This window comes from Rubrivivax sp. JA1055 (assembly GCF_020966565.1).
GTDB lineage: Bacteria > Pseudomonadota > Gammaproteobacteria > Burkholderiales > Burkholderiaceae_C > Rubrivivax > Rubrivivax benzoatilyticus.
Map to the genome: position 1 here is coordinate 53,509 of NZ_JAJKFP010000003.1, position 57,671 is coordinate 111,179.

At 72.3% G+C, this 57,671-nt stretch carries 45 protein-coding genes and 1 pseudogene (2 of these 46 only partly in view); 27 read left to right on the forward strand and 19 right to left on the reverse strand.

Annotation, left to right across the window (positions count from 1 at the left end; all coding sequences use genetic code 11):
• The 13 genes from prsT (LOC65_RS05905) to LOC65_RS05965 all read right to left on the reverse strand — a co-directional run.
• On the reverse strand, positions 1 to 1,514 hold the 5' portion of the coding sequence (prsT, locus tag LOC65_RS05905; protein WP_230246906.1) for an XrtA/PEP-CTERM system TPR-repeat protein PrsT. It extends 1,252 nt beyond the left edge of the window; the window shows 1,514 of its 2,766 coding nt (coding positions 1-1,514); its start codon is at positions 1,512 to 1,514; its stop codon lies beyond the left edge, outside the window.
• A complete protein-coding gene (prsT, locus tag LOC65_RS05910) occupies positions 1,514 to 4,291 on the reverse strand; it encodes an XrtA/PEP-CTERM system TPR-repeat protein PrsT (protein WP_230246907.1) in 2,778 nt (925 codons plus the stop codon). Before prsT (LOC65_RS05910) ends, prsT (LOC65_RS05905) begins: the two co-directional genes overlap by 1 nt.
• Positions 4,292 to 4,317: 26 nt before the next feature.
• Entirely contained in the window at positions 4,318 to 5,691 is a 1,374-nt protein-coding gene (gene prsR / locus LOC65_RS05915) for a PEP-CTERM-box response regulator transcription factor (protein ID WP_230246908.1), read from the reverse strand.
• Complete coding sequence (prsK, locus tag LOC65_RS05920) at positions 5,688 to 7,790, reverse strand: XrtA/PEP-CTERM system histidine kinase PrsK (protein WP_230246909.1); 2,103 nt, start codon at positions 7,788 to 7,790, stop codon at positions 5,688 to 5,690. Before prsK ends, prsR begins: the two co-directional genes overlap by 4 nt.
• A 70-nt stretch (positions 7,791 to 7,860) precedes the next feature.
• On the reverse strand, positions 7,861 to 9,243 hold the full coding sequence (locus tag LOC65_RS05925) for a TIGR03013 family XrtA/PEP-CTERM system glycosyltransferase (protein WP_230246910.1): 1,383 nt from the start codon (positions 9,241 to 9,243) through the stop codon (positions 7,861 to 7,863).
• Between the two features lie 460 nt (positions 9,244 to 9,703).
• A complete protein-coding gene (locus LOC65_RS05930; protein ID WP_009857351.1) occupies positions 9,704 to 10,735 on the reverse strand; it encodes a PEP-CTERM sorting domain-containing protein in 1,032 nt (343 codons plus the stop codon).
• A gap of 189 nt (positions 10,736 to 10,924) precedes the next feature.
• A complete protein-coding gene (locus LOC65_RS05935; RefSeq protein ID WP_230246911.1) occupies positions 10,925 to 12,547 on the reverse strand; it encodes a GMC oxidoreductase in 1,623 nt (540 codons plus the stop codon).
• Positions 12,544 to 13,773, reverse strand: a complete 1,230-nt coding sequence (locus LOC65_RS05940) for a glycosyltransferase (protein WP_230246912.1) — start codon at positions 13,771 to 13,773, stop codon at positions 12,544 to 12,546. The genes LOC65_RS05935 and LOC65_RS05940 overlap by 4 nt, the downstream gene beginning before the upstream one ends.
• 20 nt (positions 13,774 to 13,793) lie before the next feature.
• Complete coding sequence (locus LOC65_RS05945; protein ID WP_230246913.1) at positions 13,794 to 15,071, reverse strand: hypothetical protein; 1,278 nt, start codon at positions 15,069 to 15,071, stop codon at positions 13,794 to 13,796.
• 2 nt (positions 15,072 to 15,073) lie between these two features.
• Positions 15,074 to 15,847: an outer membrane lipoprotein-sorting protein gene (locus LOC65_RS05950; protein ID WP_009856306.1), complete on the reverse strand. Its 774-nt coding sequence runs from the start codon at positions 15,845 to 15,847 to the stop codon at positions 15,074 to 15,076.
• Between the two features lie 16 nt (positions 15,848 to 15,863).
• The gene (locus tag LOC65_RS05955) at positions 15,864 to 17,264 is read right to left on the reverse strand and encodes an ABC transporter permease (protein WP_164962607.1); all 1,401 of its coding nucleotides are present in this window, start codon (positions 17,262 to 17,264) and stop codon (positions 15,864 to 15,866) included.
• A complete protein-coding gene (locus tag LOC65_RS05960; protein WP_009856304.1) occupies positions 17,261 to 18,043 on the reverse strand; it encodes an ABC transporter ATP-binding protein in 783 nt (260 codons plus the stop codon). Before LOC65_RS05960 ends, LOC65_RS05955 begins: the two co-directional genes overlap by 4 nt.
• On the reverse strand, positions 18,040 to 19,152 hold the full coding sequence (locus LOC65_RS05965) for a nitroreductase family protein (RefSeq protein ID WP_164962608.1): 1,113 nt from the start codon (positions 19,150 to 19,152) through the stop codon (positions 18,040 to 18,042). The genes LOC65_RS05960 and LOC65_RS05965 overlap by 4 nt, the downstream gene beginning before the upstream one ends.
• A gap of 127 nt (positions 19,153 to 19,279) precedes the next feature.
• Between LOC65_RS05965 and LOC65_RS05970 the strand changes: the two genes are divergently transcribed.
• The 27 genes and pseudogenes from LOC65_RS05970 (at position 19,280) to LOC65_RS06100 (ending at position 51,595) form a co-directional block, all read left to right on the forward strand.
• Positions 19,280 to 20,134 carry a ThiF family adenylyltransferase gene (locus LOC65_RS05970; protein ID WP_230246914.1) on the forward strand — a complete coding sequence of 285 codons (855 nt, stop codon included), beginning with the start codon at positions 19,280 to 19,282 and terminating at the stop codon, positions 20,132 to 20,134.
• A 171-nt stretch (positions 20,135 to 20,305) separates the two neighbouring features.
• On the forward strand, positions 20,306 to 20,929 hold the full coding sequence (locus LOC65_RS05975; protein WP_230246999.1) for an XrtA/PEP-CTERM system exopolysaccharide export protein: 624 nt from the start codon (positions 20,306 to 20,308) through the stop codon (positions 20,927 to 20,929).
• 38 nt (positions 20,930 to 20,967) lie between these two features.
• Positions 20,968 to 22,554, forward strand: a complete 1,587-nt coding sequence (locus LOC65_RS05980; protein WP_230246915.1) for an XrtA system polysaccharide chain length determinant — start codon at positions 20,968 to 20,970, stop codon at positions 22,552 to 22,554.
• Between the two features lie 7 nt (positions 22,555 to 22,561).
• Positions 22,562 to 23,515 (forward strand): XrtA-associated tyrosine autokinase, encoded by a 954-nt coding sequence (locus LOC65_RS05985; protein ID WP_009856299.1) that lies wholly within the window; start codon positions 22,562 to 22,564, stop codon positions 23,513 to 23,515.
• A gap of 4 nt (positions 23,516 to 23,519) precedes the next feature.
• Positions 23,520 to 25,034 carry a TIGR03016 family PEP-CTERM system-associated outer membrane protein gene (locus tag LOC65_RS05990; RefSeq protein ID WP_230246916.1) on the forward strand — a complete coding sequence of 505 codons (1,515 nt, stop codon included), beginning with the start codon at positions 23,520 to 23,522 and terminating at the stop codon, positions 25,032 to 25,034.
• 2 nt (positions 25,035 to 25,036) lie between these two features.
• Complete coding sequence (locus tag LOC65_RS05995) at positions 25,037 to 26,143, forward strand: XrtA/PEP-CTERM system-associated ATPase (RefSeq protein ID WP_009856297.1); 1,107 nt, start codon at positions 25,037 to 25,039, stop codon at positions 26,141 to 26,143.
• Entirely contained in the window at positions 26,140 to 27,261 is a 1,122-nt protein-coding gene (wecB, locus tag LOC65_RS06000; protein ID WP_230246917.1) for a non-hydrolyzing UDP-N-acetylglucosamine 2-epimerase, read from the forward strand. The genes LOC65_RS05995 and wecB overlap by 4 nt, the downstream gene beginning before the upstream one ends.
• Positions 27,262 to 27,274: 13 nt before the next feature.
• Positions 27,275 to 28,138 carry an XrtA system polysaccharide deacetylase gene (locus tag LOC65_RS06005; RefSeq protein ID WP_230246918.1) on the forward strand — a complete coding sequence of 288 codons (864 nt, stop codon included), beginning with the start codon at positions 27,275 to 27,277 and terminating at the stop codon, positions 28,136 to 28,138.
• A gap of 7 nt (positions 28,139 to 28,145) precedes the next feature.
• Entirely contained in the window at positions 28,146 to 29,183 is a 1,038-nt protein-coding gene (locus LOC65_RS06010; protein ID WP_230246919.1) for a FemAB family XrtA/PEP-CTERM system-associated protein, read from the forward strand.
• Between the two features lie 2 nt (positions 29,184 to 29,185).
• The gene (locus tag LOC65_RS06015; protein ID WP_230246920.1) at positions 29,186 to 30,397 is read left to right on the forward strand and encodes a TIGR03087 family PEP-CTERM/XrtA system glycosyltransferase; all 1,212 of its coding nucleotides are present in this window, start codon (positions 29,186 to 29,188) and stop codon (positions 30,395 to 30,397) included.
• Between the two features lie 11 nt (positions 30,398 to 30,408).
• Positions 30,409 to 31,968, forward strand: coding sequence for an exosortase A (gene xrtA / locus LOC65_RS06020; protein ID WP_230246921.1), 1,560 nt, complete (start codon positions 30,409 to 30,411; stop codon positions 31,966 to 31,968).
• Between the two features lie 36 nt (positions 31,969 to 32,004).
• Positions 32,005 to 33,285: a nucleotide sugar dehydrogenase gene (locus tag LOC65_RS06025; RefSeq protein ID WP_230246922.1), complete on the forward strand. Its 1,281-nt coding sequence runs from the start codon at positions 32,005 to 32,007 to the stop codon at positions 33,283 to 33,285.
• A 281-nt stretch (positions 33,286 to 33,566) separates the two neighbouring features.
• Positions 33,567 to 34,745 carry a hypothetical protein gene (locus LOC65_RS06030; protein WP_230246923.1) on the forward strand — a complete coding sequence of 393 codons (1,179 nt, stop codon included), beginning with the start codon at positions 33,567 to 33,569 and terminating at the stop codon, positions 34,743 to 34,745.
• 3 nt (positions 34,746 to 34,748) lie between these two features.
• Positions 34,749 to 35,144 carry a GtrA family protein gene (locus LOC65_RS06035; RefSeq protein WP_230246924.1) on the forward strand — a complete coding sequence of 132 codons (396 nt, stop codon included), beginning with the start codon at positions 34,749 to 34,751 and terminating at the stop codon, positions 35,142 to 35,144.
• A 9-nt stretch (positions 35,145 to 35,153) separates the two neighbouring features.
• Complete coding sequence (locus LOC65_RS06040) at positions 35,154 to 36,158, forward strand: glycosyltransferase family 2 protein (protein WP_230246925.1); 1,005 nt, start codon at positions 35,154 to 35,156, stop codon at positions 36,156 to 36,158.
• A complete protein-coding gene (locus LOC65_RS06045) occupies positions 36,155 to 37,351 on the forward strand; it encodes a TIGR03088 family PEP-CTERM/XrtA system glycosyltransferase (protein WP_230246926.1) in 1,197 nt (398 codons plus the stop codon). The genes LOC65_RS06040 and LOC65_RS06045 overlap by 4 nt, the downstream gene beginning before the upstream one ends.
• 368 nt (positions 37,352 to 37,719) lie before the next feature.
• Positions 37,720 to 39,663, forward strand: a complete 1,944-nt coding sequence (locus tag LOC65_RS06050) for an XrtA/PEP-CTERM system amidotransferase (protein WP_230246927.1) — start codon at positions 37,720 to 37,722, stop codon at positions 39,661 to 39,663.
• A 2-nt stretch (positions 39,664 to 39,665) separates the two neighbouring features.
• Positions 39,666 to 40,873: pseudogene (locus LOC65_RS06055) on the forward strand (TIGR04063 family PEP-CTERM/XrtA system glycosyltransferase).
• 65 nt (positions 40,874 to 40,938) lie between these two features.
• Positions 40,939 to 41,841, forward strand: a complete 903-nt coding sequence (locus LOC65_RS06060) for a methyltransferase domain-containing protein (protein ID WP_230246928.1) — start codon at positions 40,939 to 40,941, stop codon at positions 41,839 to 41,841.
• Between the two features lie 2 nt (positions 41,842 to 41,843).
• Complete coding sequence (locus tag LOC65_RS06065) at positions 41,844 to 43,076, forward strand: glycosyltransferase (RefSeq protein WP_230246929.1); 1,233 nt, start codon at positions 41,844 to 41,846, stop codon at positions 43,074 to 43,076.
• A gap of 5 nt (positions 43,077 to 43,081) precedes the next feature.
• Positions 43,082 to 44,467, forward strand: coding sequence for a phenylacetate--CoA ligase family protein (locus LOC65_RS06070; protein WP_230246930.1), 1,386 nt, complete (start codon positions 43,082 to 43,084; stop codon positions 44,465 to 44,467).
• A complete protein-coding gene (locus LOC65_RS06075; RefSeq protein WP_230246931.1) occupies positions 44,460 to 45,800 on the forward strand; it encodes a putative O-glycosylation ligase, exosortase A system-associated in 1,341 nt (446 codons plus the stop codon). Before LOC65_RS06070 ends, LOC65_RS06075 begins: the two co-directional genes overlap by 8 nt.
• Entirely contained in the window at positions 45,797 to 46,789 is a 993-nt protein-coding gene (locus LOC65_RS06080; protein ID WP_230246932.1) for a polysaccharide deacetylase family protein, read from the forward strand. Before LOC65_RS06075 ends, LOC65_RS06080 begins: the two co-directional genes overlap by 4 nt.
• A complete protein-coding gene (locus tag LOC65_RS06085) occupies positions 46,774 to 47,694 on the forward strand; it encodes an FkbM family methyltransferase (protein WP_230246933.1) in 921 nt (306 codons plus the stop codon). Before LOC65_RS06080 ends, LOC65_RS06085 begins: the two co-directional genes overlap by 16 nt.
• A 341-nt stretch (positions 47,695 to 48,035) precedes the next feature.
• Positions 48,036 to 48,989, forward strand: a complete 954-nt coding sequence (locus LOC65_RS06090; protein WP_230246934.1) for a polysaccharide pyruvyl transferase family protein — start codon at positions 48,036 to 48,038, stop codon at positions 48,987 to 48,989.
• A gap of 139 nt (positions 48,990 to 49,128) precedes the next feature.
• The gene (locus LOC65_RS06095) at positions 49,129 to 50,115 is read left to right on the forward strand and encodes a glycosyltransferase (protein WP_310736917.1); all 987 of its coding nucleotides are present in this window, start codon (positions 49,129 to 49,131) and stop codon (positions 50,113 to 50,115) included.
• The gene (locus LOC65_RS06100; RefSeq protein WP_230246936.1) at positions 50,102 to 51,595 is read left to right on the forward strand and encodes a lipopolysaccharide biosynthesis protein; all 1,494 of its coding nucleotides are present in this window, start codon (positions 50,102 to 50,104) and stop codon (positions 51,593 to 51,595) included. The genes LOC65_RS06095 and LOC65_RS06100 overlap by 14 nt, the downstream gene beginning before the upstream one ends.
• 13 nt (positions 51,596 to 51,608) lie before the next feature.
• Here the strand turns inward: LOC65_RS06100 and LOC65_RS06105 are convergent, their stop codons facing one another.
• The 6 genes in view from LOC65_RS06105 to LOC65_RS06130 are tightly spaced (at most 46 nt apart) and all read right to left on the reverse strand, a layout consistent with a single transcriptional unit that may run on beyond the window.
• Complete coding sequence (locus tag LOC65_RS06105) at positions 51,609 to 52,781, reverse strand: hypothetical protein (protein WP_230246937.1); 1,173 nt, start codon at positions 52,779 to 52,781, stop codon at positions 51,609 to 51,611.
• 46 nt (positions 52,782 to 52,827) lie between these two features.
• Entirely contained in the window at positions 52,828 to 54,114 is a 1,287-nt protein-coding gene (locus LOC65_RS06110; RefSeq protein ID WP_230246938.1) for a 3-deoxy-D-manno-octulosonic acid transferase, read from the reverse strand.
• Between the two features lie 4 nt (positions 54,115 to 54,118).
• Complete coding sequence (locus tag LOC65_RS06115) at positions 54,119 to 54,859, reverse strand: ABC transporter permease (RefSeq protein ID WP_230246939.1); 741 nt, start codon at positions 54,857 to 54,859, stop codon at positions 54,119 to 54,121.
• Positions 54,860 to 54,901: 42 nt separating this feature from the next.
• The gene (locus LOC65_RS06120) at positions 54,902 to 55,936 is read right to left on the reverse strand and encodes a GNAT family N-acetyltransferase (protein ID WP_230246940.1); all 1,035 of its coding nucleotides are present in this window, start codon (positions 55,934 to 55,936) and stop codon (positions 54,902 to 54,904) included.
• Between the two features lie 5 nt (positions 55,937 to 55,941).
• Positions 55,942 to 56,904, reverse strand: coding sequence for a hydrolase 1, exosortase A system-associated (locus LOC65_RS06125; protein ID WP_230246941.1), 963 nt, complete (start codon positions 56,902 to 56,904; stop codon positions 55,942 to 55,944).
• Positions 56,901 to 57,671, reverse strand: the 3' portion of a protein-coding gene (locus LOC65_RS06130) for a hydrolase 2, exosortase A system-associated (RefSeq protein ID WP_230246942.1). It continues 105 nt past the right edge of the window; the window shows 771 of its 876 coding nt (coding positions 106-876); its start codon lies off the right edge, out of view; it ends in the stop codon at positions 56,901 to 56,903. Before LOC65_RS06130 ends, LOC65_RS06125 begins: the two co-directional genes overlap by 4 nt.

The window sequence follows — 57,671 nt, forward strand, 5'->3', positions numbered from 1 at the left end:
GCGACGGCCGGGAAGTAGGAGGCGTCGCGTTCGAGCGCGCGCCCGAACGCGGCACGTGCGCCGGCGCGGTCGTTGCCGAGCAGCAGCACGCGGCCGCGCATCAGCTCGGGCGTCGGGTCCTGGGGCCGCTTGGCGTCCAGGCCGTCGATGGCCTTCAGCGCCTTGGCGCGGTCGCCCTGGCGCAGGTACGAGGCGATCAGCGCCATGTCGGCGCCGACCCCCGACTCGTGCGCCGCCAGCGTCTCCAGCTCACCCAGGCCGGCGCTGGTGTCGCCGCGCCCGATCTTGCCGAGCGCGACCGCGGTGCGCGCGCGCGGGTTCTGCGGCGCGACCTTGGCCGCCTGCGCGAACACCGCCTCGGCCTGGCGCGCCTCGCCGATCTGCAGGTACGCCTGGCCGGCCAGCAGCAGCGTCTCGGCGCGTGCCTTGCCGCTGTCGAGCTCGGGCTGCAACAGCGCCAGCGTCTTGTCGGCCTGGCCGGTGCGCAAATAGGTCTCGGCGAGCAGGCGGGTGGCCAGCGGCATGCCGGGCTGCAGCTTCACGGCCTGGGCCAGCAGGGTCTCGGCCTGGGGCAGGGCGCGCAGCTGGTATTCGGCGGCGCCGGCCAGTTGCAGCACGAGGGGGTTGTTCGGTGCGGCCTGCACCAGCGGCTGCGTCAGCCGCCGCACGCCTTCGAAGTCGCTGCGCAGGTAGGCGGTCTGGGCCTGCAGCAGGCGCGTGCCGGCCAGGTCGGGCAGGTTCTTGGCGAGCTGCTGGACATGGGCCTCGGCGCCGGCCACGTCGCCGGCGGCGACGAGCAGCGCGACGAGCGACTGGTGCGCCGTCATCTGCCGCGGGTCGGCCTCGACGGCCTTGCGGTAGGCCGCCAGCGCGGCGTCGCGGTCCTGGCGTCCGTACTGCTCGAGCTGGCCCTTCAGCAGCCAGGCCTCGGCGTTGCGGGCGTCGGCGCCGGTCAGCTCGTCGGTCAGGCGCAGGGCGCCGTCGAGGTCGGCCCGGGCGGCCAGTTGCCGCGCCTTCAGCAGCTTGGCCGGCGCGTAGCCCGGCTGGGCCTGCAGCGCGGCCTCGACCGCCTGTTCGGCCTTGGGCGTCTGGTCGAGCCGCAGATAGGCCATCGCCAGCGTCGTCGACAGGTCGGCGTCGGCCTCGGGCTGGCCCAGGCGCGTCGCGCCCCAGGTCTGCACGACGCGGCGCTCGTCGCCGGCGGCCAGCGTGGCGCGTGCCAGCGCCGGCACGACCCGCGCCTCGGGCAGCTTGAGCATCTCGGCCTTGCGCAGCTCGACGACGGCGCCGGCGGCGTCGCCCATGGCCAGCAGCGTCGTGCCCAGCAGCAGCCGGGCCTCGGCGAGGTCGGGGTTCTTCTGCAGTGCCGACTTCAGCGAGATGGTCGCCGACTTGCTGTCGTTCTGCGCCAGCGACTGCTTCGCGGTGGCGAGCAGCTCTTCTTCGGACGGGCCGCCGCAGGCGGCGAGCAGCGCCGCGACGGTGATCGCGACGGCGGTCAGGGAGTGTTTCATCACAGGGTCTTGAGGAGGCGGGTCACTTCGTCTTGGCCGCGGAAGGACGGGCCGAGCTTGGCGAGCGATTCGAGTTCGGCCCGGGCCGCCGCCTTGTCGCCGTTGGCCATCAGCAGGCGGGCCAGGCCGAGGCGGTAGTTCGGCACCTCGGGGGCCTTGGCGACGGCTTCACGCTGCGTCTGCACGGCGCGCGGCAGCTGCTTGTCGGCGGCCAGCGCGCCGGCCAGCGTGTCCAGCACCGAGGCGTTGCCCGGGGCCAGCTGCAGCGCCCGTTCGGCGACGGCCACCGCGCCGGGCTTGCCCTGGCGGACCATCAGCCAGGCGACGTTGTTGTGCGCCACGGCGTCGTTGGGCCGCAGCGTGATGACCTTGCGAAAGCGCGCCTCGGCCTGGGCGAACTGCCCCTGGTCGAGCGCCGCGCCGCCCAGGTGGTTCTGGAAGTCGGCGTCCTTCGGATGCTCGGTCTCCCAGGCGGCGGCAAAACGTTCGGCCTCGGCCTGGCGCCCGGCCAGGCTCAGCAGCGCGTGCTGCCGTACCGCCACCGCGGTGGCGGGCTGGCGCTGGAGCGCGACGCGCGTCGCCGCCAGCGCCGCCGGCCATTGCTTCTGCGCCGACAGCACCTCGGATTCGAGCAGCGGGCCGGCGGCCTCGCGCGGGCGCTGCCGGCCGACCTCGCGTGCGACCTGCAGCGCCTCGTCGTAGTGCTGGCTCGCCAGCGCGACCTGCACCAGGCGCTGCTGCGCCGGCAGGTGCTCGGGTGCGGCCTTCAGGGCCCGGCGCAGCGCCTGCATCGCGGCGTCCGGGTTCTTCATCGCCACGTAGGTGTCGGCCATGCGCATCTGCGGCCCCGGCAGCTCGGGCTGGGCTGCGGCGACCTTGCCGAAGGTGGCCAGGGCTTGTTGCGTGTCGCCCACCGCGAGCTGCGCCACGCCCAGCGCGTCGAGCAGGCGCACGTCGTCGGGCACCGCGGCGACGGCCTCGTTGGCAGCGGTCAGCGCCGCCTTGTGATCGCCCAGGCCGAGGAAGTGCTCGACCAGCACCAGCCGCGGCGCGGCCTCGCCGGGGTTGGCCTTGACGGCGGCGGCGAGCAGGCCGCCGACCTCGGCGGCACCGGCGCCGGTGCGCTGCTTCAGGTCGGCGATCGCCAGCAGTGCGCGGTAGTCGCGCGGGTCCTGCTCCCGCAGCGCCTCGAAGCGCTTGATCGCCTCCTGCGGCTTGTTCTCGGCGAAGTCGATGGCCGCCAGCCCGGCCACGGCCGGGAAGTAGGCCGGGTCCAGCTCGGCCGCCCGGGTGTAGGCCGCGCGGGCGCCGGGCGCGTCGCCGCGCTGGCCCAGGATGCGGCCGCGCAGCAGGTGCGGCAGCGGCTGGCCCTGCATCTTCTTCTCGAGCCGGCCGGTCGCCGCCAGCGCGGCGTCGACCTGGCCGACGCGCAGCCGGGCGCTGATCAGCGCCAGGTCGGCGTAGTTGCCGGGGTCCTGCGTGGCGATGTGCTCGAGCTGCGCGAAGCCGTCGTCGGTCTGGCCCTTGGCGATCTGCGTCAGCGCCAGCGCGGTCGAGACCTTCGGGTCGCGTGGGTCGATCGCCGCCGCGCGCTTGAAGTAGCGCTCCGCGGTCGCCATGTCGCCGCTCTGCAGGTAGGCCTCGGCCGCTGCCGCCAGCGACGGGGCGTCCGGCCGCGGCCCCTCCAGCACCGGCTTGATCGCCTGCAGCGCCTTGGCCGGCTGGCCGGCGCGCAGATGGGTCTGGGCCAGCAGCCGGCGCGCCGTGCCCAGCCGCGGCTCCTGCTGGATCGCGCGGTTGAGGAAGGACTCCGCGAGCAGCAGCCGGCCTTCGCGGAACTCGATCGCGCCGGCCAGCTGCAGCAGGCGCACGCTGGTCGGCGCCAGCTTCAGCAACTGCTGCACGCCGTCGCGCGCGCGCTTGACGTCGCCGTCGAGCAGCGCGACCTGGGCGTCGTAGTAGCGCGTGTCGGGATGCTGCGGCAGCACCTTCTTCATCGCCGCGACCATCGCGCGCAGGCCCTCGACGTCGCTGCGCTCCAGCAGCAGCGGCACCAGCGCGGCGTAGGCCGGCAGGTGGCGCGGCTCGGCCTCCAGCGCCGAGCGGAAGGCGGCCATCGCGCCGTCGTTGTCGCCGAGGCTCCAGCGCAGCACGTTGCCCTTGAGCAGCCAGGCGTTGGCGTTGCCCGGCGCGTCCGCCAGGATGCCGTCGACGCGCTCCAGCGTCTGCCGCGGCGACTCGGTGCGCGTCAGCAGGCGCGCCTCCTGCAGCCGGGCGGTGATGTTCTTCGGGTCCAGCCGGAGCGCCTGGTCGACGGCCGCCTGGCTGCGGTCGGAGTCGCCGAGCGCGGCGTGGGCCAGCGCCACCTGGGCCCGCAGTTCGGCGCCGGCGACACGGTCGCCGAGCTCGAAGCGGCCGTACAGGTCGGCGACCTGCTTGGCCTCGCCGCGTGCGACCATCGCCTTGGCCAGCAGCGGCAGCACCGCGTTGTCGTCCCAGCGCAGGTCGTGCGCCTTGCCGAGCTCGATCTGCGCGGCGGCCATGTCGCCGCTCTCGAACAGCGTGCGCCCGAGCAGGAAGCGGGCCTCGGCCGACTGCGGGTTGCCCTGCAGCGCGGACTTCAGCTCGATGATCGCCGCCGGGCGGTCGTTGTTCTGCAGGTGCCCCTTGGCCGACGCGATCAGCTCCGTGTCGGACTTGGCGCCGCAGCCGACGAGGCCGGCGAGGGCGACGGAGATCGCCGCGGCGATGCCCAGGCGCTGAAGTGTCGAACTCACGTGGTCTCCCTTCGTCGGCCGGGCGCTCATTTGATCGCCAGGCGGTGCATCAGGTCGTAGAGCGTCGGCCGGCTGATGCCCAGCAGCTCGGAGGCCTTGACGATGTTGTTGTTGGTGCGCGCCAGCGCGGCGATCACCGTCTGGCGCTCGGCAGCCTCGCGCGCGGCGCGCAGGTCGAACTCGGTGCCGGCCGCCGCGGCGCCCTCGCGCTCGGGGACCTTCAGGCCCATGTCCTGGGCGGTGACGCGCGTGCCGTCGGCCATGATCGAGGCCCGCTTGACGACGTTGATCAGCTCGCGCACGTTGCCCGGCCAGGCGTGGGCCTCGATGGCCTGCAGCGCGTCCTCGCTGAAGACCAGCGAGCCGCGACGCGGCTCCTGCGCGAAGCGGCGCAGGAAGGCGTGCGCCAGCAGCACCGCGTCGCCCTGGCGCGAGCGCAGCGGCGGGATCTTCACCTCGATCTCGGCGAGGCGGTAGTACAGGTCCTCGCGGAAGCGGCCTTCGGCGATCAGCGCCTGCAGGTCCTGGTGTGTCGCGCCGACGACGCGCACGTCGACCGGGATCTCCTGACGCGCACCCAGGCGCTCGATCTTGCGCTCCTGCAGGAAACGCAGCAGCTTGGCCTGCAGCGCCGCCGGCAGGTCGCCGATCTCGTCGAGCATCAGCGTGCCGCCGTTCGCCGTCTCGATCTTGCCCGGCGTCGTCTTCGCGGCGCCGGTGAACGCACCCTTCTCGTAGCCGAAGAGCTCGCTCTCGAGCAGGTTCTCGGGGATCGCCGCGCAGTTGATGGCGACGAAGCGCCCGCTGCGTCGCGAGGCCTGGTGCAGGCCCTGCGCGAGCACCTCCTTGCCGGTGCCGCTCTCGCCGAGCAGCAGCACCGTCGCGTCGCTGGAGGCCACACGCTCGACCATGCGCGAGATGCGCAGCATCTCCGGGTCGCGTGTCATCAGCCCGGACAGCGCGTCGGGCTGCTGCAGCGCCTGCAGCCGGCGGTTCTCGGCCTGCAGCTCGGCCAGGCGCATCGCGCGTTCGATCGTCAGCCCCAGCACCTCGGGGTCGAAGGGCTTGGCCAGGAAGTCGTAGGCGCCCAGGGCCACGGCGCGCAGCGCGTTGGCCTGGTCGTTCTGGCCGGTCAGCACGATGACCTTGACGTGCGGGTCCAGGTCCAGCAGCTGCTCGAGCAGCCTGAAGCCCTCGGAGACCGAGTCGGGGTCGGGCGGCAGGCCGAGGTCCATCGTGACGACGGTGGGCTGCACGCGGCGGTACTGCAGGATCGCGGCTTCGCGGTCGGCGGCGGTGGCGCAGTCGTAGCGGTCGAGCGACCACTTGATCTGCTTCTGCAGCGCGAGATCGTCCTCGACGATCAGCACGCGACCGGCGGTGTCGGGGTTCAGGCTCATGCGGACATCCGGAGGTCTGAGGAGGCGTGGGTCTCGAACAGCGGCATCAGCAGCGTGATCACGGTGCCTTCGCCGACGCGGCTGGCGACGTCGACGCTGCCGCCGAGCTCGCGCAGGTACTGGAAGCTCTCGTAGGAGCCGATGCCCATGCCGCTGGTCTTGGTGCTGCTGAACGGGCGGAAGAGCTTGTTGCGCACGAAGTCCTCGCTCATGCCGATGCCGGTGTCGCCGACCTCGACCTTGACCTGGCCGCCGTGGCGCGCGCAGCGCACCCAGACGCGGCCTTCGGGCGGCGTCGCGTCCAGCGCGTTCTGCACCAGGTGGCCGAGCACACGCTCGAGGCGGTCCTCGTGGCCGCGCGTGGCCAGGCCCGGCGTGCAGTCGGTCTCGACGCGGCGGCCGGCGCTGCGCGCGCCCGAGGCGATGCGCTCGACGACGGCCGCCAGCTCGACACCGCGCGCGCCGCCCGGCGGCGTCGCGCCTTCGCGCAGCTGCAGCATCAGGCGGCGCATCTTCTCGAGCGAGCTTTCCACCGTCATCAGCATGTCCTGCTGGAACTCCGGGTTGGCGTGCAGTCGCTGGGCATTCTTCATCATCAGCGACAGCTGGGTGACGATGTTCTTCAGGTCGTGCACGACGAAGGCCGACATGCGGTTGAAGGCCTCGAACTTGCGCGCCTCCAGCAGCGCCTCGGTGGCCTGCATCTGCGCCAGGATGCCGGCGGCCTGGCGCGCGGCGGTCTTCAGCAGGTCGCGCACCTCCCAGTTCAGCTCCAGCCGCGTGCGCGGCCGGCCCAGCGTGACGAAGCCCAGCAGCTCGCCGGCCACCGGCAGCGGCACCACCAGCCAGGTGTCGCCGCCGTCGCGCAGCCAGGCCGGCAGCGCCAGGCTGCCGTAGCGGCGTGGCGCGTCGCGGAACTCGTCGAGGTCGATCACCCAGCCGGGTTCGCCGAGAAAGGCGGCCAGCGGCGCGTCGGCGGCCTCGGCGGCGTCGACCTCGGCGGTGTTCCAGCGTGCCGCCTGGCGGTAGGCGCCGTCGGCGCCGCCGCGCAGCCACAGGCTGCCCGAGGGCGACTCGACCATGTTCGCCAGGCCGCGCACGACCAGGCCGCCGATCTCCTGCGGCGAGCCGCGCGACGACAGCATCGCGGTGAAGCGCAGCCACTCCTCGCGGTAGTCGTAGCGGTAGCTGAAGAAGTGCTTGCCGACGAAGACGCGAAGCCGCGCGCGGGCCGTGCCCGACAGCACCATCATCGCCAGCATCAGCACGCCGGCCGCGCCGAGCACGATCTGCAGCCCGCGGCCCCAGTCGCCGCCGAAGTCGCGCACCCAGTAGCCGACGCCGGCCATGACGAGCAGGTAGCCCCCCACCAGGATCAGCGTCGCCGAGTAGAAGGCCGCCGAACGCGAGACCTGCAGCCGGCGGATCCAGTCGCGGCGGCGGTGCGCGGCCACCAGCAGCCCGGGCATCGACAGCGCGACGACCAGCCCGCGCACGCCCAGCGCGTCGGCGTCCGGGCGGCCGAACAGCAGGCCCTCGGCGTAGACGTAGAGGTCGAAGGCGAACAGCAGCGCCAGCCCCAGGCACACCGGCTTGGCGTTCCAGCGCGAGTCGTCTGGCAGGTTGCGGAACAGCTGTTCCACCAGCACCAGGCCGACGACGGCGATCAGCAGCCAGCCGCCGAACATCAGCCGGGCGAGCGCGGCGGGCTCGCGCGCCAGGCCGACGCCGACCAGGCCGCACAGCGTCACCACCACCGCGACGGCGGCCGCCGTGCGCAGCGGGCGCAGCACGGGGTCGGCCTCGTCGCCGCGGCCGGGGGCCAGCAGCGCGAGCATGAAACGCAGCCACAGCCCCAGGCGCAGCAGGTCCAGCAGCGCGGCCGTGTAGGCCGCCGTCAGGCTGGCCGCGCCGGCCTGCCACAGCGAGGCCAGCGCCCAGGCGACGGTGGCGCCGAGCGCAGCCAGGAACAGCGTGGCGTTGGCGTCGCGGTCGCGGCGCCATTCGGGCGCACGCAGCAGCATCGCGACGAAGCCGGCATGCGCCAGCGCCGCGAGGGCGAAACCGAGCAGGGCGAGATCGGCCTCGGGGCGTTCCATGGTTCAGGCGTTGGCCGGCGCGTCCGCTCCGTGGAAGGGAGCGGAAGATTCTAGGTGGCCGGCCGGCGGCTCAGCGCGCCCCCTTGCCCGTCAGCACCACGCCGACCGTCTCGAACAGCACGACGAGGTCGAGGAACAGCGAGTGGTTCTTCACGTAGTAGAGGTCGTACTGCAGCTTCTGCTGCGAGTCCTCGACCGTGGAGCCGTACTGGTAGCGCACCTGGGCCCAGCCGGTGACCCCCGGCTTGACGCTGTGGCGCACCGCGAAGAACGGGATCTCGCGCGTCAGCTGCTCGACGAAGAACGGGCGTTCGGGGCGCGGGCCGACCAGGCTCATCTCGCCCTTGAGCACGTTGAACAGCTGCGGCAGCTCGTCGATGCGCAGCAGCCGGATGACGTGGCCGACACGCGTGACGCGGTCGTCCTGCGCCGTGGCCCAGCGCGGCTTGCCGTCCTTCTCGGCGTCGGTGCGCATGCTGCGGAACTTGGTCACCATGAAGCTCGCGCCGCCCAGGCCGACGCGCTCCTGGCTGTAGAACACCGGGCCGCGGCTGTCGATCTTGATCGCCAGCGCGGTGAGCAGCATCACCGGCGCCGACAGCACGATCAGCAGCGTGCTGAACAGGATGTCGAAGACACGCTTGATCGCGGTGCGCACGGCGCCCTGGTTGAAGCCCTCGCCGAAGATCAGCCAGCCGGCGTTGACGAAGTCGACGCGGATCTGGCCGAGCCGCTTCTCGAAGTGCGTGGACAGGTCGTAGACCTTGACGCCGATGAGCTTGCAGTCGAGCAGCTGGCGCAGCGGCATGCTGCCGGAGCGGCGCTCGGTCAGCGCGACGACGATCTCGTCGACGCCCAGCTGTTCGGCCAGCGCCGGCAGCGCGAGGTCCGAATGCGGGATCTGGCCCTCGGGCACCGCCGTCTCGCGCTCGTTCGGGCCGGGCAGGAAGCCGACGATCTCGACACACGGGTCCGAGGCGAGCAGCGTCTGGCCGACGATCTGCGCCGCCGGGCCGGCGCCGAAGACCATCACCCGCACCCGGTCGCGGTCGCGTGCGCCCCAGTGGGTCACGTAGACGCGCCGCGCGACGACGGCGGCCACGCCGGCCATCGCCGCGATCTGGACGACGTGGCGCTCCGGCGCGGCGGCCGGCAGCAGGCCGAAGCCGAGATAGGCCAGCGGCAGCACGATGACGAGCATCGCCACGGCGCGGGCGCAGCTCTGCACCGGCGTCAGGTTGGGGCCGCGCTGGTAGATGCCGGTGGCTGCGCTGATGACCACCATGCCGGCGGCCAGCGACAGCACGTGCGGGCCGGCGACCGTCAGCAGGTCGGGTGCGTGGCCGAAGGGCACGAAGAACACCGCGACGAGCATCAGCACCAGCAGGGCGCAGTCCGAGGAGATCTGCAGCAGCGTCTGGCGGTGCACGTAGTGGTTGAAGATGCGGATCATGGTCGCTACCGGGTGAGCTTCCGTGGCGATGGCCGCTGGGACCAGCAGGCGGTGGAGAGCCTGGAGGTGATCGTCCCCGGCCGTTTGATGCTTGTTGCAAGCAGGCGTGACCTGCTTTCAGGCACTGTAGGGAAGGCCCCCGGGCAGCGGCACCCCCGGCTCACGGGATCGGGGCGCTTAGCGCGCTGAAGCCGCAAAGAATGCGACTTGCGTCATGAAAACGCGAGGCTGTGGCACGTCGGCATGGCGCCAGTTGCCGCTTCAGTGGCTGGGGACGCCCGGCGCCGCGGCGCCGGGCGTCCGGTCTGGCTCGCCGGGCCCGGGCCCGTGGCCGCGGGTCCGGGGACGACGGCACCCCCACGATCGTGGTCGCCGTCACCTCGTGTATCCGGGCGTGTCGGTGCGACGCACCAAAAGAAACGGGGGGCCGAAGCCCCCCGATGCGTGCCGGCGGCAGGTCTCAGCCGCGGCGACGGCGCGAGGCCGCGAAGCCGGCGGTGCCGAGAGCCAGGCCGACCAGGGCCAGCGTGCCCGGTTCCGGAACGTCGCCGGTGACCGCCGAGTTGAAGTCGGTCTGGGCGATGAAGTCAGGGCCGAGCGGACGGCCGTTGTCGTCGTTGCCGCCGTTCACGGCGCCGACCACCGGGGTGTAACCGCCCGAGCCACCGTTGGCGGCGTAGGTGCCGTTCACGTGCACGTTGTCGCAGGTCGACACGTGACCGGTGCTTCCGACCGCCGCGCCGTTCTGCGTCGTGTTGAAGCAGTCCGACGGGTTGACCGAGGTGTACGGCAGGCCGATCGAGATGTTCGCGAAATTGATCGTGAACCCGGTCAGCGTCGTCAGGAAGAAGGTCGGGTCAAGCGTGATGCCGGTGGTGCCCGCGCGCAGCGCGCCCTGCGAACCCACGCCCGTCACCGTTTGCTGCGTCCCGTACTGGTTGCCGTCGAAGCCATCCAGCAGGGCAATGCCCGAAGTTGTGTCGATGGTGAATTGGCCGAGCGCGTTGACCGTCACGCCCGTCAGCTTGCCGATCAGGCGGCCGTCGTTGAAGCCGTTGCCGGTCAGGTCCGTGGCGTTGGTGCCGCTCGGCGCGCTGTAGTAGATCTCCAGCCAGCCTGCGCCGGTGGTGCGGAACGTCGCCGAATCAGTGCCAACGCCCGTGACCCGCTCGGTGTACCCGGCGACCAGCGTGATCTCGCCGAAGCCCGGGGGCAGCGTGCCCGAGCTGCCGCCGTTGGCCAGCGTGTAGCCGGTCAGCTTGGCGTGCGTGTAGACCTGGAACTCCGTCGACCCGCCGTTCTGGGTGGCGAAGTTGACGATGGCGTTGTTCGCGCCCTGGGCCAGGAAGCTGGTCTGCGACCAGTCCAGCGCCGTGACTTCGACCGGGGCCAGGCCACCGGCGCCGTCCAGGTCGAGAACGAGGCCGGCGTGGGCGGGGCCGGCGAGGGCGAAGGCACTACCGATCAGTGCACCCAGGATGCTCTTGCGCATTCGGACTCCTCTCAGGATTCGTTGCTGTACTGGGCACGTGCCCGCTGAGCCAACAAAGCAACGGCTGTGCCACTTTCTCCAAGTGGCTGTCATGAAAGGGAAAAGTGGCATTTCATGGCCTCTGTCCGGTGACCTGTGTAAGGCTTTCCGACAGGGCTGGAGGCGGCCTGCCGGGGTCGGAGGCCGGGCTCAGCCGCCCGTCGCCAGCAGCCGCCCGGCCACCCGCAGCGCGTTGGCCGCGATCGTCAGGCTCGGGTTGGTGCCGCCGCTGGACGGGAAGAAGGAACTGTCGACGACGTAGACGTTGTCGAGCTCGTGGACCCGGTTGTCGCGGTCGAGCACGCTGTGCCGCGGGTCGTCGCCGAAGCGGCAGGTGCCGCAGACGTGGGCGATGCGCTGGTTGTTCGCCACCTGGTCCAGGCGGCGCCAGCGCCGGCCCTGCAGCGTGCGTCGCAGGTGCGCGCGCAGCGTTCCCATGCGCTCGTGGGCCTCGGGGCGCAGCCGGTACTCCAGCAGCACGCGCTGCGGCCCGTCCGGGTGGCAGGCGACGCGGTTGTCGGCGTAGGGCAGGTCCTCGGCGATCGTCGCCAGCGTCATCCAGCCTTCGCTGAGGTCGCGCAGCAGCGGCAGCATCAGCGGCCGCGCCAGTTCCAGCAGCCCGGCGGCGGCGGCCCAGGGCGTGGCGCGCAGGTCCGAGGCCAGCGAGCCCAGCAGCATCGGCGCCGGGGGCAGGCGGCCGAAGGACTGCAGCGTGCCGAGCTTGGCGCCGCCGTCGACGTAGAAGTCGTTGCAGGCCAGCTCCTTGCGCCGGTTGTCGAAGGGCTCGTCCGCCGCCCGCGGGCGCACCAGGTAGACGTCGATCAGGTGGCGCATCAGGCAGCGCCCGAGCAGCCCCGACCCGTTGCCCAGCCCGGCGCCGCCGGCCGAGCGCAGCAGGATCAGCGGCGACTGCAGCGCCCCGGCGGCCAGGATCACGCGCCGGCCGCGCAGCGTCAGCGGGCGGCCGCGCCAGGTGCAGCGCAGGCCGCCGGCGCGGCGCCCGTCGGCCAGCAGCTCCAGCACCCGGCAGCCGGCGAGCAGCGTCGCGCCGTGATCGCGCACGGCCGGCACGAGGCAGGCGCTCTCGGCGTCACGCTTGCAGCCGTGGCGGCAGAGAAAGCTCTGGCAGGACCCGCAGCCCGGCCGGTACTCGCAGGCGCTGGGCAGGCGGTACGGATGCAGGCCGCGCGCGCGCAGGAAGTCGGCGAACTCGCTGCCGGCCGCCGACAGCGGCGGCGGCGCCGGCAGCCGCGGCGCGTGCGCGGCCAGCGGGTCGGCGTCGCCGCGCACCCCGTACAGCGTCTCGGCCTGCTCGTAGAACGGCAGCAGCTCGGCGTGCGACACCGGCCAGCGTTCGACGACCGCGGCGTCGACGGCGCCGGCGGCGAAGCGGCCGGGCTCGAAATCCTCCGGCGTGAAGCGCTCCATCGCCATGCCGTACAGCGCGCTCGAGCCGCCCGGCCCGTGGCCGATGAACGGCGTGAACTCGCGCTCGCGGCGGGCGCTGCGGTCGACGATGCGGTCGGCGCAGCGCCCGCCGCGTGCCGCCAGCGCGGCGTCGCCCGGCCCGAGCGCGCGGCCGTCGCGGCCGGCGGCGAGCTCCGGGTACTCGCCCAGCAGCGCGTTGTCGCCGCGGTCGCCGAGCTCGCAGAACAGCACCTGCTGGCCGGCGCGTGCCAGCGCGTGGCCGATCGTCGCGCCGCCGATGCCGGTGCCGACGACGATCGTGTCCCACAGCCGGTCCAGCCCCTCGGGCGCGGTGTCGGTCGTCATGGCCGGTCCTCGCGGGCAGCGCCCGTCACCTCGTCGACATAACGCACGAAGCGCTCGCGTGCCTCGCCGGCCCCCAGGCGCGCCAGCGCCTCGCGGCCCGGGCCGCCGGACAGCAGCGCGGCCGCGGCGCGCCGCACCGCGGCGGCCGACAGCCGGTCGGCGCGCAGCGCGATGCCGGCGCCGGCGGCCTCCAGGCCGCGCATGTTGAGCATCTGGTCCATGTTGCTGCAGATCCCGAGCACCGGCGTGCCGGCGGCCAGCGCCTGCTGCGAGGTCGGGCTGCCGCCGTTGCAGACCACGAGCGCGGCGCGTGCCGCGGCGGCCTCGCCCGGCAGGTAGTCGGCGACGCGCAGGCCGGCGCGCGGCCGCGGCGCCGGTGCGCCGGCGGTCGCCAGCATCGTGCGCGCGCCGAGTGCGTCGAGCGCGTCGAGCACGGTCTCGATCGCCGCGGCGTCGCCCGAGCTGCCCATCGTGACGTAGACCGGCGGGCCGTCGCCGGCGGGCTCGTCCCACCACGGCGGCGGCGGCACCGGCGGCGACCACAGGACCGGCCCGAGGTGGCGGTGGTTCGCCGGCGCGCCGTGCAGCGGGAACAGTGCCGGCGAGTCGGCGTAGAGCGTGTCGTCGGCGTCGGTGTAGACGCGGCGCAGGTCCGCCGGCAGCGGCGCCAGGCCGCGCGCGGCGCGCACCGCGTTCAGCGGCCGGCAATGCGGCGCCAGCAGCGGGCCCTGCAGCAGGTCGAAGCCCGCCTGGGCCAGCGCCAGCGGCGCCCGGCGTGTCCAGCCCAGCACCGGCAGCGGCAGCCGGCGGTCGGCCGCGTACGGGCTCCAGTAGGCGTTGCAGATCGCGGCGTAGCGCACGCCCGCCAGCCGGGCGCTGACCGACAGCGACAGCCGGAAGTCGCCGACGACGAGGTCGGGACGGCAGCGCTCGAACAGCGCCAGGTCGGCGTCGACGGCGGCCTCGAGCTCGGCCTGGCGCATCAGCGGCTCGCCGCGCCGCAGCCGGGCGGCGAACAGCGCCGGGTCGATGCCCGCCAGCGGCTCCCAGCGCCCGGCGTCGGCGCCCAGGAAGCGCCGCGCGTGTTCGGGGCAGGCGAGGCGGCCGTCCACGCGCTGCGGGTCCAGCGCCGCCATCAGCGCCGCCGGCCGCGCCAGGTGGGCCAGCGTCGCCGCCTCGGCGACGAAGAGCACGCGCGGGCGAGGGGCCGGGGCGGGCGTGCTCACGTCGTGGCCCGGCCGCGGGCTCAGAAGTAGACGGTGCCGATCAGCGACGCCGAGCGCTTGACGGTCGTGATGCCGAACTCGGTCCAGTCGTCGCCGTGGTTGTCCTGCAACTGCAGCGCCATATCCCAGCGCGGCATGCGGTAGCGCAGCTCGGCCCAGGCCATGCGGCTGCGGTCGCTGCGGTTGAGCTTGAGCAGCCCGGTCAGCTCGAGGTTCTTGATGAACAGGTCGCGCTGCACGGCGTAGACCAGCCAGGCCTGGCGCGCGGCGTTGTCCTGCAGCGCGGTGGCCGCGCCGTAGTAGGCGGCGGCCGCGGCCGGGCTGGCGGCCAGCGCCTTCCAGCCGTCGCGGTCGAGCGCGGCGCCGTTGTACTGGAACTCGCCGGTCAGCGAGAGCTTGCCGGCGGTGGTGTAGGTCAGGCCCAGCGCGGTGCGGTGGTGGCTGCGCCGCCCGCCGTCCAGCCCCAGCGCCTGGTCGAGCAGTTCGCGGTCGCGGCTCCACGACCACTCGGCGTGGCCGACGAGGGCCTGCGACAGCAGCGCGGTGGTGCTCGCACCCAGCCGCGTCGACTCGCCGTCGGCGCGGTGCACCAGCCAGCGTGCGTTCCAGCTCTCGCTGAAGCGCGTGCCGAGCACGATCTGGCCGCGGTCGCGGTGGTTGGTGGCGCCCCAGTCGGCGCTGAAGCGGTGGTCGCTGGCCTCGTCCTCCAGCTTCGGCGAGAAGGCGGCCTCGAGCGCGACGTCCTGCCACAGATGCTGGCCACGCAGCATCACGCTGCCCAGGCGGTTCTCGCGCAGCGTGAACGGGTTGACGGTGGTGATCGTGCGCAGCGCCTGGTCGCGGAAGAAGTCGCTCGGGTTGTAGCCGTAACCCGGGCCTTCGCGCAGGTTGATGCGGCCGAACTCCAGCGCGCTGCGGGCGCCGTCGGCCTGCCAGCCGACGTAGGCCTCGCGCAGGCTCAGCACCGGGTTGGACACGCGCTCGTCGGACGGGCGCGTGGCGTCCAGGCGCAGCGACAGCACCGACTGCAGCGCCGGGCTCCAGCGCCGGCCGTCGCGCCAGTCCAGCGTGGCGCGGCCGATCGAGCGCGAGCCCAGGCCGTAGCGCTGGTCGGCGCGGCCGGCGGCGGCCTCGACGAAGAGCTTGCTGGCGCTGCCGGCGTCGGCGGCGGCCGGGGCCTCGGGTTCGGCCTCGAGGGCCAGCGCGTCGAGGTCGTCGGCGAATGCCGGGCCGGCGAGACAGGCGCCGGCGGCGAGCGCCAGCGGGGCGAGCAGACGGGGCAGGGTGGCGGCGGACAAGATCACTCCGGTTGGAAGCGGGGCAGGAACTCGCGCTGGAACCAGCTCTCGGGCAGGTTCTTCTCGGTGTACTGGGTCAGCCGCATCAGTGTCACCGAGGCGGCGTTCAGCCCGTCGATGATGACCAGCTCGGTCGGGCGATCGACCCCCAGTTCGCGGGCATAGCGGCGGTAGTAGACGGTCTTCAGCAGCCGGCCGGAGTCGGCGAAGAAGCGGCCCTTGATCGGCTGGTCGTTGCCGGCGTCGACCCAGAACTCGATGCGCGCGTAGGTCGCGTCGGGCACCGCCGCGCTCAGCTCCAGCAGCCGGGCGCGGCGCGGCTTGCGGTCGCCGTCCTGCACGTCCTCCTCGGCTTTCAGCACGGCCTTGTAGTCGCGCGCCAGGTTGACGGTGACGACGTCGCCGTTGGACGCCTGGCCGAGCAGCCGCTGCTGCGGCGACAGGCGCACGCTGGCCTTGGTCGACGGGTCGTAGAACCAGAGGTCCTGGCCGTTCTTCAGCATCAGCTTGCCGGCGTCGCGCGCCGGCGCCGTGAAGCGCACCAGGCTCGCGAACTGCCCGTCCTGGGCCAGCGTGCGCGAGTAGGTGACCATCGTGCTCGAGTCCACGCGCTTGCCGTCCTGGAACTCGGTCAGCGCGACGTTGACGGCGAACGGCCGCCCGGGGTTGCGCACCGCGTCGCTGGCGGCCAGCAGGCGTTGGGCGTCGGGGGCCGCCTGCACGCCGCTGCAGGCGGCGAGGGCGGCGGCGGTGGCGAGCCAGGTTCTGCGGTTCATCGTTTGTCCTCGGGTGTCAGGCATGGCGCAGCGCGTCGACGATGACCAGCCGCGACGCGCGCCGCGCCGGCCACCAGGCCGACCCGGCGGCGATCAGGATCAGGCCGGCCGTCGTGCCGACGATGGTCGTGGTCTCGCCCCACACGCGCAGCAGCAGCGGCAGCGCCTCGCCGCTGCCCGGCGGCACCCAGGTCAGGCCGAGCTGGTTGATCAGCGCCGACGAGGCCAGCGCGAACGCCGCGCCCGCCAGCGTGCCGGCGACGCCGAGGATCATGCCCTCGAGCACGAACATGCGCTGCACGCCGCGCTGCTTGAGGCCCAGCGCGCGGATCGTGCCGATCTCCACCGTGCGCTCCATCACCGCGGTGCTCATCGTGTTGCCGACGGTGAACAGCACGATCGAGCCGATGAGCACGAAGATGAAGCCGAAGATCGTGTCGAACATCTGCACCGTCTGCACGAAGAACGGGTTGAGCTCGCGGAAGTCCAGCACCGCCAGCGGCTGCTTCGGCGCGGTCTCGGCCAGCAGCGCCTGCAGCCGCGTGCGCGCGGCCTCGATCTGCCCGCTGTGCTGCAACTGCACCGTGATCGCGGTCGCCTTCGGCGCCTCGCGGCCGTAGACCAGGCGCTGGGCCTGCGGCAGCTGCAGCAGCAGGTAGACCTCGTCGAGCTCCTTGAAGCCCTGCAGCTCGGCACGCACGACCTGCAGCGACACGACGTTGGGCGCGCCGCCGGGGCTGGTGGCCAGCACCTCGATGCGCGGCGCCCCGCCGGCGGTCTTCGCCGGCCCGGCCGCCGGCGCCTCGCCTGCGGCGAGCGCGGCGATGTCGTCGGGCAGCGCCTCCTGCTCGGCCTGCTCGGCGACCTCGGGCCGCGGGCAGTCGGCGACGGCCAGCGCCTCGCACAGCATCAGCACCCGCGCGACACCCTGGCCGACGAGCGCGCCGTCGGCCGGAGCGCCGGCCAGCGCGAACGGCGGCGCCTCCAGCCGCAGGTCGAACTCGTTCCAGTCGCGCATGCGCTTCTGGTCGGCGGCGATCACGCCGGTGCCGAGCACGGTGCGCGAGACGCCGGCCGAGAAGTTGCTGGCGATGCCGCCGAACTGCAGCGTCGGCGTGACGACGGTGACCATCGGGCCGAGCTCGGGGTCGGCGCGGATCGTGTCGACGATGCGCTGGTAGTCGGCGATCGAGTAGCGGGTCGGGTTGCCGCTGCCGTAGAGGAACAGGTCGCGGTGCTGGATCTGCAGATGGCCGCCACCGCGCACGTAGGCGGTGTGCATCGTGTACTCGATGTTCTTGCGGTAGCCGCCGAACAGCAGGATCGCCGCCGCGCCGATGGCCAGCGCGATGAAGGTCGCCAGCGAACGGCGCCGGTTGCGCAGCAGGTTGCGCACCGCCAGCAGCAGGTCGATCACCGTGCGTCCTCCCCGGGCTGGGCGCTGTCGGCGGCGCCGTCGAGGTCCGCGGCGGGCTCCTCGCCCGGCGGCGCGCTGCGCCGCCGGATGGCGCGGATCTCGCCGTCCTTCAGGTAGATCGTGTCGTCGGCGGCGCCGATCACCGCCCGGTCGTGCGACGAGAACAGGAACGAGATGCCGTAGCGGCGCTGCATGCTGCGCATCAGCTGCAGGATCTCGGCGCCGGTGCGGCTGTCCAGGTTGGCCGTCGGCTCGTCGGCGATGACCAGCCGCGGCTTGAGCGCCAGTGCGCGCGCGATCGCCACGCGCTGGCGCTGGCCGCCCGAGAGCTGGCCGGGGCGGTTGTTCGCCCGGTCGCTCAGCCCCACCGCCTTCAGCAGCCGGCGCACGCGCTCGGCGCGCCGGGCCGCCGGCAGCTGGGCCAGCAGCATCGGGTACTCGATGTTCTCCCAGGCGCTCAGCACCGGCAGCAGGTTGTAGTTCTGGAAGATGAAGCCGATGTGCCGGGAGCGGAATTCGGCCAGTTCGTCGTCGTTCATCGGCCCGACGTCCTGGCCGGCGACGACGACCTGGCCGCTGTCGGGCCGGTCGATGCAGCCGATCAGGTTCAGCAGCGTCGTCTTGCCGCTGCCCGACGGGCCCAGCACGACGGTGAACTGCGCCGGGCGCACCAGCAGGTCGACATTCTTCAGCACCGGCACGTCGACGTCGTCCAGGCGGTAGCCCTTGACGACGCCGCTGAGCACGGCCACGGGCTGGTCGGCGGGGGTGGGGCTCATCGTGCGGAGTCCGGTCGGTTGACGAACAGCTGCGCCAGGTCCCGCCGCAGCGAGCGCGACCGCGCCGGCACGCCCAGGCCGACCCGGCCGACGAAGACGCCGCGCGCCAGCGCGTCGGCGCCGGCGATGCGCTCGAAGCCGGCGGCGACCTCGGCCGCCGCCTCGGCGGCGCCCGGCGTCGCCGAGAACGGCCGGCCTTCGCGCGCATAGCGGGCGAAGATCAGCGGCGTCATCTCCGGCTGCAGCTGCAGCCCCAGCGCGGTGGCGGTGAGCCAGAAGCGCTGCATCGCGCGGCCGCCGGCGACGTTGGCCTGCACCGACAGCGGCGGCTCGGGCGCGAGGATCACGAAGTGCGCCGCGCAGCCCAGCGCCGGCAGCAGGTCCATCTCGATGCGCGGCATCCAGGTGCCGGCCAGGAAGCGGTTGGCGAACTGCACGCGCTTCCAGTCGGCGAGCGCGAAACGCATCGCCGGCAGCACCAGCGGGTTGGCGCCCAGCGCCTGGTCGGGCACGCGGTCGCGGCTGTAGCGCGCGCCCCACTCGATGATGTCGCGGTGCACGCGCCAGGCCTCGGGCGTCGTCAGCCGCAGCCGCGCCGAGCGGAACAGCAGCCCGGCCATCGCGCGGCGGGCGCCGCCCTCGATCCAGCGCACGGCGTGGCCGGCGCCGACGCTGGCCTCCAGCGCCTGGCGCTGCGCGGCGTCCAGCGGCGTACGCCGGAAGGGCTTGCGCTGCACGCTGCGCTGCTCGATGACGGCGGCCAGCGGGTCGGGCGCGACGCCGGCGTCGGCCACCAGCTGCAGCCGGTAGGTCGGGCGTTCGTCGGGCCCGGGCTGGCGGCTCGCGTCCAGGCGCCAGCCGTGCGCCGACGCGGCGATGGCCGCGGTCTCGATCAGCGCGCCGATGGCGACCTGGCTGGGCCGCCCGTCGAGGTCGTAGACGCAGTGCTCGCGGGTGTCGTGGCCGTGCAGCAGCGCCGCGTCGTCGCCCAGGCGCTCGAAGCGCCAGGGCTGGGTGTTGTCGCCGCTGGGGGCCCAGCGCGCGGCGTCGAGCACGAGCTCGATCGGGGCACGGTCGGCGGCGGTCGTCACGGCGGTGTCGTGGGGCATGTCGGGGCGCGCCTGCGGCGGGAATGCGGGTACATTCTGCGCGGACTCGGAAATTGCCGATGCTGCCAGTGCCTGCGGGCCGCGGCACAGCGATCAACACCGCGCGATGACCGCAATTCAGCCCCCCGTGTTCGACTACGACGCCGCGATCTCGCGCAACATCGGCTGGCTCACGCCGGCCGAGCAGCAGCGGCTGCGCGGTGCGCGCGTGGCCATCGCCGGGCTCGGCGGCGTCGGCGGCGCGCACCTGCTGACGCTGGCGCGGCTGGGGCTCGGGCGGTTTCGCATCGCCGACTTCGACTGCTTCGAGGTCCACAACTTCAACCGCCAGGCCGGCGCCTTCATGTCGACGGTCGGGCAGCCGAAGTGCGAGGTCATGGCGCGCATGGCGCGCGACATCAACCCCGAGGCCGAGGTCGTCGGCTTCGAGCGCGGCGTCGACGAGGACAACCTCGACGCCTTCCTCGACGGCGTCGACGTCTACGTCGACGCGATCGACTTCTTCGCCGTCGAGGCCCGGCGCATGCTGTTCGCGGCCTGCCATGCGCGCGGCATCCCGGCGGTGACCGCCGCGCCGCTGGGCATGGGCGTGTCGCTGCTGTACTTCTCGCCGCGCGGCATGAGCTTCGAGGACTACTTCCGGCTCGACGGCTGCGACCGCCAGGAGCAGTTCGCGCGTTTCATCGCCGGGCTGTCGCCGGCGATGCTGCAGCGCGGCTACCTGGTGCACCCGGAGGCGGTGAACTTCGCCGCCCAGCGCGGGCCGTCGACGATCATGGCCTGCGAGCTGTGCGCCGGCGTCACCGGCACCGCGGTGCTCAAGCTGCGGTGCGGCCGCGGCGAGCTGAAGCCCGCGCCCTGGGCGATGCAGTTCGACGCCTACCGCCAGAAGCTGTCCTTCACCTGGCGCCCGGGCGGCAACGCCAACCCGCTGCAGCGCCTGCTGCTGCGCTTCATCCGGCCGATGCTGCGCCTGGGCTGAGCCCGCCCGGAGGGCTCCGGCCGGCCTTCGTGGAACGTGGAATCTTCCCGCCCGGAACCTTGGTTCGGGGGGGCGGCGGCGGGATTTGGCGTCTGCCGCTTATGACATGATTCCCGGCGTGATCCGGCCTCTTGCCGCACGGAATTCCCCGGGAGATCTCGCGTGAAGCTCATGTCTGCAACGGCGGCCTCGGTCGGCCGCGTGTTCGGTGTCCTGGTCGCCGTGGCGAGCCTGGCGGCGTGCTCGTCGTTCAGGAGCCACCCGCCGGCGCCCGCCCAGGCGGCCGCCCAGGACTACACCTACATCATCGGCGCCGGCGACTCGGTGAACATCAGCGTCTGGCGCAATCCCGAGCTGTCGATGTCGGTGCCGGTGCGCCCGGACGGCAAGGTCTCGGCGCCGCTGGTCGACGAGGTCATGGCCCAGGGCAAGACCTCGGTGCAGCTGGCGCGCGAGCTCGAGCAGGTGCTGGGCAAGTACGTGCGTGACCCGATCGTGACGGTCATGGTCAACGGCTTCATCGGCCCCTACAGCGAGCAGATCCGCGTCGTCGGCGAAGCCGCCAAGCCGCAGTTCCTGCCGTTCAAGTCGAAGATGACGGTGCTCGACGTCATGATCGCCGCCGGCGGCCTGACCGACTTCGCGGCCGGCAACCGCGCGACGATCCTGCGCACCTCCGAGGGCAACAAGCAGTACTCGGTGCGCCTGGACGACCTGATCAAGGACGGCGACGTCTCGGCCAACGTCGAGATGCGTCCCGGCGACATCCTGATCATCCCGCAGAGCTTCTTCTGACGGCGGTCTCGCCGTCCGTCGTCCCGGCCGCCTCCCCCATGCAAGATCTCGTTCGTCAAGCGCTGGCCATCCTGCGCGGTATGTGGAACTACCGCTGGCAGGGGCTGATCACGGCGTGGGTCGTCGGCCTCGTCGCCGCGGTCGTCAGCTTCCGCGTGCCCGACCAGTACGAGGCCTCGGCGCGCATCTACGTCGACACCCAGTCGATCCTCAAGCCGCTGATGTCGGGCCTGACCGTGCAGCCCAACGTCGAGCAGCAGATCTCGATGCTGAGCCGGACGCTGATCAGCCGGCCCAACATCGAGAAGCTGATCCGCATGGCCGACCTCGACCTGTCCGAGGGCTCGGCCGTGGAGCAGGAGGAGCTGATCCAGCGCCTGACCAAGGACATCCAGATCCGCAACACCGGCCGCGACAACCTCTATTCGCTGGTCTACCGCGACCGCGAGAGCGAACGCGCGAAGAAGGTCATCCAGTCGCTGGTCTCGATCTTCGTCGAGTCCAGCCTGGGCGCCAGCCGCAAGGACACCGATTCGGCCAAGACCTTCCTCAACGAGCAGATCAAGCAGTACGAGCAGAAGCTCGAGGAGGCCGAGGCCCGGCTCAAGGAGTTCCGCCTGCGCAACATCGACCGCGCCTCGCCCGACGGCAAGGACGCGGCGTCCAACGTGGCGGCCATCGCCGCCCAGCTGCAGCAGGCCCAGCTCGAGCTGCGCGAGGCCGAGAGCGCGCGCGCCGCGGCCAAGGGCCAGCTCGACGCCGAACGCGGCCGCGGCGGCGACATCGCCACGCAGAGCCTGCTGCAGGAGTCGCGCCTGTCGGTGTCGACGCCGGAGATCGACGCGCGCCTGGACGCCCAGCGCCGCAACCTCGACGGCCTGCTGCAGCGCTACACCGAGCAGCACCCCGACGTCGTCACGACGCGCAAGCTGATCAAGGACCTCGAGGCGCAGAAGACCAAGGAAGTCGCCGAGCTGCGCAAGGCCCAGCTGGCGCTGCCGTCGGCCGCCGTCGGCCCCAACGCCAGCCTGGCGATGCAGGAGCTCGGGCGCGCGCTGGCCGCCGCCGAGGTCCAGGTGGCGGCGCTGCAGGCGCGCGTGTCGGAGTACTCCGCCCGCCTGGCCGCGGCGCGCGCGGCGCTGAAGACCGCGCCGCAGATCGAGGTCGAGGCCGCCCAGCTCAACCGCGACTACGACGTCTACAAGAAGAACTACCAGGATCTGGTCGCGCGCCGGCAGTCGGCCATCATGTCCGGCGAGCTCGAGGTCGCGTCCGGCGTCGCCGACTTCCGCCTCATCGACCCGCCGCGCGTCGCGCCCGGGCCGGTGGCGCCGAACCGCCTGCTGCTGCTGCTCGGCGCGCTCGGCGTCGCGCTGGCCTCGGGCCTGGGCATCGCCTTCGCCGGCAGCCAGCTGCGCCCGGTCTACAACGACGCCACCGAGCTGCGCAGCAAGACCGGCCTGCCGCTGCTGGGGGTCGTGTCGCTGGTGCTGAGCGACGAGCAGCGCCGCCGCGAGCGGGTGTCCACGCTGCGCTTCGTCGGCGCCTCCGGCGGCCTCGTCGGCCTGTACGTCATTGGCATCGTCGCCGTGACCCTGATGGCCCAGCGCGCCGCCGCCGTGTGAGATCCGTATGACCAGTCTGATCGAACAGGCCGCCCAGCGCCTCGAGCAGCTCCGCCAGGCCGGCGTGGCGGTGCCGGAAGTCGCGGCGCCGCCGGCCGCCCCTGGCGTGGCGCCGGCGCAGCCGCCGCGTGCCGAGCCCGCCGTGACCTCGCGCCGCGTCGAGCTCAAGCTCGAGGACCTCAACGCCGCCGGCATCGTCACGCCGAACGCGCCGCGCACGCCGGTGGCCGACCAGTTCCGCGTCATCAAGCGGCCGCTGATCGCCAACGCCGTCGGCAAGGGCGCCGCCACGCTGAAGCACGGCAACCTGATCATGGTCACCAGCGCGGTGGCCGGCGAGGGCAAGAGCTTCACCTCGGTGAACCTGGCGATGAGCATCGCTGCCGAGCTCGACCACACCGTCGTGCTCGTCGACGCCGACGTCGCCCGGCCGTCGCAGCTGCGCATGCTGGGCCTGCCGCCCAGCGAGGGCCTGCTCGACGTGCTCGAGGGCAAGGCCGAGCTGTCGGACGTGCTGCTGCGCACCAACGTCGACAAGCTCACCATCCTGCCCAGCGGCACGCCGCACGCCAAGGCCACCGAGCTGCTGGCCAGCGAGGGCATGGCGCGCCTGCTCGACGAGATGGCCACGCGCTATCCCGACCGCATCATCATCTTCGACTCGCCGCCGCTGCTGCTGACGACCGAGTCGCGCGTGCTCGCCTCGCACATGGGCCAGATCGTCGTCGTCGTCTCCGCCGGCCGCACCCAGCAGGCCGCGGTGCAGCAGGCGCTGGACACCATCGACTCCTGCCCGGTGCGGCTGCTGGTGCTCAACAAGGCGCGTTCCGACAGCGCCGCCTATGGCGGCTCGGGTTACGGCTACGGCTACGGTTACGGCTACGAACGCGAGACCGGCGGCCAGGCGGGCGGCTCCGAAGGCGAGGGCGACCGGCCGTCGAACCGTCCCGCCGGGGCCTGACGCCATGCCGGTCCAGCAGGCAACGTTCCCCCCGCACGCGCTGCGGCGTCCCGGGCTGATCGCCGCCGCGGCCGTCGCGGCGCTGGCCTGCCCGGCCTGGGCCCAGGAGGGGCCGCGCGGCTGGTCGGTGCAGCCCAGCGTGTCGCTGCAGCAGACGGTCACCAACAACGCCCGCCTCGAGCAGGACGGGCGTTCCGACGCCATCACCCAGGTCACGCCCGGCGTGCGCGTGTCCGGCCGCAGCGGCCGCGTGCAGGGCTCGCTCGACTACCAGCTGGACCTGATCCAGTACGCCCGCGAGTCCGATCGCAGCACCACGCACAACCGGCTGTCGGCCGACGCCGGCGCCGAGCTCGTCGACCAGCACCTGTTCCTGGACGCCAGCGCCAGCATCTCGCAGCAGACGATCTCGGCCTTCGGTCGCCAGAACGCCGGCACCGGGCTGGTCGACTCCAACTCCACCGAGGTCGCCACGGCGACCGTCTCGCCGACCTTCAAGGCCCGGCTCGCCGGCCTCGTCGACGTCGGCGCCCGGGCCACCTGGACGACCTCGCGGGCCGAGGACAGCACCGCCGGCGACTACACCGACTGGGACGCCTCGGTCGATCTCGGCGCGCGCCACGGCCTGTTCGGCTGGGGCCTGGCCGGCTCGCGCTCGAGCAGCCGCTTCCAGGACGGCGGGCGCTACATCACCGACATCGGCGTGGCGACGCTGTCGGTGTTCCCGACCTCGCGCTTCAGCCTGTTCGTGCGCGGCGGCCGCGAGCGCACCGACGCGCTGGGCACCGGCACGCGCTACAGCAGCAGCTCCGGCGGCGGCCTGACCTGGCTGCCGACGCCGCGCACGCGCCTGACGCTCGAGACCGACGAGCGCTACTTCGGCCGCTCGCACAGCGTCAGCGTGAGCCACCGCTTCCGCCGCGTCGCGCTGACCTACTCCGACACCCGCGGCGTGACCGGCGACAACGCCGACGCGCTGGGCCCGCTGCGAGCGCTGTACGGCCAGATCTACGCCGCCTGCATGCAGCAGTTCGGCAATGCCGCGCTGTGCACCCAGGTCAGCCGCCTCGCGCTGGGGCTCGACCCGACCGTGCCGCTGACCTTCCTGAACTCGGCGCCGTCGCTGCAGCGCGCCCAGGCGCTGTCGCTGGGCTTCTCGGGGGTGCGCAACAGCGCCTCGCTGGTCGTCACCAGCACCGAGAACCGCCGTCTCGGCGAGCAGCAGTACATCGGCGGCGACCTGGCGCTGGTGCCGAGCGTGCGCCAGCTCGCGCTGACCCTCGGCGGCGTGCACCAGATGACGCGCCAGACCTCGCTGGGCCTGAGCGCCAGCCTCCTGAAGACCCTGGACGAGGAGTCCCAGCCCGGCACCGAGCAGCGCCGGCTGGAGCTGTCGATGACCAGCACCCTGGGCCCGCGCACGCAGGGCACGCTGGCCGTGCGCCGCGTGTGGTTCGACAGCGAGACCAGCCCGTACCAGGAATCCGCGATCGTCGGGACGCTCAACTACCGGTTCTGATCATGTACGAAGCGTTCTACGGGTTGAGCAGCAAGCCGTTCCAGCTCAATCCCGATCCGAGCTTCTTCTTCGGCAGCAAGCAGCACCGTCGCGCCAAGGCCTACCTCGAGTACGGCGTCTCGCGCAACGAGGGCTTCATCGTCATCACCGGCGAGATCGGCGCCGGCAAGACGACCGTGCTGCGCTCGCTGATCGACGGCCTGCACGGCAGCAACGTCATCGCCGGCCACCTGGTGACGACCCAGCTCGGCGCCGAGGACACGCTGCGCATGGTCGGCGCGGCCTTCGGCTTCCGCGTCAAGGACGTGCCCAAGAGCGAGCTGCTGATCACGCTGGAAGCCTTCCTGATCAGCCAGACCAGCAAGGGCAAGCGCTGCCTGCTGATCGTCGACGAGGCGCAGAACCTGACGCCGCGCGCCGTCGAGGAGCTGCGCATGCTGTCGAACTTCCAGTTCGGCAACCAGGCGCTGCTGCAGAGCTTCCTCGTCGGCCAGCCCGAGTTCCGCGAGATCCTGCAGCGCCCGGAGATGGAGCAGTTCCGCCAGCGTGTCGCGGCCACCTGCCACATCGGCCCGCTCGACGCCGAGGAGACGCAGCGCTACATCGAGCACCGCCTGAAGTGCGCCGGCTCGACCGGCAAGCCGAGCTTCGACGCGGCCGCCTTCGACGGCATCTACCAGGCCACCGGCGGCATCCCGCGGCGTGTCAACACCGTCTGCGACCGCCTGCTGCTGGCCGGCTTCCTGTCGGGCAAGACGCACCTGACGGCCGAGGACGTGGCCGAGGTCGTGCAGGAGTTCCGCCAGGAGTCCGAGGTCCCGGCCAAGCCGGCCCCGGCGGCCGACGCCGCCGGCGGCGCCGAGGCGCTGGCCGCCGTCGCCGCGGCGGTCACCGCCTCGCTGGACGTCGACCTGTCCGGCCTGCAACTGCCGGCCGAGGACGCCGAGGCCATGACCCGCCAGATCCAGTCGCTGGCCGCCGACCAGCGCGGCGACCAGCTGCAGCGGCTGGAGAAGAGCCTGCTGCGCCTGGAGCGCATCAACCTGCAGACGCTGGCGATGCTGACCCGGCTCGTCGAGGCCGCCGCCAAGCCTCCGGAGAAGAAGTGAACGGACCCGTCCTCTGCGTCGTCGGCGCGCGCCCGAACTTCATGAAGATCGCGCCGATCCTGCGCGCCTTCGCCGCGCACCAGCCGCCGATCCCCGCGCTGCTGGTGCACACCGGCCAGCACTACGACCAGGACATGAACGACAAGCTGTTCGTGGACCTGCAGCTGCCGCGGCCCGACCTCAACCTCGAGGTCGGCTCGGGCAGCCACGCGGTGCAGACGGCCGAGGTCATGCGCCGCTTCGAGCCGGCGATCGACGCCCACCGGCCGAGCTGCGTGCTGGTCGTCGGCGACGTCAACTCGACGCTGGCCTGCGCGCTCGTCGCCGCCAAGAAGGGCGTGCCGGTGGTCCACGTCGAGGCCGGCCTGCGCAGCTTCGACCGGCGCATGCCCGAAGAGATCAACCGCGTGCTGACCGACCAGCTCGCCGACCGGCTCTACACCACCGAGCGCGGCGCGCTGGCGCATCTGCAGCGCGAGGGCGTGGCCGCCGAGCGCGTGTGTTTCGTCGGCAACGTGATGATCGACACGCTGCTCGCCTGCCGCGAGCGCGCGCGCAGCGCCGCGGCCACGCTGCAGGCCCACGGCCACGACACGGCGCGCCTGGCTGGCCCGGCCGGCTACGGCGTCGTCACGCTGCACCGGCCGTCCAACGTCGACGACGCCGAGACGCTGCACGAGCTGCTGCAGACGCTGGCGCGGGTCGCCGAGCGGCTGCCGCTGGTCTTCGCGCTGCACCCGCGCACGCGCGCCAACGTCGAGCGTTTCGGCCTCGGCCACCTGCTCGACCCGGCGCGCGTGACGCTGCTGCCGCCGCAGGGCTACCTGGAGATGATCGGCCTGATGGCCGGCGCCACCGTCGTGCTCACCGACTCCGGCGGCCTGCAGGAGGAGACCACCGCGCTCGGCGTGCCGTGTCTCACGATGCGCGAGAACACCGAGCGCCCGATCACCGTCGACGAAGGCACGAACACGATGGTCGGCCGCGACCGCGCCGCGATCCTCGCCGGCGTCGACGAGATCCTCGCCGGCCGCGGCAAGCGTGGCCGCGTGCCCGAGCTCTGGGACGGCCGGGCCGCCGAGCGCATCGCCGCCGACCTGGCGCACTGGCTGTCGTGAGGCCCGGCTGCCGATGCTCGCCCCCGCGATCACGAACGCGCTGACCATCGACGTCGAGGACTACTTCCAGGTCTCGGCGTTCGCGCCGTACATCCGCCGCAGCGACTGGGACGCGCGCGAGTGCCGCGTCGAGCGCAACGTCGAGCGCATCCTGGCGATGCTCGACGCGCGCGGCGTGCAGGCCACCTTCTTCACGCTGGGCTGGGTCGCCGAGCGCTACCCGCAGCTGGTTCGGCGCATCGTCGAAGGCGGCCACGAGCTGGCCAGCCACGGCTACGGCCACCAACGCGCCAGCGACCTGACCCCGGCCGCGTTCCGCGACGACGTCGCGCGTGCCAAGGCCATCCTCGAGGACCTCGGCGGCGTCGCCGTGCGCGGCTACCGCGCGCCCAGCTTCTCGATCGGCGAGAAGAACCTCTGGGCCTTCGACACGCTGGCCGAGACCGGCCACGCCTACAGCAGCAGCCTCTACCCGATCCGCCACGACCACTACGGCATGCCCGACGCGCCGCGTTTCGCCCACCGCGTCGCCGGCGGCCTGCTCGAGGTGCCGGTGACCACCGTGCGCCTGGGCGGGCGCAACCTGCCGTCCAGCGGCGGCGGCTACTTCCGGCTGCTGCCGTACGCCGCGTCGCGCTGGCTGATCGGCCGCGTCAACCGCGACGACCGCCAGGCCGCGGTCTTCTACTTCCACCCCTGGGAGATCGACGCCGGCCAGCCGCGTGTGCCCGGCATCGACGCCAAGACGCGCTTTCGCCACTACGTGAACATCGCGCGCATGGAGCGCAAGCTCGCCAGCCTGCTCGACGACTTCCGCTGGGGCCGGATGGACCACATCTTCCTGGCCCGCGACGCTGCCGCGGCGCGCCCGGCCTGAGCCCGCCGTGACCACCGTCCGGCGTCTGGCCCCCGACGACGGCCGCCTCGCCGCGGCCTGGGACGAGTACGTGCTCGCCTGCCCGCAGGCGACCTTCTTCCACCGCGCCGGCTGGCAGCGTGTGCTGCGCGAGGTGTTCCGCCACGACACGCACTTCCTCTGCGCCGAGCGCGGCGGGCGCATCGTCGGCGTGCTGCCGCTGGCGCGCGTGAAGAGCCTGCTGTTCGGCCACTCGCTGGCCAGCCTGCCGTTCGCGGTCTACGGCGGCGTGGCCGCCGACGACGAGGACGCCGCGCTGCTGCTGGAGGCCGCCGCCGAGCGCCTGGGCCGCGGGATGGGCGTCGAGCACCTGGAGCTGCGCCAGCTGGCGCGCCGCCACGAGGGCTGGCCGCGCCAGGAGCTCTACGTCACCTTCCGCAAGGAGATCCTGCCCGACGAGGAGGCCAACCTGCTGGCCATCCCGCGCAAGCAGCGCGCGATGGTGCGCAAGGGCATCAAGAATGGCCTCACCGCCGCCTTCGACGACGGCGTCGAGCGTTTCTTCGCGCTCTACGCCGACAACGTGCACCGCCACGGCACGCCGGCGATGCCAAGACGCTGGTTCCAGGCGCTGCGCCGCGAGTTCGGCCGCGACTGCAGCGTGCTCACCGTCAGCGCGCCCGACGGCCGGCCGCTGTCCTCGGTGCTGAGCTTCTACTTCCGCGACGAGATCCTGCCGTACTACGCCGGCGACGACGAGGCCGCGCGCGACCTCGCCGCCAACGACTTCAAGTACTGGGAGCTGATGCGCCACGCCTGCGCGCGCGGCCTGAAGACCTTCGACTACGGCCGCAGCAAGCAGGGCACCGGGCCCTACGCCTTCAAGAAGAACTGGGGCTTCGAGCCGACGCCGCTGACCTACGAGTACCGGCTGTTCAGCCGCGAGGCGGTGCCGCAGCACAACCCGAGCAACGCCAAGTACCAGCTGCTGATCCGCGCCTGGCGCCGGATGCCGCTGGCGATGGCCAACACGATCGGCCCGCACATCGTGCGCAGCCTGGGCTGACCATGGCGCGGCTGCTGTTCCTCGCCCACCGCCTGCCGTACCCGCCCAACAAGGGCGACAAGGTGCGCTCGTACCACCTGCTGCGCCACCTGGCCGCGCGCCACGAGGTCCATGTCGGCACCTTCGTCGACGACCCCGAGGACGAGGTCCACGTGCCGACGCTGGCGCGCGACTGCGCCAGCCTGTTCGCGCCGCGCCTGCATCCGCTGCGCGCACGCGCCGCCAGCCTCGCGGCGCTGCTCGACGGCCGCGCGCTGACGCTGCGCTACTACCAGCACGCGGCGATGGCGCGCTGGGTGCGCCGCACCGTCGCCGAGCGGCGCATCGAGGCGGTCGTCGTCTTCTGCTCGTCGATGGCCCAGTACGCCGAGGGCCTGGGGCTGCCGACGCTGGTCGACTTCGTCGACGTCGACTCGGCCAAGTGGGCGCAGTTCGCCACCGACCGCGGCGGCCCGCTGGCCTGGCTCTACCGCCGCGAGGGCCGGCGGCTGCTGGACTACGAGCGCCGCGTCGCCGCCGCCGCGCGCCGCTCGTACTTCGTCACCGAACGCGAGACCGAGCTGTTCCGCTCGCTCGCTCCCGAGTGCGCCGGCGCCGTCGACGCGATGTCCAACGGCGTCGACGCCGAGTTCTTCGCGCCCGAGCCCGCGCGCGCGTCGCCGTACCCGGCCGGCGCGCCGGCCATCGCCTTCACCGGCGCGATGGACTACTGGCCCAACGTCGACGCCGTCGTCTGGTTCGCGCAGGAGGCGCTGCCGGCGCTGCGCGCCGCGCACCCGGGGCTGCGCCTGCACGTCGTCGGCCGCAGCCCGGCGCCGGCGGTGCGGGCGCTGGCCGGCGACGCGGTCAACGTCACCGGCACCGTGCCCGACGTGCGGCCGTACCTGCAGCACGCCGACGTCGTCGTCGCGCCGCTGCGGCTGGCGCGCGGCATCCAGAACAAGGTGCTCGAGGCGATGGCGATGGCGCGCCCGGTGGTCGCCGCCACCGGCTGCGGCTCGACGATCGGCGCCGCCGACGGCCGCGAGATCGTGCTCGCCGCCGACGCGCCGGCCTTCGTGCACGAGGTCGGCGCGCTGCTCGCCGACCCGGCGCGCGCCTCGGCGCTGGGCGCCGCCGGCCGCCAGCGCGTGCTCGCCGACTACGCCTGGAGCGCCAACCTGGCGCGCATCGACGACCACCTCGCCGCGGCACTCGCCGGGCGCGCCGCCTGAAGAGCCCGACGATGAGCGCCGTCCCCGCCCCGCTGCCCCGTGCCACGCCCTGGCCGCCGGCGCTCGCCGCCTTCGGCCTGCTGCTGGCCGCCGTCGGCTGGTTCTACCGCGACACCGCGCTGGCGATGGCCGAGGTCTGGTGGCGCTCGGACACCTTCGCGCACTGCATGCTGGTGCCGCCGATCGTGCTCTGGCTGGTGTGGCGCAAGCGTGCCGAACTCGCGGCGCTGGCGCCGCGCCCGCAGCCCTGGCTGCTGCTGCCAATGCTCGCGCTGGCCGCGCTGTGGCTGCTGGCCGAGCTGGTGGCCGTCAACGCCGCCGAGCAGTTCGCCTTCGTCGCCACGCTGGTGCTGGCGGTGCCGGCGGTGCTGGGGCTGGCCGTCGCGCGCCGCATCCTGTTCCCGCTGCTGTTCCTGTTCCTGGCGGTGCCCTTCGGCGAGTTCGCGCTGCCGATGATGATGGAGTGGACGGCCGACTTCGTCGTCGGCGCGCTGCAGCTCACCGGGGTGCCGGTCTACCGCGAGGGCCAGAGCTTCGTCATCCCCAGCGGCAGCTGGTCGGTCATCGACGAATGCAGCGGCATCCGCTACCTGATGGCCTCGTTCATGGTGGGCTCGCTGTTCGCCTACCTGAGCTACCGCTCCTGGCGGCGGCGCGCGGTGTTCATGGCGCTGTCGATCGCCGTGCCCATCGTCGCCAACTGGCTGCGCGCCTACCTGATCGTCATGCTGGCGCACCTCTCGGGCAACAAGATCGCCGTCGGTGTCGACCACCTGCTCTACGGCTGGGTGTTCTTCGGCGTGATCATCCTGGTGATGTTCTTCGTCGGCGCGCGCTGGTCCGAGCCCGAGGCCGCGCCGGCGCCCGGCCCCCGGGGCGCCGCGCCGGTCGCCGGCGCCTGGCGGCCCGTCGCCGCGACGGCCGCCGCCGTCGCGCTGGTGGCGCTGCTGCCGCACGGCCTGCTGGCGCTGCTGCAGCGCGCCGAGGGCGCCGCCGCCCCGGCGCAGCTGGTGCTGCCGCAGGCGCTGGGCGACTGGACGCAGGCCACGCCGCCGGCCGCCGACTGGACGCCCGCGTTCGACGACGGCGCGCTGCGCGTGCGCGCCGGCTACGCCGGGCCGGCCGGCCTCGTCGGCGTGCACGTCGACTACTACCGCGGCCAGAGCGACACGCGCAAGATCGTCAGCAGCCAGCACCTGCTGGTCGGCATGCAGGACACGCAGTGGGCCATCCCCGCCCACGGTGCGCGCCGCATCGAGCTCGACGGCCGGCCGCTGGTGCTGCGGCGCTCCGAGATCCTGTCGCGCGTGTCGCTGTCCGGCGCCGACCAGCGCCGCATCGTCGTCTGGCGGCTGTACTGGGTCGACGGCCGCTTCCTGGGCGGCGACGTCGAGACCAAGCTCGCCGGCGCGCTGGCGCGCCTGGCCGGCCGCGGCGACGAGGGCGCCGCGCTGCTGCTCTACGCCGATGCCGGCGACCCCGCCGCGTCCGACGCCGCGATCGAGGCCTTCCTGCGTGCCCAGCTCACCCCGCTGGGCACGCTGCTGCAGCGCGTGCACGACACGCGCTGACCCCACCCCGTTTCATTGCAGAAAGCGAGAATCACCGTGAACACCGTCGCCGTCATCGGTCTGGGCTACGTCGGCCTGCCGCTCGTCGTCGAGTTCGGCAAGCAGATGCGCACCATCGGCTTCGACATCGCGCAGCACAAGGTCGACGCCTGCCAGGCCGGCCGCGACCCCTCGCGCGAGCTGCCCGACAGCGAGCTCGCCGCCGCCACGCACGCCGTCTACACCAGCGACCCGGCGCTGCTGGCCGAGGCCGACATCATCATCGTCGCCGTGCCGACGCCGGTCGACGAGGCGCACATCCCCGACTTCACGCCGCTCATCGGCTCGTCGACCAGCGTCGGCCGGCACATGAAGAAGGGCGCGATCGTCGTCTACGAGAGCACCGTCTACCCCGGCGCCACCGAGGAGGTCTGCATCCCGGTGCTGGAGCGCGAGTCGGGCCTGAAGTGGAAGCGCGACTTCTTCGTCGGCTACAGCCCCGAGCGCATCAACCCGGGCGACCGCGAGCACACGCTGACCAAGATCCTGAAGATCGTCAGCGGCGACACGCCCGAGACGCTGGAGAAGGTGGCGCAGCTGTACGAGCGCATCATCGTGCCGGGCGTGCACCGCGCCAGCAGCATCAAGACCGCCGAAGCCGCCAAGGTCATCGAGAACACCCAGCGCGACCTGAACATCGCGCTGATGAACGAGCTGGCGATCATCTTCAACAAGCTCGGGCTGGACACCAGCGAGGTGCTGGAGGCCGCCGGCACCAAGTGGAACTTCCTGAAGTTCAAGCCGGGGCTGGTGGGCGGCCACTGCATCGGCGTCGACCCGTACTACCTGACGCACAAGGCCGACATGCTGGGTTACCACCCGCAGGTCATCCTGGCGGGGCGGCGCATCAACGACGGCATGGGCAAGTTCATCGCCGAGCAGACGATCAAGCAGATGATCGCCTCGGGCAGCTACGTCAAGGGCGCGCGTGTCAACGTGCTGGGCCTGACCTTCAAGGAGAACTGCGGCGACCTGCGCAACAGCAAGGTCATCGACATCATCCACGAGCTGGAGAGCTACGGCGTCGACGTCTTCGTCACCGACGCCCAGGCCGAGGCCGACGAGGCGATGCACGAGTACGGCGTGCGCCTGGTGCCGTTCGAGGACCTGCCGCGCGCCGACGCCATCGTCGCCGCCGTCGCGCACCGCGAGTACGCCGAGCTGAGCACCGACGACCTGTGCCGCAAGCTGGTCAAGGGCGGGGCCTTCATCGACGTCAAGGCTGCCTTCGACGCGCGGGCGCTGGAGGCGGCGGGGTTGAGGGTGTGGAGGCTGTGAGGCCCCCCTCCGGCGCCGCAGTGTCCGGGCCTCGGGGCCTGGAGACGCGCGGCGCCATGGGGCCGGCGCTCGTCGTGGGCGTCTTTGGCGCACTCGTGTTCGCCGGATTCCCGGCTTCTCTCGCATTCCAGTCGGCCAGTCCGTCGGCGCCGTTGTCGTGGGCCTGGGTCGCAGGATGCTCCTCCGCCGGCGTCGTGGCGGCACTGCTTGCCGTGTGGGCGGGAGCCCCCGTCTTGGCCCTCTGGCGGGCTGTGCTCGGCGTTCTGCGGGGACGGTTGTGGATGGCCCTTGTCGCGGGGCTGGTGCTGCGGCTCGTTTGGGTCGTGACGGTCCAGCCGGCGCCGGCGTCGGATGGCGCCGCCTATCTCTCGCTGGCCCAGGGGCTGCTGACCCACGGCGAGTTCCGCGCCGGTCCCACCCGGGCCTACTGGCCGCCGGGCATGGCCTTCGCATTGCTGCCCTTCCTCGCCGCGCTGCCGTCGGCGGCGCTGGCAGTGGCCGCGTTCGGGTTCGTCTTCTTCGTCGTCGGCGCGCTGGGCACCTACAGCCTGGCACGGAGGCTTGGCCTGGACGATGGCGCGGCGGTGGCCGCGGTCTGGCTGGCGGCGCTGTGGCCCGCACACGTGATGCTCGCCGGCCTGCCCGAAAAGGAGCTGATCGTCATCGCCCTGATGCCCTGGGCCTTGCGCTGGAGCTGCGATGCGCTGCAGCGCTGGCCGGCCGCCGCCGCCGCCGGTCTCCTGGTCGGCGCCATGATGCTGGTGCAGCCGTCGCTGCAGCTGCTGCCGGTCTTGGCGGCGGCCGTGGCGCTTCTGCTGCGCCAGCCATTCGTCGCGGTGCTCAGGGCCGCTGTGCTGGCGGTGCTGGCGATGCTGCTGGTTGTCACGCCGTGGTCGATGCGCAACCTCCGCGTGCTCGGCCACCCGGTGCTGGTGTCGACGAACGGCGGCAGCAACCTCTATCGGGCCAACAACGAGCTGGCGACCGGAGCCTTCGTGGCCACCGGCAAGGTCGACGTCGAGTCCCTTCCCGAACTGGAGGGCGACCGTGTCGGCAAGCGCCTCGCGGTGGAGTGGGTTCGATCCCGGCCGTTGGACTTCCTGCGCTTGTGCGCGACGCGGGTGCTGCTGTTTCCCGGCGACCAGTCGTACCCGGCCTATGCCGCCTTTCGCGCCGACCCCGACCGCCTGCCCTGGCTCGCCTATCTGGGACTCAAGGCGACGGCGGCGTTGCCCTGGCTGCTGCTGTGGGTGGCGGCCGTCCACGGGGTGGGGCGTGTGCTGCGCCGTGCCGCCGCGGCGCCTCCGTTGCCGTGGCTGCTCCTGCTGCCAACCGCCTACCTGACAGCGATCCATGCCGTCTTCGAGAGCGGGACGAAGTACCACCTGCCGACGCTGCTGCCGGTCCTCGTCCTCCTGGTGCTGCTGTGCCTCGGCCGTGGTGCAGCGCGGAAGGCCTGAGCCATGCTGTTCCAGGTGCTGCGCTTCCTGATCGTCGGCGTGCTCAACACGGCAGTGGGCCTGGGGACCATCTACCTGTTGAAGTGGGCCGGCGGCTTCGGCGACGTTGCGGCCAATGCCTGCGGTTATGCCGTGGGTCTGTGTGTCAGCTTCGTGCTCAACCGGCGCTGGACCTTTGCCGACCGCGGCCGCCGCGCGCCGGCCGTCATGCGCTTCCTGCTGGTCTTCGCCATCGCCTACGGCTTCAACCTGCTGACGCTGCTGCATCTGCGCGACGCCTGGCACATCGACGCCTACCTGGCCCACGCGCTGGCCACCGTGCCCTACACCGTCACGTTCTTTCTCGGCAGCAAGTTCTTTGTGTTCCGGTCGGTCGCCCCCGCGATCCCACGTGCCTGAGCCGTCACCATGAAACCTCCCGTGCTAGCGGTCGTCGCGCCCTGTTACAACGAGCAGGAGGTCTTGCCCGAGACCGTGCGGCGCCTGCGCCAGCTGCTCGAGCGGCTGGTCGGCGAAGGGCGAATCGACGCTGCGAGCCGGATCTGGCTCGTCGACGACGGCAGCCGTGACGCGACCTGGTCGCTGATCCGCGACGCCGGCACCGAACCAGGCATCGGGGTCTGCGGGATCAAGCTGTCGCGCAACCGCGGGCACCAGATCGCCCTGCTCGCGGGCCTGTTGAGTGCCACTGGCGACGTGATCGTCAGCGTCGATGCCGACCTGCAGGACGATCTGGAAGCCATTCCGCGGATGCTGGACGCCCACGCCGCAGGCCATGACATCGTCTACGGCGTCCGCAGTTCGCGCGCGACGGACACTGCGTTCAAGCGCTTCACCGCCGAGGGCTACTACCGGCTGCTGGACCGACTGGGTGTCGAGGTGATCTTCAACCATGCCGACTACAGGTTGATGAGCCGTCGTGCGATCGAGGCGCTTCGGGCCTACCCGGAAACCAACGTCTTCCTGCGCGGGCTGATCCCGCAGCTCGGCTTCCCGTCGACGACGGTGGAATACGCGCGTGCCGAACGCTTCGCGGGTGAGTCCAAGTACCCGCTGCGCAAGATGCTGCAGCTCGCCTGGCAGGGCGTGACCTCGTTCTCCGCAGCGCCGCTGCGTGCCATCACGACCATCGGGCTGCTGGTCTCGGTGCTGAGCCTGGGGCTGGGCTTCTGGGCCCTGTTCGTCCGCCTGTTCACCGACGAGGCGGTACCCGGCTGGGCCTCGATCGTCATCCCGCTTTTCCTGATCTCAGGGGTCCAGTTGCTGTCGCTGGGTGTCATCGGCGAGTACCTGGCCAAGGTCTTCGTCGAGACCAAGCGGCGGCCGCTGTACTTCGTCGACCAGATGATCGTCGCGCCAATCCCGGGCCGGGATGCTGCGGCGCCGGATCCTCGCCCCTCCATCCTGTCGTGATCGTTCCGATACCCGCCTCGCGCGCCAGCCGCCCCCTCGTCCTCCACCTCGTCTACCGCTTCGACACCGGCGGCCTCGAGAACGGCGTCGTCAACCTGATCAACCACATGCCGGCCGACGCCTATCGGCATGCGGTGGTCGCGCTGACCGAGGTCGTGCCCGGTTTTGCCTCGCGCATCCAGCGTGACGACGTCGAGTTCGTCTCGCTGCACAAGCCGCCAGGCCACGGCGTGAAGCTCTATCCGAGGCTCGCGCAGGTGTTCCGCCAGCTGAAGCCGGCCGTCGTGCACACGCGCAACCTCGCGGCGCTGGAGTTCCAGGTGCCGGCGGCCTGGTGCGGCGTGCCGGCGCGTGTGCACGGCGAACACGGCCGCGACGTCGACGACCCCGACGGCACGGTGCGCCGCTACCAGTGGATGCGGCGCGCCTATCGCCCGTTCGTGCACCGCTACGTGGCGCTGTCGCAGGACCTCGCCGGCTACCTGGAGCAGCGCGTGGGCGTGCCGCCGCGGCGCATCGTGCGCATCTGCAACGGCGTCGACACCCGGCGCTTCTGTCCTGCCACGGACGGGCGCGAGGCGCTGGCCGGCTCGCCGTTCGCCGACCCGGCGCTGTTCGTCGCCGGCACCGTCGGCCGGATGCAGACGGTGAAGGCGCAGCCGCTGCTGGCGCGCGCCTTCGTGCGCGCGCTGGAGCTCGCGCCGCGGCTGCGTCCGGTGCTGCGCCTGGTGATGGTCGGCGACGGCCCGCTGCGTGCCGAGGCGCAGGCGGTGCTGGCGCAGGGCGGTGCGGCCGATCTGGCCTGGCTGCCCGGCGAGCGCCGCGACGTGCCCGAGCTGATGCGCTCGCTCGACGCCTTCGTGCTGCCGTCGCTGGCCGAGGGCATCTCCAACACCATCCTGGAGGCCATGGCCAGCGGCCTGCCGGTGCTGGCCACCCGCGTCGGCGGCAACGCCGAGCTGGTCGACGACGGCACGACCGGCGCGCTGGTGCCGGCCGGTGACGTCGACGCGCTGGCCGCCGGCCTCGTGGCGCTGGCCTCGGACCCGGCCGGCGCCGCCGTGCAGGGCGCCGCCGGCCGCCGCCGCGTCGTCGACGGCTTCAGCCTCGACGCGATGGTCGGCCGCTATCGCGCGCTGTACGACGAGTTGCTGGGGATCGGGGACAGTGGGGATCGGGGTCAGGTCTCGTAAGACCTGACCCCAGGCCGTCCGCGCTGTACGACGAGCTGCTGGGGATCGGGGTCAGGGATCGGGGTCAGGTCTCACAAGACCTGACCCCAGGCTGCCCAGGCTGCTGGTTGGAAAGGCGCCTCAGCGGGGGATCGGGGTCAGGTCTCGTAAGACCTGACCCCAAGCCGTCCCAAGCCGTCCTGAACCCCGCCGCGGCCCCCGTCTTCGAGGGGGCGAGGCGTGCACAAGTCACCTGCCCGGCGCCGAACGCCGAGTCGCGGCGTCGCCTGCACTTACCATGGCGGCGGGCGCGTCGGCCCATGGCAAGGGGCGAGGTCTGCCCGTCGCCCCGGCGCCCCGGCAAGGCAGTCCAGGCGGAGCAACAACCCATGTGCGGCATCACCGGCCTCTTCGACACCCGCGGCACCCGTCCGGTGGACCCGGCCGTGCTCGCGCGCATGAACGACGCCCAGTGGCACCGCGGCCCCGACGAAGGCAGCGTGCACGTCGAGCCCGGCGTCGGCTTCGGCCACCGGCGGCTGTCGATCATCGACATCGCCACCGGCCAGCAGCCACTGTGCAACGAGGACGGCTCGGTCGTCGTCGTCTTCAACGGCGAGATCTACAACTACCAGGAGCTGATCCCCGAGCTCCAGGCGGCCGGCCACGTCTTCCACACCAAGAGCGACACCGAGTGCATCGTGCACGGCTGGGAGCAGTGGGGCGAACGCTGCGTCGAGCGCTTCCGCGGCATGTTCGCCTTCGTGCTCTGGGACCGCAACCGCCAGACGCTGTTCCTGGCGCGCGACCGCCTGGGCGTCAAGCCGCTGCACTACGCGCTGCTCGACGACGGCACGCTGCTCTTCGGCTCCGAGCTGAAGTCGCTGCTCGCCCACGGCGGCCTGAAGCGTGACCTCGACCCGCTGGCCGTCGAGGAGTACTTCGCGCTGGGCTACGTCGCCGAGCCGCGCACGATCTTCAGCCAGGCGCGCAAGCTGCCGCCCGCGCACACCCTGTGCATCCGCCGAGGGGAGCCGCTGCCCCAGCCGCGCGAGTACTGGGACGTGCACTTCACGCTCGGCAACCCGACCTCGGTGGAGGACGCCTGCGAGGAGCTGCAGCACCGCCTGCGCGAGTCGGTGCGGCTGCTCATGATCGCCGAGGTGCCGCTGGGCGCCTTCCTGTCCGGCGGCGTCGATTCCAGCGCCGTCGTCGCGACGATGGCCGGCCTGTCCGACGGCCCGGTCAACACCTGCAGCATCGCCTTCGACGACCCCAAGTTCAACGAGAGCGCGTTCGCGCAGCTCGTCGCCGACCGCTACCGCACCGACCACCGCGTCGAGACCGTCAAGTCCGACGACTTCGACCTCATCGACACGCTGGCGCGGCTGTACGACGAACCCTACGCCGACAGCTCGGCGATCCCCACCTACCGCGTCTGCCAGCTCGCGCGCAAGCACGTCACGGTGGCGCTGTCGGGCGACGCCGGCGACGAGAACTTCGGCGGCTACCGCCGCTACCGCCTGCACCTGATGGAGGAGCGCATGCGCTCGGCGCTGCCGGCGGCGGTGCGCCAGCCGGTGTTCGGCATGCTCGGCCGGCTCTACCCCAAGGCCGACTGGGCGCCGCGCGTGCTGCGCGCCAAGACCACCTTCGAGGGCATGGCGCGCAGCTCGGTCGAGGCCTACTTCCACTCGGTCTCGATCCTGCGCGGCGACATGCGCCGCCAGCTGTTCAGCCCGGCGCTGAAGCGCCTGCTCGCCGGCTACGACGCGCAGCAGGTCTTCGAGCACCATGCCGCACGCGCCGGCACCGACGACCCGCTGGCGCTGATCCAGTACCTGGACCTGAAGACCTACCTCGTCGGCGACATCAACACCAAGGTCGACCGCGCCAGCATGGCCCACAGCCTGGAGGTGCGCGAGCCGCTGATGGACCACAAGCTCGTCGAGTGGCTGGCCACGCTGCCGTCGTCGCTGAAGGTCCGCGGCCAGGAGGGCAAGTTCCTGCTGAAGAAGGCGATGGAGCCCATGCTGCCCGACGAGGTGCTGTATCGGCCGAAAATGGGGTTCTCGGTGCCGCTCGCGCGCTGGTTCCGCGGCCCGCTGAAGGACCGCGTGCGCGACGCCGTGCTCGGCGAGCGCCTGTCGGCGACGGGCTGGTTCGAGCGTTCCTATCTGCAGCACCTGGTGGATGCCCACCAGGCCGGCACCCGCGACTACAGCGCACCGCTGTGGACGCTGCTGATGTTTGAAGCTTTCCTGCGCAACGTCGTCGATGCCGGCGCCGTCGGCGCGCAGGGTATTTCGCGAGAGGCCGAAGCGCTGGCATGACATTGCGCGTCCTGCACGTCCTGGATCACTCCATCCCCCTGCACAGCGGCTACACCTTCCGCACGCTGTCGCTGCTGACCGAGCAGCGCCGCATGGGCTGGGAGACCTTCCATGTGACGAGTCCCAAACACGCCACCACCGTCCCCGAGGAGACGGTCGAAGGCTGGCATTTCTATCGCACCGTGGTGCCGGCCAGTGCCGGCGGCGTTCCCGGCCTCAACGAGATGGCGCTGATGCGCCGGCTGGAAAAGCGCATCAACGAGCTGACGCTCAAGCTGCGCCCGAACGTCATCCACGCCCATTCGCCGGTGCTCAACGCGCTGCCCGCGCTGCGCGTGGCCAAGCGCCAGCGCATCCCGGCGGTCTACGAGGTGCGCGCCTTCTGGGAGGACGCTGCCGTCGACCACGGCACGACCACCGAAGGCAGCCTGCGCTACCGCCTGACGCGGCGCATGGAGACCGCGGCGCTGAAGGAGGCGGCCACGTCTTCACGATCTGCGAGGGCCTGCGCGGCGACATCGTCGGCCGCGGCGTGGCCGGCGAGAAGATCACCGTCATTCCCAACGCGGTCGACGTCGACACCTTCGAGCCCGGCGGCCAGCCCGACGCGGCGCTGAAGGCCCGGCTGGGGCTGGACGGCGCCACCGTCGTCGGCTTCATCGGCAGCTTCTACGCCTACGAGGGCCTGGACCTGCTGCTCGACGCGATGCCGCGCCTGCTCAAGCGCCGGCCCGAGATGCGCGCGCTGCTCGTCGGCGGCGGCCCGCAGGAGCAACTGCTCAAGGAGCGTGCGCAGTCGCTGGGCATCGCCGACAAGGTGGTCTTCACCGGCCGTGTGCCGCACCAGGAGGTGCAGCGCTACTACGACCTCGTCGACGTGCTCGCCTACCCGCGCCACAGCATGCGGCTGACCGAGCTGGTCACGCCGCTGAAGCCGCTGGAGGCGATGGCCCAGGGCCGGCTGTTCGTCGCCAGCGACGTCGGCGGCCACAAGGAGCTGATCCGCAACCGCGAGACCGGCTGGCTGTTCCAGGCCGGCAGCGCCGAGGCCCTGGCCAACGCCGTCGACGACCTGCTGGCGCGCCGCGACCAGTGGCCGTCGCTGCGCGCCGCGGGCCGCGAGTTCGTCGAGCGCGAACGCACCTGGGCCAACTCGGCCGGGCTGTACCGCCCGGTCTACGAGCGCCTGATCGCCGCCGGGGGGCGCTGACGGTGGCCGACGGGACGCTGCGTGGACCCGGTGCCGGCGGCTCGCCGGCGGATACCCTGCGTCGCGTGCTGCGTGCCGTCGCCACCAACCAACTGGCGCGTTTTGCGCCTGCGCTCTACGTACGTCTCACCGGGCAGACCGGCCGCGGCGCCGCGGCCGAGGAAGCGGCTGCCGACGTGGCCGGCTACTTCCGCCTCTGCGTCGACGAGTATTTCGCCCGCCTCGGCATGGCGCCCCGGGACGCCGCCGCGTTCCTGGCCGGCAAGCAGCTGATGGAGTACGGCCCCGGCGACCTCCCGGGCGTCGCCGCGCTGATGGTGGCCCAGGGCGCCGAGCGGGTCTGCTGCGTCGACCGTTTCCCGCTCGTCAGCCTGTCCGACAAGAACGCCCGCGTCGTGTCCGATCTCGTCGCGGGCTGCGCCGATCCCGCGCAGCGCCCGCGGCTGCTGTCCTGCCTGCGCGATGCCGCTGACCCGCGTGCCGGCTTCGATCCCCGCCGCATCGAGTACCTCGTGCGTCCGAGCGGCCTGTCGGGGCTCGTGGACAGCGTCGACTTCGTCTTCTCGCGCGCGGTGCTGGAACACGTCGACGACCTCGAGGCCACCTTCGCCGACATGGTGCGCGCGATGAAACCCGGCGCCCTCGCGATCCACCTCGTCGACCTGCGCAGCCACGGGCTGCACCGCGAGAACCCGCTGGACTTCCTGGCCTGGTCGGAGGCGTCCTGGCGCTGGATGTACTCGGCCAAGGGCGTGCCCAACCGCTGGCGCATCGACCGCTACCGCCGCATCGTCGAGAGCCTGCCGGTCGAGGTCGTCGACTTCGAGCCGACGCATCGTGCCGCGGCGGCCGATGTGGCCGCCGTCCGTCCTTTCCTGGCCGAACCGTTCCGCGGCGTGTCCGACGAGGACCTGGCCGTGCTCGGCTTCTGGCTGGTGTTCCGAAAGCCCGGTGGGCCAGCGCCGTGACCGTGTCGGACACGCCCCGCATCGTCGTCCTCAGCAGCCTGTTCCCGAGCGCCGTGCAGCCCGGTGCCGGCCTCTTCGTGCGCGAGCGCATGTTCCGCGTCGGCCGCGAGCTGCCGCTGGCCGTGGTGGCGCCGACGCCGTGGTTCCCGCTGCAGTCGCTGCTGCGGCGCTTCAAGCCCGGCTTCCGGCCCGGGGCGCCGCGGCACGAGACGCAGCAGGGCCACGAGGTCTGGTTCCCGCGGTTTGTCAGCGTGCCCGGCGCGCTGAAAGGCTGGGACGGACTGGCGATGGCGCTGGCCGCCTGGCCGCGGCTGGCGCGCCTGAAGCGCGAAGGCCGGCTCGACCTGATCGACGCCCACTTCGCCTGTCCCGACGGTTATGCCGCGACGCTGCTCGGCCGCTGGCTGGGCGTGCCGGTGACGATCACGCTGCGCGGCACCGAGCAGCGCCAGGCGCACGACCCGGCGCTGGCGCCCAAGCTGCGCGCCGCGCTGCAGCGCGCGACGCAGGTCTTCGCGGTGTCGGAGTCGCTGCGCCAGGTGGCGCTGGGGCTGGGCATCGCGGCCGACAAGGTGCAGGTCGTCGGCAACGGCGTCGACCTGGCGCGCTTCAACCCGCTGCCGCGGGCCGAGGCGCGTGCCGCGCTGGGCCTGGCGGCCGACGCGCCGGTGCTGGTCAGCGTCGGCGGGCTGTGCGAACGCAAGGGCTTCCACCGCGTCATCGAGCGCCTGCCGGCGCTGCGCGAACGGTTTCCCGGCCTGGTCTACCTCGTCGTCGGCGGCCCCAGCCCCGAAGGTGACCTCGGCCCGCAGCTGCGCGCCCAGGTGGCTGCCGCCGGGCTGGGCGACGCGGTGCGTTTCCTCGGCCCGCTGCCGCCCGACGCGCTGCGCGGGCCGCTGTCGGCGGCCGACGTCTTCGTGCTCGCCACGCGCAACGAAGGCTGGGCCAACGTGTTCCTCGAAGCGATGGCCTGCGGTCTGCCGGTCGTGACCACCGCCGTCGGCGGCAACGCCGAAGTCGTCTGCCGCGCTGAACTGGGCAGCGTCGTGCCCTTCGGCGACGGCCCGGCGCTGGAAGCGGCCGTCGCCGACGCGCTGGCGCGCGACTGGGATGCCGACACGATCCGCCGCTACGCTGCGGCCAACACCTGGGACCGGCGTGTCGCCGAGCTCGTCGCCGTGTTCCGCACGCTGCACCGCGGCGCCGGCGAACGGGCGGCCGCCGCGGCCCCCTGAACACCATGAGCGGGCTCTACACGCGTTTCACCTCCGGCGTCCTGTTTCCGCTGCACGAGCGCCTGAAGCGCCACGACAGCGTCGCGGTGCGCCGCGGCCTGGAGGCCAGCCAGTGGTGGCCGCCCGAGCGCCTGGAGGCGCTGCGTGTCGAACGCCTGCGCACGCTGCTGACGCAGGCCGGCCAGCACGTGCCGTACTACCGCGAGCTGTTCGCTGAACACCGTTTCGACCCGGCGGCCGTCACCTCGGTGGCCGACCTGCAGCGCCTGCCCTTCCTGAGCAAGGCCGTCGTGCGCGCCCAGGGCGAGCGCCTGCGCCACGAGCAGGCCGAAGGCCTGGCGCGTTTCAACACCGGCGGCAGCTCCGGCGAGCCGCTGATCTTCTTCATCGGCCGCGAGCGTGTCAGCCACGACGTCGCCGCCAAGTGGCGCGCCACACGCTGGTGGGACGTGGACATCGGCGACCCCGAGATCGTCGTCTGGGGCAGCCCGATCGAACTCGGCGCCCAGGATCGCGTGCGCGCCTGGCGCGACCGCCTGCTGCGCACCGAGCTGTTGCCGGCCTTCGAGATGAGCGAGGCCAGGCTCGACGGCTTCGTCGCCGCGATCCGCGCGCGCCGGCCGAAGATGCTGTTCGGCTACCCCAGCGCGCTGAGCCACATCGCGTGCCACGCCGAGCGCCGCGGCCAGAGGATGGACGATCTCGGCATAGCGGTCGCCTTCGTCACCAGCGAACGGCTCTACGACGACCAGCGCGAGACGATCTCGCGCCTGTTCGGCTGCCGCGTCGCCAACGGCTACGGCAGCCGCGACGCCGGCTTCATCGCCCACGAGTGCCCCTCGGGCGGCCTGCACCTGACGGCCGAGGACGTGATCGTCGAGATCGTCGCGCCCGATGGCCGCGTGCTGCCGCCGGGGCAGTCGGGGGAGATCGTCGTCACGCACCTGGCGACCAAGGACTTCCCGTTCATCCGCTACCGCACCGGCGACGTCGCCGTGCTCGACACCGCGCGCTGCGCCTGCGGCCGCACGCTGCCGCTGGTGAAGGAGATCCAGGGCCGCAGCACCGACTTCATCGTCGCCGCCGACGGCACCGTGATGCACGGCCTGGCGCTGGTCTACGTCGTGCGCGACCTGCCCGGCGTGCGCGGCTTCAAGATCGTGCAGCACAGCCTGCAGCGCACCGAGGTGCAGCTCGTCGCCGACGAGGGCTTCGACCGCCCGGCGCGCGCCGCCGAGATCCAGGCCGGGCTGAAGCGCCGCCTGGGTGCCGGCGTGCAGGTGGACGTGAGCTACGTCGACGCCATCGCGCCGGAGAAGTCGGGCAAGTACCGCTACGTGGTCAGCCACGTGGCCGCGGCGCCGGCGCAGGAGGGCGTGCCGCATGCGTGACATCCTGATCATGATGATCGTGATGCCGCTGGCGCTGATGGCGCTGCGGCGGCCGTGGATCGGCGTGCTGCTGTGGACATGGCTGAGCCTGATGAATCCGCACCGCTTCGCCTACGGCTTCGCGCTGACAGCGCCGGTGGCTGCGCTGGCGGCGGTCTGCACGCTGGTCGGCATGCTGGCGGCGAGGGACGCGCGCGAGTCGCCGTTCAAGGGCGCGCCGCCGGTGATCCTGGCGATCTTCATGGGCTGGATGACGATCTCGTGGCTGATGGGCCTGGACCCCGAGCGTGACTACGCGCAGTGGGACAAGGTCATGAAGGTCAACCTGATGGTCCTCGTGACCCTGATGCTGATCCGCACGCGGTTCCAGATCATGACCTTCGTCTGGGTCGCCACGCTGTCGCTGGCGATGCTCGGCATCAAGGGCGGGCTGTTCACGATCGCCACCGGCGGCGCCCACCGCGTCTGGGGGCCGCCCGGCACCTTCATCTACGACAACAACCACCTCGCGCTGGCGCTGGTGATGACGATCCCGCTGCTGCGCTTCCTGCAACTGCAGGTGACCGGCACCTGGCTGAAGGCCAGCCTGACCGCCGGCATGTTCCTCGTGGCGGCGGCGGCGCTGGGCAGCCAGTCGCGCGGCGGCTTTCTCGCGATCTGCGCGATGGGCCTCGTGCTGTGGTGGCGGGGGCGCAACCGTTTCCTGACGGCGGTCATCCTCGTGGTGTCGGCGCTGCTGCTGCTGACGATGATGCCGCCCGAATGGGCCGACCGGATCTCCACGATCGGCGAGTACCAGGAGGACGATTCGGCCATGGGGCGGCTGACCGCCTGGCGGCTGGCCTGGGAGGTCGCGCTGCACTACCCGTTCGGGGTCGGGTTCAACGCCGGACGCCCGGAGCTGTACCAGCAGTTCGGCCTGTTCACCGTCGTCGGCAACCCGGTTGCGCACAGCATCTATTTCCAGATCCTCGGCCAGCACGGCTTCGTGGGGCTCGGCCTGTTCCTGCTGCTCTGGCTGGTGACCTGGAACGCGGCCGGCCGCCTGCGCAAGGAGACGCGGGGCATCCCGCAGGCGCGCTGGGCGGGTGACCTCGGCGCCATGTGCCAGGTCTCGCTGGTCGGCTACGCGGTCGGCGGCGCCTTCCTGAACCTTGCGCACTTCGACTGGCCCTACAACGTCATGGCCATGGTGGTGATGGTCCGCGTCTGGGTGCGCCGGCGAAGCTGGGAGACCGAGCCCGTGCCCGAGTCGCCCAAGCGCTGGCAGCGCCTGCTCGGCATCGTGCCGCCGAAGCCGCCGAAGACCCCGCTGGCGAAGGAGGCCACGTGATCCGCGCCGCGCTCGGACTCGCCTCGCCGGCCGGTGCCCGCGCCCGCCTGTCCATCCTCATCTTTCACCGGGTGCTGCCCGAGCCGGACCCGCTGTTTCCGCAGGAGATGCATGCGGCGCGCTTCGACGCCCTGTGCGGCTGGCTCTCGACGTGGTTCAACGTGCTGCCGCTGGACGAGGCAGGACGTCGCCTGCGCGATGGCAGCCTGCCCTCTCGCGCGCTGGCGATCACCTTCGATGACGGCTACGCCGACAACCACGACGTCGCCTTGCCGATCCTTCGCCGGCACGGCCTGAACGCGACCTTCTTCGTCGCCAGCGGCTTCCTCGACGGCGGCATCATGTGGAACGACGTGCTGATCGAGGCCGTGCGGCGCACGACGGCTCCGAGCCTGGACGTCGAGGCGCGTGTCGGCCTGCCGCTCGGACGCCTGCCGGTGGTGACCGTCGCCGAGCGCCGCCAGGCCGCCGAGGCGCTGATCCGGGCCTTGAAGTACGTCGGCCGCGACGAGCGCCGGCGGGCCACCGAGGCCGTCGCGCGGGTCGCGGGGGTCCAGCTGCCGCGCGACATGATGATGACGGGCGCTCAGGTCCGCGCGCTGCATGCCGCGGGCATGCGCATCGGCGGCCATACCGTCGATCACCCCATCCTGGCCCGGCTCGACAGCGGCACCGCGCGGGCCGAGATCGTCGGCGGCAAGGCCGTGCTGGAGACGCTGATCGACGCGCCGGTCCGCCTGTTCGCCTATCCGAACGGCCGGCCGGGAGAAGACTTCACCCGCGAGCACGTCGTGATGGCCCGCGAGGCGGGTTTCGAGCTGGCGGTCACGACGGACTGGGGCGCAGCGCGCCGCGACACCGATCCCTTGCGCCTTCCGCGCTTCACCCCCTGGGACCTGGGGCGGAGCCGCTTCGGCATGCGACTGCTTGCCAATCTGCTGGTCCGCGACCGGTCGGGGCCGGAGGACGCCGCATGTTCGAGAGGCTGATGCTGCGCGCCTTGTCGCGCTATCTCATGAATCCGCATACCCAGCGTTTCAAGTGGCGGGCCTATGCCGCGGGGCTGAAGGCGCTGGAACGCACCGAAGGGCTGGTCGACGCGCGCCTTCGCTCCGGCGAGGTGTTCCAGGTTCCCGCCCATGACTACGCGGGAGCCCGCCTCGCCTTGACCGGGCAGTGGGAGCCCACCGTCACCGCCGTCATCCGGCACCTGCTGCGGCCCGGTGACGTGTTCGTCGATGTCGGCGCGAACTTCGGCTACTACAGCATTGCCGCGGCCCGTTGGGTGGGGCCGCAGGGCCGGGTCTTCGCGTTCGAGTGCGCGCCCCGCGCGCTGGGCCTGCTGAAGACGAACGTCGCGCTCAACCGCTGCGCGGACACCGTCCGCGTGCAGGACTGCGGCCTGAGCGACGAGTCCGGCGAGATGCGCTTCTTCCAGTCGCGCCTGGACACCGGCTGGAGCTCGCTCGATCCGATCCCCGACGCCGAGGAGCTTCGTGTCTCGATCCGGCGCCTCGACGAACTGGACCTGGCGGGCCCCGACATCCGCCTGGTCAAGATCGACGTCGAAGGCGGCGAGGCCAAGGTCTTGCGGGGCATGCAGGCGGTGTTCGCGCGCGGCAGCCGCCCGTTCGTCATCGCCGAGATCACGCCGCGCTTCAAGGCGCGCGGCGGCGCGGCGCCGCTGGACACCTTTGCCTACCTCGGCGAGTTCGGCTACGAGGCCTTGCGCATCCCGCGCATCAAGGCCGAGTACGGCCCCCATTCGCCGGCGGGGTTCTCGTTGTCGCGGACCAGCGCCGCCGAGATCGAGCGCGCGGGCCGCCAGGAGGACGTTCTCTTCGTCCCGGCTGGAGAGGCATCGCGGCTGACCGGGGCGATTCCCTTCGCCTAGTGCACGCCGGCGGCTGCCGGCGGCGGCGCGCGGGGTGCAGCATTTGATTACAACCGCCCCCGCCCAATTTCCCCTGGGCTGATCCCGGCTGGGGAAAGCCTGATATGTTGGGCGGCAGCCGCTCGGTCATCTCAAAGACTGAATTCTGGCGTCCGCGGTCGTGCCGTCGTTCGGGGTGGCCTGACTGGACGTTTGTCCGTCCACCGCCGTGAGTGCGGTGCGATCATTCGGCGGGTTTGCCTGATGCGGTCCTTTGCCGGTATTTTGCCGGTTCATATGGGGTTCATTTCCAGCAGTGTTTGCCCCGGCCATGGCGTGCGGTGGCTTGCATTGCATCGGCGATGATTTCAATCGGGGAAAGGGTCGGTCGATTGCGGCTTTATTACTATCGACATCCGTCCGGCAATTTCGGTGACGACCTGAATCTGTGGCTCTGGCCACGGCTGCTCGGCCCGACATTCTTCGATGACGACCCCGACGAACTGCTCGTCGGCATCGGCACGCTGCTCAATCACCGTGTGCCGGTCGCCCGCCGGACGCTCGTCTTCGGCGCCGGCCATGGCTATGGCACCGTCCCCTCGATTGATGATCGCTGGCATTTCTTCTGTGTCCGCGGGCCGTTGACCGCTCGCGCCCTCGGGCTGCCGCCCGAACTCGCCGTGACCGACCCCGCGATACTCGTGGCGGACAGCGCACGCGCCCTCGCTGCACCGGTTCCCGGCCGCGTCGGTTTCATGCCCCATTGCGACAGTGCGGAGGCTTTCGACTGGGCGGCGGTCGCGCACGATGCCGGCCTGCATTACATCGATCCGCGCCACCCGGTCGACACCGTGCTCCGCGACATCGGCCGTTGCGAAAAACTCGTCAGCGAGGCGATGCATGGCGCCATCGTGGCCGACGCGCTGCGCGTTCCATGGATTGCCGTGCGCGCCTACCCGCACATCGCCGACTTCAAATGGCAGGACTGGACCGAGGCGATGCGGGTCCGGTATTGCCCGGATGCGCTGCAGCCCTTGTGGAGCCTCTGCCTCGGGCTGCCCTGGCGGGACCGCGCCAAGCAGGCCGTCAAGCGGCGGTTGTTCGCCAGCGGTCTGTACCGCGCCGACTGGGAGCCCCCGTTGCCGAAGTGCAGCCCGCCGGAGGAACGTGAGGCCGCGGTGGCCGCGCTGCGCCGGTTGTCTTCCCAGGGCGGGCAGCTCTCCGACCCGAGGACACATGACGCCCGGCTCGCGTCCATGCACACGGCGCTGGAGGCACTGCGGCAGCACGGGCGGGCGGCGCTGGCCGCCGGGTGAACGCCGGCCTCCGGGCCAATGCCGGGCGTGAAGCACTGCGCAGGTCGCACGTGCCCGGCGCTCCCCACCGCCCCGAACGCGGGGGGGATGGCACGAGCCGGGATGCAACAATCGTCCATCCTCTGACGGGCATGCCTCTGTGGCGCGGCCCGGTCGCCTTCCGCCTCCAGCCTTGCATCCCCGAATATCAGTCGTCGTGCCGTCGTACAACGGCGGCCGTTATCTGCCGGCGACGCTTCGCAGCATATTGGCGCAGCAGGGTGCCGAACTCGAGGTCGTCGTCGTCGACGACGGCTCCACCGACGGCAGCGCCGAGATGGTTGCCCGCGATTTTCCGCAGGTGCGCCTCATCCGCCAGCAAAACCAGGGGGTGTCGGTCGCCCGGAACCGTGGCATCGATGCTGCCCGGCATGAATGGGTGGCTTTTCTCGATGCCGACGACATTTGGCTTCCGGGGAAGCTGAAGGCACAGCTCGAGCGTCTCCGGGATGTGCCCGAGGCGCGCATGGTCTATACCGCCTGGCACGTCTGGACGAGTTCTGAAGAAACCCCTGGATGTGATTGGCTGGCGGGTTTGGTGGAGGGTCCGGCGGCGCTCCCCGAAGAATCCGGTCCGGACGGCTGGATATATCCCGAGCTGCTGCTCGACTGCCATGTCTGGACTTCCACGACGATGGCCCGCACCGATTTCCTGCGCGAACTCGGCGGCTTCGATCCGGCCTTGCGCATTGGCGAGGATTACGACCTCTGGCTGCGCGCCTCGCGGCTGACGCCGATCCTGCGCATTGACAAGCCGTTGGCCCTCTACCGGATGCACCCCGGCAACGTCACGAAAGGCGTGCCGCGGGCCAATTACAAGGGCGAGATCGTCGAGCGTGCGCTGCGCCAGTGGGGCTACGCCGGGCCGGACGGACGCCAGGCGCGGCGGCGTGACGTCGACAAAGGCCTGGCCCGGAGCTGGAGCGACTACGCGGGGGCCCACCTGATCGGGGGGGATGTCGACATCGCCTGGCGCGCCGCCCGCCGCGCCGTCGCCCTGGACCCGAGCATGGCGCTGGCCTGGACGGTGCTGCTCAAGTCGATGCTGAAGACGCTGCCGGGGAGGCGCCGCCGTGCCGCGCCGTGACGGTCCGCTGCGCCAGTCGCTGTCCTTGTCGAGCCATGGCGTCGGTCGCCGCGTGGCCGGCGGCGTCGGCTTCCAGCTGCTCGGCATCGGCCTGCGCACGCTGCTGACCTTCGGGTCGACTGCCTTTCTGGCCCGGCTGCTGACGCCGGCGGACTTCGGCTACGTCGCGATGGCGACGGTGGTGACCGAGTTCGCCGCGCTGCTCGGCACCTTCGGCTTCTCCAGCGTGCTCGTGCAGCGCCGCGTGATCTGCCGCCTGCAGCTCGACACGCTGTTCTGGACGCTGTCGGTCATCGGGCTGCTGCTGGCGCTGTTCGTGTTCGGCTTCTCGTTCGTCGCGGTGCGTGTGTTCGACGACGCCACCGTCGGCCCGCTGCTGCGCGTCATGGCGCTGAACTTCGCCATCGGCGGGCTCACCGCCGTGCCGTGGGTCGTGCTGTCGCGGCTGATGCGGTTCGGGGCCAACTTCTGGATCGGCATCGTCACCGTCGTCGTCCGGATGGCCGTGGCCATCGGCTGCGCCTACGCCGGCCTGGGCATGTGGAGCCTGGTGATCGGCTCGCTGGTCGGCACGATCACGAACGCGGTCATGCATTTCGCCTACGTGCCCTACCTGCCGCGCTGGCGCTACCACTGGCCGTTCATCGCCCGGACCTGGAAGACGAGCGCGAGCTACTTCGGCAACACCGCGCTGTACTACGCCAGCATGAACCTGGACCTGCTGCTGATCGGCCGGCGGCTCGGCGCGGCGCCGCTGGGCTACTACCAGAACGCCCGCTCGCTCACCGAGGAGATCCGCGGCCGCATCGCGATGCCGATCCAGCAGGTGCTGTTCCCGGCCTTCTCCTCGCTGCAGAACGACGCCGAGCGTTTCGGGCAGCTCGTGCAGCGTGCCGGCCGGCTGCTGGCCGCTGCCGTCGTGCCGGTCGGGGTGGGCGTCAGCGCCAATGCCGAGGCTCTGGTGCTCGCGCTGTACGGCGAGCAGTGGACGGCGATGATCCCGGTGATGGCGATGTTCGGGTTTGCCGCGGCGCTGCGGGCCTCGACGGCGATCTCCATCCCGCTGTTCAACGCCAACGACCAGGCCGGCCTGGCGTTCCGCTACAACGTGGTGGGCACCCTGCTGACGATGGCGGGTGTCCTGGTGACGATGCCCTTCGGCGTCACGGCGGTGGCCGCCAGCGTTGCCGTGACCTCGCTGTTCGGCCTCGCGACGCTGGCACGTGCGCTCAAGCTGATCGGCCTGCCGCCGAGCGCGCTGTATCGCATGCTGGCCGCGCCGGCCGTCGCGTCGGCCGCGATGTTCCTGGCCACCTGGGCGGCCTCCGGCTGGCTGCTCGGCCCCGCGCCGCTGCGCCTGCTGATCCAGGTGGCCGGCGGTTCCGTGGTCTACCTGGGCGTGTTGCACCTGCTGTCGAGGCAGTATCTGGCCGACTTCCGGCAGGTGCTGGGCGTGATCAGGCAGCGCCCGCAGCGCTGACCCGGCGGCGCGGTCAGCGTCCCAGAACGCGCCTGACCGTCCGGCCGATGCCGGCGCGGATCTTCAGCAGCGCCGCGCTCGTCTCGCTCGGCCACCCGGCCTGGCGGCTGCGCCACAACTCGTCGTGCAATCCGACGTTGAGCCACTGCTGCGCGCGCAGGCGGGTGTCGAAGCGTGCCGGGAACGCCTGTCCCGGAGCGCGCGTTACCTGGTCATAGGCCGCGAGAAAGCACCCGGCGACCCAGTCGGGCCGCCAGTGCCGTTCCATCCACTGCCGTGAGTGCAGGCCGATCTCGCGCACGAGCGTGGCGTCACGGCACAGGGCGAGCAGCACGTCGTGGGCGTTCTCCATCCCGACGTTGATGGCCGGGAAGTCGGTCTGCCCGGTCAGCGCCGCGAGGGCCTCCAGCGTCCGGCGGTCGAGAAAGGTCGCACAGGCCAGCCCGGACTGCAGAGCCTCCAGCGTGTTGAGGTGGTAGCTGCCGGTGACGAGGTCGTCGATGAACAGGTCACAGCGGGTCTTGCGTCGCAGGCACTCGGTGTGGCCCACCTGCTCGATGAGGTCGAACTCCACCGCCAGACCTTGCTGCCGCGCCGAGCGCCCCAGCCGGGCGAGCAGCTTGACGGTCTCGGGGTAGCCCTTGGTGTCCCAGCGCGACGACCGTGCCGGCGTGAAGCGGCTGGGGGCGTAGCCGATGCGCAGCGGCGCGTCAGTCGGCACCGGTTCCCTGGGCGGGACGAACACCATGTTCGGCACAGGCTGGGCGTCCGGGTAGTAACGCTCAGGGTACTGGCCGATAACCAGCTTCGGGATCGGGCAGCCGAGCACCTGCTGCACCGTCTGTCCCATCGCCCGGGCGACGAGCTCGGGATTCGAGTGGAAGTGGCGCACCATCGGCAGCCCACGCGCCCACAGCGCCCGGAAGTCGATCGGCGCGAAGGCCTGGCAGTCCAGGTCGATGAAGTTGTGCAGGTGCAGCAGGTCGCAGCGGCCGACCAGGTCGAGGATCTCCTCGCGGTGCAGCGCCCACTGGAGGTCCATCTCGAACGCCATCTTGTCGTAGGCGCCGCCCTGCGTGTCGAGCACGGCCCAGCGGGCCTGCACGCCGGGCACGGTGTTGAGCGCGCGGCAGATGCTGCCGGGAGCGCCGACCAGCGGCGTCAGGGAGAGGTGGACGACGAGCATCGGGAGGAGCGGTGCAAAGGCCGGCAACCTGGTGACGCGGTGCCGGTCAGGCCGGGTCCAGTGCGGCCATGCGGGCCAGGATGTCGAGGTGGCTCTGCAGCGAGCTCGGGCCCGAGGTCAGCACCCGGCGGGCCGGCTCCAGCGTGCAGGCGAGCCGGCCGTCGAGCGCGTCCGCCCAGGCGTCCGCCAGTGCCGCGGGTGTCTGCGCCTCGCACAGCAGCCCGGCGTCGGACAGCGCGCGGTAGATCGGGTAGGACGGGTAGGTGGGGTTCCAGCCGCCGCTGACGGTGGTCGTCTTGCCGATGCCCAGCGGCTCCAGCACGTTGTGGTCCACGCCGACGTGCGCCACGTCGGCGGCGGCGTAGAAGTCGCGCAGCTCGCCCATCGTGTCGAGCACCAGGACGTCGAACGCCGTGGCCGGTGGCACGGGCTCCGAGCGCCGCAGGGCGCGCAGGCCGCGGCGCTGCATCGCCGCATCCAGCGCGTCCAGGTTGGCCTGCACCTCGGGGTGGCGCGGGGCCAGCACGAGCAGGCCGCCGCCACGGCGGCGGCGCAGGTCGATGAAGGCGTCGAGCAGCAGGTCCTGCTCGGTCTCCTGGGTCAGCGAGCCGGCGACGATGACAGGCCCGGCGCCGGCGAGCAGTGGTTCCAGGCCCGGGGGCAGAGCCCGCCCGGACGCCGGCAGCGGGCCGCGCAGCACGTCGAGCTTGAGGTTGCCGACGACGTGCACCCGCGACGGCGCGATGCCTTCGCCGACGAGCCGCTCGCGGATGGCGCCGGTCTGGACGCAGAACACGTCGACCGCCTGCAGCAGGCTCTGGCCGAGCAGCCGGCGTTCGAGGTGGTCCATGCGGCTGGCCGGCGCGTAGCCGTAGAGCCAGCCGTTGGCCACCAGCAGCCGCGAGCCGCGGCGCTTGGCCTCCAGCAGCAGAGCCGACGAGCAGCGGCAGGGCGCGTCGCCGGGCAGCAGCGGGATCTCGGCCACCAGCGTCAGCCGTGGCGGCCGTGCGGCGGCCAGCGCCTTCGCGTCCTGGCTGTGGCCCAGGCTGACGATGACCTCGGCGTCGGGAAAGCGCCGGCGGTAGCTGTCCACGTAGTGCGCGTGGTCGGTGACGAGCACCATGCGCAGCTGCGGCAGGCGGGCGCGCACCGCCTCCAGCAGCGGCGCGGTGGCATTGAGTTCGCCGATCGTCGACACGAACGCCCACCAGGCCGGCTGCGGGGCGCCCGCGTCGATGGCGACCATCGGCCGGACCTGCGAGCCGCGCAGGTCGCTCAGCCGTTCCAGGGCCTGGTAGGCCAGCAGGCGGGCGCGGGTGCCGAGGGGCAGCATGCGCTCAGCCGGCCGCCGACGCCCCGGGCGCCGGGCTCGACGCGGCGCCGCCGGCCGCGCCTGCGCCGCCTTCGTCCTCGGTCCACTGGCCCGCCGTCTTCAGGCGATCGATCAGCTCCATCCTCGGCATCCCCAGCGCGCGCGCACGCTTGGCCTGCGCCTGCGCCGGGCCGTACTCGCCGAGGTCGAAGTACACGAGCCCGAGATTGAAGTGCGAGATCGGGCTGTCGCCGGCGTGGTGCACGCCGAAGGCCAGCTGCTGCAGCGCCATGTCGCGCTGGTTGTTCTTGGCCAGGAACTGGGCGTACAGCGCGCGCACCACCGTGTCGTCGGGCGCGAAGGTCACGGCGCGCTGGTAGTAGCAGTCGACCGTGTACGGCGCCCCGGGGGCCTGCGGCGTCTTGTGGCGCTCGCCCAGGCGGGTCATCGTGATCAGCGCGCGGTGGTGGTTGGGGAACACGTGCAGCGTGTAGGCGACGTCACCGGCCATCTCGCGGAACGTCGTCTTGCTCGGCTTGGTCATCGACTCCACGCCGGGCGTGAAGTGCGCGCCCTCGACCAGCCGCTTCTTCTCCTGGTCGGCCTTGCGGTAGTCGAAGGGGCCGTAGTGGTTCTGGAACGGGTTGCCGCAGATCGACATCGCGCCGGCCTGGGCCTGGGCCGCCATGGGGGGCAGCAGCAGCGCGGCCAGCAGCGCGAGCCGGGTCCACGCGGCGCGTGGGGCGCCTGGAAAACGCTCAGTCATGGGCGGCAACCTCGTCTCGTTCTGGTCGGGCGGGCGTACCGATCACCCGGCGGCCCGGCTGTGCCTCAGCCTCTGCAGCCACCCCCACCGATAACACGTCAGATGGTGCAGCACGCGCTTGTGCTCCGTCCACCGCGAATGCCACTCCATGAAGCGGCCGTAGTACTCGATGCGCCGCACGCGGCCTTCGCCGAAGACGCGGCGCAGCTGGTCGTGGTGCAGCAGGAAGGCCGGCGACAGCGCCTTGTCCAGGCTCTCGTCGTAGGTGGTCTTCAGGATGACCATCAGCCCGTCGCGCTCCAGGCTCAGGTTCGACGCCACGGTGCGGCCGTCCAGCCGGTACTCGTGCACCACGGCCTCGCCGCGGCCTGCGGCCAGCTGCAGCAGCTCCAGGTAGAAGCGGCCCTGGGCGTTGTCGGGGTGGATGGCGGTGCCTTCGCGCGCCTTCCAGCCGGCGCTCTCCAGCTCGCCGTAACGCGCCAGCGCGCCGGCCATCTCGTCGGCCGCGCGCAGCTCGACCAGCTCGCAGGCCACGCCGTCGGCGGCCAGGCGGTTGTGCTGCTTGCGCAGGTTGCTGCGCAGGTTCTTGCCGCGTGCCGCCCAGTAGTCGTCGAAGCTGCCGGCGACGTCGATCCAGCCGGTCTCGATGTAGTCGGTGGCGCGCAGCGCGGGCGTGTCGGCCGGGCGCGCGGCGTGCAGCGGGTCGACCTGCGTCACCGACAGCACCAGCGCCAGCCCCAGGCGGCCCTGCAGCAGCTGCCGCGCCAGCGCCTGCGGCTGCAGCCCCGGCTCGGCGACCCAGGCGCCCAGCGGGATCTGCGACGGCTGGAAGCTCTGCCAGCGCCCGCGGCCGGTGCTCTGCAGCAGCAGCATCGCGGCGCAGCGCCCGCCCTGCGTGCCGACGAGCAGGCGCTCGTCGCCGCGGCCGAAGGCGCGCAGCGCGGCGTTCATCGCGTAGGCCGACAGGAAGGGCAGCCGGGCGCGGGCGGCGTTGAGCGTGTCCCATTGCGCCGCCCATGCCGGCTCCTCGAGCTGCCGGGCGGGGAGGTTCTGCCAGTCGAGTGCGCGCGCGTCCATCGTCTTCAGGGGGTTCGGGCCGCGAGCCGCTGCAGCCAGTCCAGGGTCAGCGCGGCGACCGTGTCGCGGTCGGCGCGTGCCGACAGCGTGTGGTCGGCCGTGGCCAGGTCCTGCCGGCGGGTGCCGGGCCGCCGCAGCAGCGCCTGCCACGCGGGCGAGGCGTCGCAGGTCTCCAGGAATTCCTTGGCCGTGTAGTCGTCACCGCTCAGCACCAGCAGCACGCCGCCGCCGAAGCCGCGCCAGCCCTCGGCCATGCGCTGCTGGAACGGGCCGGCGGTGCGGGCCGCGGCCGGCGGCGCGTCGCCGCGGGCGCGCCGCAGGTTGCGCCACAGCTCGGCCAGCGCGCGGCCGGCGACGCGGCCGCTCAGCAGCTTCAGCCAGAACTCGCGCTCGCGCAGGCGGCGCGTGTAGTAGTGCTTGACGTGGGTGCGCGCCAGGCTGGCCTCGGAGCGCACCCAGGGGTTCAGCAGGCAGACGCCGGCCACGCGCGGGTCGCGCCGCTCGTGCAGGTACAGCAGCGCCGCCGAGGCGCCGTCGCACAGCCCCCAGAGCACGACGCGGCCGACACCGGCGCGCGCCGCCAGCGTGTCGACGGCGGCGCCGATGTCCGGCGTGATCTGCTCGAAGCTGCGCAGCGCGCCGCTGCTGTCGCCCATGCCGCGCACGTCGAAGCGCAGCACCGGGTGGCCGCCGGCGGCCAGCGCGCGCGCCAGGTGCACGAACTGGCGGTGGCTGCCGGCGCGGTACTGCGGCCCGCCGACGACGATGACGACGCCGGTGGCCGCGGCCGGCGCGCCGGCGGGCGGGCGGTGCAGCACGCCCAGCAGCGTCTCGCCTTCGCAGCCGAAGGCGAAAGCCTGCGCCGCGCCGGGCGCCGCCGCGGCAGGCGGGGTCAGGTCTTGTGAGACCTGACCCCAGGCTTCGCTGGCGTTCGTCCGGGCATCGGGCGCGGCCACGATGCGGCTCACGCGGCGGCCTCCTGCGCGGCGGGCAGTGGCTGGGGTGCGGTCAGCGCGGCGACGGTGGCGTCGACCAGCGCGGGCGCGTCCTCGATCTCGGTGGTCTGCCAGAACGCCGGGCCGCGCAGCGCGCGGGCGTCGACCTGCCAGCCGGCGTCGCGCCAGGCGGCCAGCGTCGTGGCGCCGGCCGGCGCCAGCGTCGGCGTCTCCACCGGCGAGGTCTCCAGCCAGACCATGCGCCCGGGCGGCGCCGGCGGCGGTTGCAGCGTGGCGCGCTCCAGGCCGTCGCACAGCGCGGGCGCGAGCTCGTAGCCGGCGACCTCGATGCTGCGGCCGGCGGCGATCTCGGCGCGCAGCTGCTCCATCACCGCGCGCGCCTGGCCGCCCAGCAGCTCGCTGGCGGCCTTCAGCCGCAGGAACTGCTGCAGCAGCACGCGGCCCAGCGGCGCCGGCTGCCAGAACAGGAAGTGGCAGGGCTGGCCCTCGGCGGCCAGCGCGGCGGCGGTCTCGGTGGCCACCAGGCTGCCGGCGCGCTGGCCCCACAGCCACAGCGGCAGCGCGGCGCCGTCGTGCCGCGCCTGCAGCCAGCGCACCGCGGCGTGCACGTCGGCCGCCCAGCGCGCCCAGGAGGCGTCGCCGAAGTCGCCGTCGCTGTCGCCGCAGCCCAGCAGGTCGGCCTGCAGCACCACGAAGCCGGCCGCGGCCAGCGCACGCGACTGCATCGCCACCATGCGGCGCGACTTGTTCATCTCCTCGGCGAAGGCGTGCACGTGCAC

Excerpts from the sequence above, each read along its gene's own strand:
- prsR (WP_230246908.1), bottom strand. The coding sequence starts at position 5,691 with ATGAGCCTGAACCCCGACACCGCCGGTCGCGTGCTGATCGTCGAGGAC.
- prsK (WP_230246909.1), bottom strand. The coding sequence starts at position 7,790 with ATGGAACGCCCCGAGGCCGATCTCGCCCTGCTCGGTTTCGCCCTCGCG.
- LOC65_RS05925 (WP_230246910.1), bottom strand. The coding sequence starts at position 9,243 with ATGATCCGCATCTTCAACCACTACGTGCACCGCCAGACGCTGCTGCAG.
- LOC65_RS05930 (WP_009857351.1), bottom strand. The coding sequence starts at position 10,735 with ATGCGCAAGAGCATCCTGGGTGCACTGATCGGTAGTGCCTTCGCCCTC.
- LOC65_RS05935 (WP_230246911.1), bottom strand. The coding sequence starts at position 12,547 with ATGACGACCGACACCGCGCCCGAGGGGCTGGACCGGCTGTGGGACACG.
- LOC65_RS05950 (WP_009856306.1), bottom strand. The coding sequence starts at position 15,847 with ATGAACCGCAGAACCTGGCTCGCCACCGCCGCCGCCCTCGCCGCCTGC.
- LOC65_RS05960 (WP_009856304.1), bottom strand. The coding sequence starts at position 18,043 with ATGAGCCCCACCCCCGCCGACCAGCCCGTGGCCGTGCTCAGCGGCGTC.
- LOC65_RS05965 (WP_164962608.1), bottom strand. The coding sequence starts at position 19,152 with ATGCCCCACGACACCGCCGTGACGACCGCCGCCGACCGTGCCCCGATC.
- LOC65_RS05975 (WP_230246999.1), top strand. The coding sequence starts at position 20,306 with ATGTCTGCAACGGCGGCCTCGGTCGGCCGCGTGTTCGGTGTCCTGGTC.
- LOC65_RS05980 (WP_230246915.1), top strand. The coding sequence starts at position 20,968 with ATGCAAGATCTCGTTCGTCAAGCGCTGGCCATCCTGCGCGGTATGTGG.
- LOC65_RS05985 (WP_009856299.1), top strand. The coding sequence starts at position 22,562 with ATGACCAGTCTGATCGAACAGGCCGCCCAGCGCCTCGAGCAGCTCCGC.
- LOC65_RS05990 (WP_230246916.1), top strand. The coding sequence starts at position 23,520 with ATGCCGGTCCAGCAGGCAACGTTCCCCCCGCACGCGCTGCGGCGTCCC.
- LOC65_RS05995 (WP_009856297.1), top strand. The coding sequence starts at position 25,037 with ATGTACGAAGCGTTCTACGGGTTGAGCAGCAAGCCGTTCCAGCTCAAT.
- LOC65_RS06005 (WP_230246918.1), top strand. The coding sequence starts at position 27,275 with ATGCTCGCCCCCGCGATCACGAACGCGCTGACCATCGACGTCGAGGAC.
- LOC65_RS06015 (WP_230246920.1), top strand. The coding sequence starts at position 29,186 with ATGGCGCGGCTGCTGTTCCTCGCCCACCGCCTGCCGTACCCGCCCAAC.
- xrtA (WP_230246921.1), top strand. The coding sequence starts at position 30,409 with ATGAGCGCCGTCCCCGCCCCGCTGCCCCGTGCCACGCCCTGGCCGCCG.
- LOC65_RS06030 (WP_230246923.1), top strand. The coding sequence starts at position 33,567 with ATGGCCCTTGTCGCGGGGCTGGTGCTGCGGCTCGTTTGGGTCGTGACG.
- LOC65_RS06035 (WP_230246924.1), top strand. The coding sequence starts at position 34,749 with ATGCTGTTCCAGGTGCTGCGCTTCCTGATCGTCGGCGTGCTCAACACG.
- LOC65_RS06040 (WP_230246925.1), top strand. The coding sequence starts at position 35,154 with ATGAAACCTCCCGTGCTAGCGGTCGTCGCGCCCTGTTACAACGAGCAG.
- LOC65_RS06050 (WP_230246927.1), top strand. The coding sequence starts at position 37,720 with ATGTGCGGCATCACCGGCCTCTTCGACACCCGCGGCACCCGTCCGGTG.
- LOC65_RS06070 (WP_230246930.1), top strand. The coding sequence starts at position 43,082 with ATGAGCGGGCTCTACACGCGTTTCACCTCCGGCGTCCTGTTTCCGCTG.
- LOC65_RS06075 (WP_230246931.1), top strand. The coding sequence starts at position 44,460 with ATGCGTGACATCCTGATCATGATGATCGTGATGCCGCTGGCGCTGATG.
- LOC65_RS06085 (WP_230246933.1), top strand. The coding sequence starts at position 46,774 with ATGTTCGAGAGGCTGATGCTGCGCGCCTTGTCGCGCTATCTCATGAAT.
- LOC65_RS06090 (WP_230246934.1), top strand. The coding sequence starts at position 48,036 with ATGATTTCAATCGGGGAAAGGGTCGGTCGATTGCGGCTTTATTACTAT.
- LOC65_RS06105 (WP_230246937.1), bottom strand. The coding sequence starts at position 52,781 with ATGCTCGTCGTCCACCTCTCCCTGACGCCGCTGGTCGGCGCTCCCGGC.
- LOC65_RS06110 (WP_230246938.1), bottom strand. The coding sequence starts at position 54,114 with ATGCTGCCCCTCGGCACCCGCGCCCGCCTGCTGGCCTACCAGGCCCTG.
- LOC65_RS06115 (WP_230246939.1), bottom strand. The coding sequence starts at position 54,859 with ATGACTGAGCGTTTTCCAGGCGCCCCACGCGCCGCGTGGACCCGGCTC.
- LOC65_RS06120 (WP_230246940.1), bottom strand. The coding sequence starts at position 55,936 with ATGGACGCGCGCGCACTCGACTGGCAGAACCTCCCCGCCCGGCAGCTC.